Below are 57,671 nucleotides of genomic sequence, written 5' to 3' on the forward strand. Positions count from 1 at the left end.
TCTAGTGTTAAACTTTGGTTTTCATTAGCACCAATTTGGAATTGAAGAGATGCTCCAGCATCCACTGCTTCAGTTGCTAAAACTGCAGCAGCTCCGCCAGTAAGATTTGTTTCAGTGGCTACAGATTGTGCAGTAGAACCTTTACCTGTTGCAACCGCTACATCAACATTAATACCAGATACACCATCGACTAAAGTTTTAATTTGATCAGCTGTCACAGATAATGGAGCAGCTGAACCATCTGTTCCTAAAGTAATTGTAAGTTTGTCCCCACTTAATGCCGCTGCACTCGCTGTACTTGTACCAGTACCTTGTACAATTTCTACTGAAATTGAGTTTCCAGCCGTCCCTGCAGTTTTCGCAGTAAATGTCAAATCACCAATGGTTACTTTTGATGATTGCGCTGCAGTAATTTCATCTCCAATTGCTACAGCAGGAGTTGCAGAGTCTTTAGAACCATTTAATAACTTTTGAGTATTAAACTCAGTTGTATTACCAATACGGTTAATTTCAGATGTCATTTGGTTAATTTCTTTTTGGATTTCTTCACGGTCAGAAGTAGTATTTGTGTCATTACCAGCTTGTACAGCTAACTCACGCATACGTTGAAGAATATCATGAGTTTCATTTAGAGCACCTTCAGCAGTTTGAACTAAAGAAATTGCGTCCTGACTGTTCTTAGAAGCTTGGTCTAATCCACGAATTTGCCCACGCATTTTCTCAGAGATTGCAAGACCAGCTGCGTCATCTCCAGCTTTGTTAATACGAAGACCAGAAGATAATTTCTCCATAGACTTACCTTGTGCACTTGAAGCACTATTCAACTGACGATAAGTATTAAGTGCAGCAATATTATGATTAATTCTCATTATTAATTTCCTCCTTGAGTATATATCCCACATCCATGTGGTTGCTTTACTAACCAGCAGAAAAGTCGGCCGCCTTTTTGCTGTTCAGCTTTACAATGGTTATATCGACTTATTTTGACAGGTGTTTAATGGTTTGGAACAATTTTTTATTGCTTTTTAAAAAAGTTGCTTATACTTTCAATTGCACCAGCATCTGTTTGAGTTGCGCTGCTGTTTTCCTGCTGAATAGATAAGTATATTTCTTTCCTATGAATATCAACATTTCTCGGCGCGCTGATGCCTAGCTTTACCTGGTCACCTTCAATAGAGAGGATTGAGATTTCAATATCGTCACCAATCATGATCGATTCTTTAAGTCTCCTTGTAAGTACAAGCATTATCTCTCCCCCTGATCTTGAGGTGTCATGATCTCATGCTTGGTCTGGTAAGGTGTTTGATTAAGTATAATTTGTTTGCCTATTTTTTTTGTTTGGTTAATGACCAAAGGGGCCTGCAGGTTAGCGGTTGTTTCCTCAAATGGATCCCTTACTGTCAAGATCGCAAAGGTTGCCACATCTTTATCTGTTTGAATTTCTAATTTTTCCAATGCCTCTTTTGGCAAATCAAACTCATACTGCGGAAAAAGAACAAACGGATCTGTCACGATAAAAGCTACCTCAGGTGTTTTTACTGACTGAAGTACAAATAAGTCTGTCCCTTCAAGAGGTAATATATAAAACTCTTTTTCCTCTAAAAAACCCGGAATCCCAGATGGAAAATTAATAATATCATCCTGATTTATTTCCTGCACACCGTGAAACTTTGTTTGGATATTCATCTTTTCACCTCATTGCTATATGGTTAGATTGATAAAATCAATATTTAGGCTGTTTTTCTCAAGAATTTCTGTGCTTACTTTTCCAGGCGTATAAGTATGAACCGGCTTTCTGATTTCAACTTCAATCTTCGGCTTTTGCGGCTGAGCCTCAATGTTTACCTTGGCAGGTTCGTATTGAATCTTTACACTATTATAAGATGGCACCCAGCCAATATTGAACTGCTTGGGAGGACCTTCACTGTTTTCCTTTGCCTGATAGGCGATTGGAGTGCCGCCGTTTTCAATTTTCATAAGTTCTGTTCCCTGTGCAGCTCTTCTCTCCATCCCTTTTAACCAATCCTGGTACCCATTTTGGGCAAACTCCTCTATTCTTCTGCCGACACTTTTCAGGTCGACGTCTTCGCGGGCTTTGGTCTGGTCGATTGTCAGCTTTCCAGGGATTGTATCGATTTCCAGGATGGCTTTGGGCTGCTGGATGGATTGGATGGCAGGGGGCTGTTCAATTTCCTGCACCGGTTTTTCTATTTTTAATCCCATCTTGATTAAGTTGGATTCCAGCCTGATCTGCGGAACATTCATATTAAACACCTCTCTTATGAAAAAAAGCTATCACTGATGGATAGCTTTTCACTGATTATCTTAAAAAGTCGGTTAAGCTCGGCTGGATGATTCTTGCCCCAACACTTAGTGCGGCACGATGGATGCTTTCCTGGGTTGTCAGCTCGATAATGGCTTTTTCCATATCAATATCTTCATTATCGGAAAGAATTCTGGTTGAGAAGACTTCCTGCTGGGAAAGACGGTCCTCCATCAGTTCGACCCGATTCTGCTTGGCCCCAATTAGGGCACGTGCAGACAAGAAATTATCTATGTTTTTATCAACATTCTCTAGCATATCCCCAACGGCTGGATCATTCGTTTCAAGCGCTGTGATTAGCTTTTGGATATCGCCTTCGTCACTGAGCATGTCCCCAAATAAAGCTTTTCCTTCCGTGTTGACAGGGATCTTGATGCCTGAAAAAACCTCAAGCTCGATGGTTCCGCTTTGAAAACCTGATTCAGATGGCCGTACATTTGTCTGATTGCCATTGAAAATATACTTACCGCCAACTTGTGTATCCCCGATATTCTGTAAGTGCTCTTTAAGCTGTTTGACCTCTTCAGCAACCGCTTTGCGCTGATCTTCTTCCAGTGTGCCATTGCTTGCCTGGAGAGTCAGCTCCCTAATTCGCTGCAGAGCCAAAACACCCTTATCCAGGGCATCATCCGTACTATCAACCCAATTTCTCACTTCCCCGATGTTGCGGGTAAACTGCTGAATCCGGTTCAAATCCGTACGATAGTTCATTCCCATCATCGCAGCAACCGGATCATCCGACGGCTTGGTAAATTTCTTCTGCGTAGAAATTTGATCCTGCAGCTTGTCCAGCCTGCTGTAGCTGTTGCTTAAATTGCGAAGCATGTTATTTGATAGCATTGATTGTGTTACGCGCACTTTATTTCACCCTTTATCTGCCTACAACGCCCATGCCGTTGATGATTTTATCGAGCATTTCATCAACCACAGTTATGTTTCTTGCTGAAGCATTGTATGCATGTTGGAATTTAATCATATTGGTCATTTCTTCGTCTAATGACACGGCACTCACCGATTGCCTGTTCCGGTCTACTGAATCTGCCAGCACAAGGGAGTTTTTTAGGTCCTTTTTGGCACTCTGAGAGTCTACGCCTAATCGTCCAATGATTCCGGAATAATAGGAATCAAGGCTTCCGTTCAGCTTTGATTTTTCATCATCAGACAAGGAGGTGTAATCACTAAAGCTTTTCTTTCTTAAATCAGCCAAAAGCTGAGCATTGTGGTTATCTCCGGAAGCTCCGCCTTTTTCTGCAGCTGCGGCAATTTTAGAAGAGTCATCCAGCAGCTCTTGATTTACTTTAATGCTTTGTGCAGGATTATCCTCATCAAACTGGAAAAAGTCCAGGCCTGAGATTGTATCCGCTCCCAAGGCATACCCGTTTTTATGAATTTCATTGAATTCCTTGGCAAAAGCAGATGTCATTCTATTCAGCTTCTCCAGCATTTCAGGATAAGCACCCTTAGCAGAACCGCCTGCTTCATAACCATAGCTGTTAATTAAACCGGTAAGTTCACCGGATAAAGTCTCAAATTGCGTAAAGGAAGTGGATCCGATCTTTAGTCCTGTTACAAGTCCGCTCTCTTCGCTTTTTTCAAGCTCCACCTTGTTTGTGCCAACAATGCCGCTCTCTTTTGTAGCAGATATGAGGTTAATAGGCGGATTATAGGATTTTCCATCCTTTTGGACAATCTCGATATTATAAAGGCCCGATGCCATCGGTTTGGCATCTCCATATGTATTAGGAACCACACTGGTCACTTTCACGTTAACCAATTGTGAAAGGCTGTCTACCAATAAATCCCGCTCGTCATAAAGGTCATTTGGGAGGTATCCGTGCGGCTCAACAGAGGCGATCTGCTTATTCAGATGGTCAATCTGCGCGACGATTGCGTTAATTTCATCAACCTTCACATCAACCTGATTGCCGATATCCTCTTGAACCCGCGACAGGGAATTATGATAATAATTCAGTGTATCCGCAACCATCTGACCAGTAGCAGCTACTACATCCCTGGCTCCGGTATTTTCGGTGTGGCTTGATAAATCCTGCAGGGCGTTCCAGAACTTTTCCAGGGTACTGTGCAATCCATTCTCTGACGGCTCATTCATGATTTCTTCCATCTTAGTCAGAGACTCGCTCATGGCTCCATAGTAACCCATTTTTGTGTTTTCGGTTCTATATTGCAGGTCTAAAAATGATTCTCTTATTCTCTGGACTGTCCCCGCTTCGACACCTGTTCCCATTTGTCCGGGTATCTGCGGACGATTCATACCAACGCCTGGATAAGGCTCGGTTTGCGCGAAATTAATCCGCTGCCTGGTGTATCCTGGCGTATTCGCATTTGAAATATTATGTCCGGTTGTATATAAAGCACTTTGCTGGGTGAACATGCCGCGGCGGGCTGTTTCAAGTCCCATGAAAGTTGAACGCATGTTTGCTCCTCCGTTCTGCTACACTTTCGAGTTGAAAATTCCTGGATTCATCTTTTCCGATTTCTTATTGGCTGGCGGGCCGTAGTTCATCGATTCAGGCTGCGGCCGTAAAAGATTCATAGATACATTTACAAACTGAAGGGAATGATGGACAAGCTGCTGGTTTAGGAAGTTCTGCTCTTTCAGTTCATATACCAGCTCAGCAAGCTCCTTCGTGATGGCCTCAAGCCTAAGGCGATCAGGCTGCGTAAGGATATTTAAACAATCTGATACTGTAGGGCTTTCCAGCATGGGTGCGATCGAATTTGCTGCCTTTTCCCGCTCGTTTTCCAATCTGCTGATAGCCGCAATATGAGCCTGCTCATCCTTCAGCATCTGATTCAGGCCGTCCATGTCGCCGGTCTTAATAATGTCTGTCTTTTTAACTGCGAGTTCATATAGGCTTTCATGAAGCTTTAGCAGCTTTTCCATCGTTGCAGTAAGTGCTTCGGCTGACATGCCAATCCCTCCTCATTATTTTTTTGTATAAAAATCAGCGATGCTTTTCGCCACTTCTTTTGGATTAATTTTATAAGTCCCGTTCTCTACCTGAATTTTAAGCTCTTCTACTTTTGCTTTACGGTTTTCGCTTAGCTGGGATACCTGCTGCATTTCCTTTGCAGTAGAGCTGATTTCAATTTTATCTGATGCCGTTCTGGCTGGTTTTCCTGCATGTTCAAGCTTATTCATTTGGCGTTTGTATGGGTTCACGCCTGAAGGACCAAAGTTATTGATTTTCATGTGTACCCCTCACTTTCTTTCCGGTCGATTTAACCTAAGTCTATTATCGGCTAATGTGGCGGTATGTTTAAATGTTAATTTAAGTTTGGCAAAAAATACATCTATAAGCCTATAGAAAAAGCTATGCGAATAAGTCACATAGCTTAGAAACGACTATTAATTTTTTCATTGACGGCAAAATAAGTACCGTGTTTTTCTCTTTGGACTGCTTCTTTTCTTCGTTCTTCCTCAGCGGTAAACTGCTGAAGATCTTTCCTCAGATCACCCGCACAGCTGCCGCATAGCTTGCCTTCCCGGATGCTTGTCCCGCATTTCTCGCAAGGATACCCCAAATTTGGAAATTGCGCTAGCTTCAAACGGCCGGTCTTAATGAACTTTATGATGAGTTCTTCCTCGACTTCGGTCGCCTCGACAACCTCCATCATCTTCGCTGTCCTGTTTTCCCTCTTCCGGATGAACTGGTAAACCGTCTCATAGGCCTTTTCTTCTTCCTTCCAGCAATCCTGGCAGACATCGCGGAACTGGTTTTTGACAAAAATGGCATCACATTTCGGGCAGTTGGATAACTCAGCCATATGATTCTTCCTCTCTCAGTTTGTGATGAAATTATTATAGCTCGAAGAATAGGATAATTATAGAATATAATTATTCGAAATACAGCAGACTGCTGACTGTTTCTATGAATCGGGATTCGGGAACAGAGCCGCTCTGCTCGAGCTGACTTTGCAGAATATCTAGCATCGCCGCCAATTCAGCTCTCGGTCCCTCTTCGATAATAAATTGAAATCCATAATTAGTCAGAGCATCTGATATTTCATCTTTACGGACAATCGTCCCAGTAAAGGAGAGAACCTCTCCTAAAAGCTTCGTTTCAATTAATAGAATGATATCTTTCCTCACAGGAAGTTTCATCTTTGAAACAAATTTTACTCCGCCTGCACTCATATCTTCAATCAGGATTTTCGTGCTGCCCATTTTGACAGGCTTGCTGTTAAGCTCTAAGATGGTCATCTCTGCCTCCAGCGGATAGGGAAACTCGACCCGGACATACTTGCGCAAACCTTTGAACACATTGTCTTCCTTGATATTCTGCGGCTTCAGGGTGCCAATTAAGAGTTTCTGCTCGAAAGCGGAAGGCGGAAGCGGCTTACTGAAAAGATATCCCTGTATTTGATCACACTCATTCTTCCTTAAAGAATAGAATTGTTCAAAAGTCTCTACGCCTTCTGCTACCACCTTCATATTCAGCCCATGGGCAAGCTGAATCAGATTGGCCGTAATGATTGCATCTTCCGCGTTTTTATCCATTGCCTGGATAAACGTTTTATCAATCTTTAAAACATCAAATTTATAATTTTTCAGCTGTGTGATGGAGGAATACCCGGTCCCAAAGTCATCCAGTGCAATCTTCACTCCCATTGAACCCAATTCTTTAAGCACTGAAATGACGTTCTCTGAGTAATTGATTAGGGAAGATTCCGTCAATTCAATTTCAATTAGTGACGCATCGAGGTGACTCTCATCCAATGCTTTTTTTATAGTGGAAACAAGACAACTTTTCAAGAAGCTCAGCGGAGAGATATTTACGGATATCGGAACAATCGATAACCCTTTTTCCTTCCAGGAATAAATCTGGCTGCATACTTTCCTTAGCACATATTCACCTATATTTATGATTAAACCGGTTTCCTCTGCCACTGTTATAAACTCCAGCGGCGAAACTCTGCCCCATTCCGGATGATTCCACCTTAGTAAAGCTTCGGCACTTACTATTTTGCCGGTCTTCGTATCAACTCTTGGCTGGTATTCAAGAAAAAATTCATCATTTTGAATGGCTTTTCTCATATCCTGTTCAAGGGTAAAAAGCTTATAAGATTCAATATCCATGGAAGGATGGTAAACCTGGAATCTATTATTCCCTTTCTGCTTGGCATGGTACAGGGAAGATTCCGTATTTCTGACTAATTCATCAGCTGTTCTTCCATTATCCGGATATAAACTAATGCCTATAGATGGGGTAATATTAAGCTCAAAGCTGTCGATGTGGAATGGTTCAGAGAAAATTTGATTAATGGAATCTGCTAATTGCGCAGGATCCTCCTTTTCCTGGATATATTCCATTATAACTGCAAATTGATCACCGGAAATTCTTGCTGAAAAACAGACTGAATTTAGCTTCTCCTTAATTCTATGTGAAACAAGCCTAAGAAGTTCATCTCCTGAGGAATGTCCAAAGGTATCATTAATCTGCTTTAACCGTTCCAGATCAAAGAACAAGACAGCGAAGTTCTGTTGTTCATCGTCTTCAATAAGGCTCTGCAGCTTCTGATCAAAGTACCGGCGGTTCGGCAGATCGGTCAAATGATCATAAAATGCCATACGCCTCATTCTCTTTTCAAGCCATTTTTGTTCTGTTATATCTGTTACAAAGCCATCAACCCGGATAAGTTCGCCCCTTTCATCTAAATAGGGGATACTATGATCATTCACCCATCTAAGCTCACCGGATTTATGGAAGATACGATATTGGCAGCGAACGCTCTTCCCATGAATAAGATTTACCCGATTGGCTTCCAGACTTTGCAGGTCGTCTGGATGGATCACTTCGTCCCATAAATCGAAATTGTCAATCAGCTCACTGGCTGTGTACCCGAAAATGCCTTCCACTCCCCTTGAGAAATGAAATACCTTTCTTTCTATTAAATCGGCGGAATAAATGCCAACATCAAGATTTTCATAGATTTGTCCTATTTTCCGCTCGTTTTCATAGAACTTTTCTTCCATGAGCCGTTTTTCAGTTATATCCTGAATCGTTGCAATGATTTTCGGTGATCCGCTTTCTTCTGCAAAGTAGTCCGCACGATGATGAATATACCGTTCCTCTCCATCCTGCCTAATGATCCGGCATATCAGATCCACACTGTCCTTTTCCTCTAACAGTCGAGTAAACTGATTTTCAAAAGCCGGCAGGTCGTCTGGATGCAGATAACTCAAATACATTTTGTAGTCCGGAAAAAAACCTTTTTGAGGCTTTAGCCCAAATATCCGGAACATCTGATCTGACCAAAACCCTCTATCGTTTTCAATATCGTACTCCAGGCTCCCAATATTTGCGATCTTCTGAGCCTGGTTCAGATTATTTTTTATTTTAGTCAATTCCATTTGCTGACTTCTGTATTCAGCAATATCTTTAGTGGTGTTTTCACCACCCTGTGAGTTTATTTCGTCCACTTCAAAACATCCTTTCCAATAAAAAAGGCAAACGAAAATAGTTCTTCTTCCATGTAGCCTGGCCGCCATGGCAGAGACCTGCTTTAGGCCCGCAGCTTTGCGTCTTTTACTTTCGTAAAATTTGCCCTGGATTAGAATATTTTAACATAGGATTATTTTCCTAATAACTATCCAGATCAAAAACATCAACTTGTAATTAATTCCATCCATTATCCTCTTGCTAATGTAACCGAGCAGACTGAAGCAGCACCCCCTGCTTTAAGAACTTTCGCTGCATGATATAGAGTTGAGCCGGTAGTATAGATATCGTCAATTAGGATAATTTTTTTATTCTTGATATTGAGATTTTGCAGCTGGAAGACCTGGTGCGAATGAATTCGGTCCATTCGCGATTTCTTAGATTGCTTTTCTGAGTGAATTCGCTGCAGCGGTTCCGTCACGGTAAAGCCTGCCTCATGGATGAGTGCGGCAGACTGATTGAAGCCTCGTTCATAAATCCTTTGGGGACTTAGAGGGATTGGGACGAGATAGTCGAATTCCACGGTACTCAGCTTTTCCCTAATGATAGGAGAAAAAGCTCTCGACAAAATATAGTCGCCCCGGAACTTATAGCGGGCTATAGTTTCTTTCAGAAAGTCATCGTATATAAAAAGGGAATTGTTTTTCAGAAGCTGCCCTGACCATTCTGGATCCCCGTTCCACCTTAGACAATCTGCGCATAGGTTCCCTTTTCGAAATTGAGGATCTAAGTTACTGAAGGGCCGGCTGCATTTACTGCAAGTATCGCCATTGATAAATGGGAGTTTATCGGTGCAGCATTGGCATAAATGATTTTCTTTTGGCCGCGACCAGAGAGTTGTCCAGCTGACAGCTGAAAGGATTTCTTCATGGCATATTAAGCAGTTAATGGTCGATCAGTCCTTTCTTTTTGGCTTCAATGTTCATTTTGAGTATTTGTTTTTGCGCATTGACCATGCTTTCGGTTTTGCCGTAGTGAAAAAAGGTGATTTCTCCTTTCGGGTATTCAGAGCTTCTTCCAACACGGCCGGCAATTTGAACAAGAGCGCTTTCGGTAAAAATACGGTCTTCTGCTCCAAATACTGCTACATCAATATTAGGGAAGGTAACCCCTCTTTCCAGGATGGTCGTTGTGAGTAACATGGGGATCTCTTTATTGCGCATCATTTGGACTTTGTCTTTTCGATCGGGGTCTTCCGCGTGGACAGCTTGGATTTTAGGATAGGTTTTACGAAGGATGGTGAGGACTTTTTCCATTTTATCGATTTTTGGAAGGAAGAGCAGGAACTGCTTCTGGTTGTCGTGCCTCTTCTTGATCCATTGGGTAACTGCAGACGGGAGTTTGTCTTTTTTTAGGGATTTCTCCCAATTTCCGCACCATTTGAAAGCCGGTACAGGCAATGGATGACGATGATATCTAGCCGGGATAGTGACAAAGTTTCTTTTTCCGCTGCGGCATTCATTTTGCCATTTTTGACTGGGGGTGGCAGTTAAATAGATCATAGAGGAGGTTTCTTTGCGGGATTGGCGGACGGCATACTGCAGGGTTTCGTCTGCCGTATAAGGAAAGGCATCCACTTCATCAAGGATTACGGTGTCAAAAGCTTTATAAAAGCGGAGGAGCTGATGGGTGGTGGCGATGGTCAAAGGAGCTTGAAGGTGGCGGCCTTCACTGCCGCCGTAAAGGACAGCCACCTGAATACCGGGGAAGACTGCTTTTAGCCGCGGACCAAGCTCAAGTACAACATCTGTTCTCGGAGTAGCAATGCAGATTCTTTTTCCAGAGGCAAGGGCAGCATTGATTCCTTCAAATAGAACTTCTGTTTTTCCTGCTCCGCAGACAGCCCAGACGAGGAATTCCTTGCTTTCGATTTCAGCCTGCTTTACCTGGTCAGAGGCAATTTGTTGCCCGGGTGAAAGGTTGCCTGCCCATATCAGGGGATGTTCAGCTAGCTCCCGAACGGGCTCAGGTCCGCACCATCCAATCAGAGGAGTGCACTCACTGACCCGTCCCATCATGATACATTTCCGGCAGTAGGTACATTCTTTCTCACCGCATCGGGCACAGGGAAAACTTGCAAACAGTGAACGATCTTTATTGCCGCACCTGGCACAAACTATCTTGCTTTTGGTGTTAATTATCCCTTTTCGGTAAGAAATATAGCCATTTTCATAGTGCTGATGGATTTCTTCAATTGAATGCGGTAAGTTTTCGAATAGAAGCTGTTTTCCGCAGAGGATTTGCTGGAGTTCTTTGTTATATGAATAGTTTTCGTTGAGTGGCGGCTCTGGAATGTTGTCAATGGAGGAAATCGGGAGGCTTTCTGGAGGAGAATCTTTTATATATGGGGTCATATTAGGAGTAAATCTCAATTAGTTCACCTCTTGATTAATTAGTTTGTATCTCTATTTGCAAGTTTTGAAGTTCTATTTGCAAGTTCTCCGATCTATTTGCAGATTTAGGCTGCTATTTGCAAAATTAAACATTCTATTTGCAGGAATCCTGGATCTATTTGCAAAACCCTTACATCCACATCACCCTTCCCAAAAAAATCTGCGCCACCCTTAAGAATGGCGCACTCAAACAAAACCTACTTCTTCACCCAGCCAAACCCCATAGCACCTTCACCTAGATGGGTTCCAATGACCGGACCAAAATAGCTGATCATAAACTCAACATTAGGATATTCCGCTTCAAGCTCTGCCTTCCACTCGCGGGCTTCTGCTTCGCGATTGGCATGAATAATAACAGCCTGGTATGGCTCCCCGCTTTTTACGTCTTCCCAGAAAAGATCAACCATCCGCTTCATCGCTTTTTTGCGCGTGCGAATCTTTTCAAACGGAACAATTTTCTTATCCTCAAAATGAAGCAGCGGCTTCACCTGGAGTAGGCTGCCGATCAATGCCTGTGCACTGGACAAGCGGCCTCCTCGCTGAAGATGAGATAAGTCATCCACCATGAAATAGGCACGAATGCTTTTCTTCATCTCCTCAAGACGTTCAACGATCTCCTGTGGACCCTTACCGGCAGCAGCAAGCTCTGCAGCTTCAATCACATAAAACCCCTGCACCATACAGCTGATTTCCGAATCAAATGGAAAAACCTGAATCCCATCAACCATGCTCCCGGCAGTAACTGCCCCCTGGAACGTACCGCTGATGCCGCTTGACAGATGAATCGAAATCACCGCATCATACTCTTTCGCTAATTTCTCAAACAGCTCGGCAAACTCACCCACAGGAGGCTGCGAAGTAGTCGGAAGATCTTTATGCTTCACTTCTTCATAAAAGTCTGCAGCCGTAATTTCTACTTCTTCCCGGTACGTCTCACTGCCAAAAATAACACTAAGCGGAATCATATGTATATTTAACTTTTCTCTTAAATCCTTAGGAATGTATGCTGTACTATCCGTTACAACAGCCGTTTTCATAAATAGAGTTACCATCCTTATCTTTTTTCTCTACTGTATGTTCATGTTCCATTTTATATGATAGCGGGGGAAATTGCATTAAGTTATAGAGCAGGGGATTAAATAATGCTGTGCTCCATTATACCTACTTTTAAGACCTGGTATATTTTTACCTTCAAATCTTTGCCAGGCATATGATAAAATGCTTTTTGTGTCTTTATTTTGTAAAGGAGCTGTAACACATTGATTAAAAACACTTCTTCCACAAATAGCCCCACTTCCAATAGATACAGCACAGATACTCTCCATCAAATGCTTAATAATGAATTAAGTAAATATAAGCACATTAAAGTTCCAAATATTGACCATTCAATCAGCGGACCTGAACTTGCTTCCTGGCTCATAGACAGTTTGCCTCCAAAGGAAATCGAGAAGCTTGTTTATTTAGTGAATCAAGCAAAAAAGAGATCTTCCAATACAAAACCTATCTTTCAAACAGCTGCAGCCGCACTTATAAAATAATCAGGCAGAGGTGGTAACTTCCTGCGTGATTATTTTTGGTTAATATTTCAAAAATAGTGTATTAATACCTTTAATTTATCTGCTATTTCCGCTATCATAAAATAGAGGGTAACCCTATGAGGCAAGTAATCACAATTATTCTTCCTTCGTTTTCCTGCAAAGCAAAAAAGAAAAAGCCCTATTAAAAGGACTTTTTCTCTCAATAATATTATCGCACCTCTACCCAGCCATTTTTGATCGCTACGACAACTGCCTGAGTACGGTCGTTCACATTCATTTTTTGCAGGATATTACTTACGTGGTTCTTTACGGTTTTTTCACTTATGTATAATGCTTCCCCAATTCCGCGGTTGCTTTTGCCATCAGCAAGGAGCTGAAGCACTTCACATTCACGGCGTGTCAGCAAGTGAAGCGGACGGCGGATTTCCACCTGTGAATAAGATGTGGTCCCTGTACCTTCTGCTGCAAGTCTGCGGTATTCATTTACCAGGTTGTGTGTCACCTTCGGATGTAAGTAAGATCCTCCATCAGCGACAACCTTTACAGCTTCGACTAATGCATCTGCATCCATTTCTTTTAAAAGGTATCCGCTTGCTCCTGTTTTAAGTGCGTGCGTTACATAATTCTCATCGTCATGGATGGAAAGAATGATTACCTTGGATTCTGGATATTTATTAATCAGCTGGCGGGTCGCTTCCACACCGTTTGTGTTCGGCATATTGATGTCCATGATAATTACATCTGGATCATACTCTTCTACGAGGCCCATGGCTTCACTGCCATCATCACCTTCTGCCACTACATTAAAGCTCTTTTCGAAATCTAAAATGCGTTTTACCCCTTCTCTGAATAATTGATGGTCATCAATTATGACGATCTTTGTATTCAAATGCTTCGCCTCCCAAATCTCCAGTTAGTTTTCTATCTCTATTCTTAAGGTGTTTCTTATTTCAATGGCACCTGGATAATAACAATGGTTCCTTTGCCTGGTTTAGAATCTATGGACATCTGGCCATCCAATAGTTCAAGCCTTTCACCCATTCCCATAATTCCAAAAGATCCAGGACGCTTCTCGCGAATATTGAAGCCCTTCCCATCGTCTTTGACGACTACGGCTACCCTGGTACAGTTTATTTCTATTTTCACTTGGATTTCTTTAGCATCCGCATGTTTTAGAGCATTTGTCACAGACTCCTGAATCAGACGGAACAGTGCGACTTCATATTGTGGCGGGAGCCTCTTCTCTTCGCCAACATTCGCGAAATATATCTTGGTGCTCCTGTGATACTCTTCGATCGTTGTTAAGTATTTTTTGAGGGTAGGTATTAAACCCAAATCATCAAGAGCCATTGGGCGCAAGTCATAAATAATCCTGCGGACTTCATATAAAGCATTGCGGACCATTTTTTTCAGGTCTTTTATTTCAGTAATGGCTTCATCAGCACCGCGCTCTTTGTATACCCGTTCAATTAAATCGGACCTCATCATGACATTCGCCATCATCTGGGCCGGTCCGTCATGGATTTCGCGGGACACTCTTTTCCGCTCTTCTTCCTGTGCCTCGATGATCTTCAGACCAAAATCCTGTTTGAGCTTCGCATCTTCAATGATTTCTCCCATTTGCTTTAAGTCACTGGTCAGATAGTTCATCACGACCGTAATTTGAGAAATGAGGACTTCCGCTCTATCAATGGTGTCATTAACACCAATAAGCCTTCTTTCAATATCATCACGGCGATCCCTCAGCTGTTTTTCAAGCTGACGGTTCATGGATAAATCCATCTGAAGCTGATGGGCCTTCTCATATGCTTCACGTACTTCAGACTCTGAATAATCCTTAAAATGCATGCTTACTTCAGAAAGGCGCTTTCTTGCAAACCGGGTTTGCACTTCCAGCTTATCCCCTTCTTCGATTACCTTAAGAACCATTTGTTTAACTTCCATAAGTTCTTCGGTTAAAGTCTTATGATCTTTACGGCATTGTTCACCTATACGGAAAATTTCATCTTTACTGGTGCCTACTGTTTGAACCATTTTTTCAAGAATAAGATCCAGAGTCTTGGAATCGAATTTCTTAATACTCATTTACACTCCTCCAAGGGCGTAACCCTTCCGCTATGTACCTTTATTTTAGCGCTAAATGAGTTAAGATACTATCTTTCCAGTCTGAAAATTATACCAAGTTACCTAAAATTCGGTAAAAAGGCTTAGACTTGTGATTTCACCCCATGTCTTATATCCTATATAAAAGCAGGGTAAACATGACTACCAAGCAAAATAATATGTATATTTATACCACTTAAAGATTAAAATCGGCACATTTTTTATTATAGCAGCATAAACATCAGAATTGTTTTCATTATAACATGGGAAAAAATGTTCTATATTAAAGTTTTATTACATTCTGTTAAAAAATTGATGTTGGGAAACTTGTCGAATTATAATGAATTTAGCTGAATTTTTTTTGTGCAAAGAGTTTAGAAAGGAGCGGTTCTGTGCTGCCCTCTTATTATACAGTTAAGGAATACGGAGAAAATGAAATCGAAATAGAAAGATCCAGGTTTATTGCTCATGTTGCCAGAGCAGAAACAGCAGATGAAGCCCTGGATTTTATTCAGAAGATTAAGAAGAAACATTCAAACGCCACCCATAATTGTTCTGCCTACTTAATTGGTGAAAACGACCAGATCCAAAAAGCAAATGATGATGGTGAGCCAAGCGGTACGGCTGGTGTGCCTATCCTGGAAGTGCTGAAGAAAAAAAAGCTGAAAGATACTGTGGTTGTCATAACCAGGTATTTCGGCGGAATAAAATTAGGAGCAGGCGGATTAATCAGGGCATATGGAAGGGCAACCTCTGAAGGATTACAAGCGACTGGTATTGTTGAAAGAAAACTCGTGACAGTGATGAAGACAAAGATTGATTATACCTTGCTAGGAAAGGTAGAAAATGAACTGAGATCTTCAATATACACATTAAAGGAAATCCAATATCTTGATACAGTAACAGTTGAAACGTTTGTTGAAGAGAATCAAACCGGGGCCTTTACTGACTGGATGACCGAATTAACAAATGGTGCTGGTGAAATTACTTTAGGTGACAGCCTATACCTAGAAGAAGAGGTAAAACTATAGTATACCCAAAAATTTTGTTTTACTAACCCCCCTAAAAATTATAAAATAACAATGGCACTCTTTACTTTTAAATAAAGGAGCATACAGATGTCTCATGATAGACGTTCAATAGTAATTGAAAAAAGAAAATCCAAAAGGAAGAGAAGAATCTTTATATTTATTTTCCTTCCTATTATCTTACTGACACTTAGCGCCACGGCTTATGGAACATTTTTATATAATAAAGCACAATCAGTTATGGAAGATTCATATAACCCTATAGATCGCACTACAAAGAGAGCATCTGCAGCTCAGCCGGATATAGATAATATTTCAGTTCTGTTCATCGGTGTGGATGACAGCAGCAAGAGGTCTTTCAGCACATCCTCCAGATCGGATGCGCTTATGCTTGCTACTTTTAATAAGGATTCCAAATCAGTTAAATTGCTTAGCATTCCAAGGGACTCTTATGTTTACATTCCAAAGTTGGGATACCAGGATAAAATTACTCATGCCCATGCGAATGGCGGCCCTGCAACCACCATTGAAACCGTGGAAGAGATGCTTGATATTCCAGTCGACTTTTATGTGAAAGTAAACTTCAATGCGTTCATCGATATAGTGGAAGCTTTGGATGGCATTAAAGTGGATGTCCCTTATGCTTTTTCAGAGCAGGACTCAAATGATACTCCTAATGCCATCAGTCTAGAGCCTGGCTACCAATTATTAAATGGTGAAGAAGCACTGGCATTGGCCAGAACAAGAAAAAAGGATAGTGATATCCAGCGCGGCGAAAGACAGCAGGAAATCCTGAAAGCCATTGTAAACAGAGCTGCTTCAGTTGGTTCTATTTCAAAGTATGCCAATGTCATTGAAGCGGTTGGAAAGAATATGGAGACTGATTTAACATTTGATCAGATGAAAGCATTCCTGAATTATGCAACAGAAGGATCATCGATAAATATTGAATCATTAAATATCGCTGGACAGGATATGTACCTGCCGAACAGCAACGGAAACCGCGTTTATTATTATGAATTGGATCAGACCAGCCTGGCAGAAATCCAGACCGAATTAAAAGGCCATTTAGATCTGAGCGATACAGAATTCGGACAAAATACAACGGATGATGCTGAAAATCAAGTACAGAGTGATAGTCAGACAGACTATGAGACTGAAGCCGAAAGTGAATATTAAAATGCAGAAACCTCCCAGCTCCAGCAAGAGTTGAGAGGTTTTTTTTTGTGGTTTACTTATAGACAAAAAAATACAGCCTATAAATGCTGTATCAGTTTTAATTGATGATATTTTGATTTTTTGAAAAGACTGGAATTATAAGGTGATGTAGAGGCCGAGCATAGGATCGTGTTATAAGTCAAAAACCAAAACTGATGCCACATAATCTTCATTTTCTTGACCATGTTATCACTCCTTAAGTTCCTTTACATAAAAAATAACATGGATTTGTTAAGCAAATATTATGTCAATGTTAAGAAATTTTTCGGAAATTGTTACATAAGCCCATTTGCATAAGCATAAAAATAAGCAACCTAATAAGGCTGCTTATATATCTTTATCTATTTTGAACTCTGCTCTTCAATCTTTTTAATAGCGGCTGATAATCCTTCCCCACTAATCCAATCACTTCCGCAAATAATTCAATTAAAAGCAAGATGACCGTGATGAATAATATGGCCCCCCACACTTTTGCCTGAGAAAAGATGATAGCCGCAAGGCCGAAGAAGACTGAAATCGCATAAATCATCAAAACCGTTTGCCTGTGTGTAAATCCTAAATTCAATAAACAGTGATGCAGGTGGGATTTATCTGGTGCTGATAAAGGCTTTTTATTCACTATCCGCCTGATGATCGCAAAAAATGTATCTGATAGCGGCACACCCAAAATAAGAATCGGGATGATAAACGAAATCACTGTGACATTTTTGAAACCCAATAGGGACAGCACACCAATGATATACCCTAAAAAGAGAGCACCGGTATCGCCCATGAATATCTTCGCCGGGTGAAAGTTGTAGATGAGAAAGCCCAATGTACTAACCAATACAAGGGTTGAAACAGCGATAACATAGGTATTCCCCATGATGATCGCCATACTTGATATGGTGATCAGAGCAATCGATGATACCCCCGCTGCCAAACCATCTAAACCATCAATCAGGTTGATTGCGTTCGTCACACCGACAATCCACAGAACTGTGATTGGGATGGCAAAATAACCAAATTTAATTTCCCCGCCAAAAGGGGTATTGATGGAATCAACATCCACTCCGCCCCATAAAACAACGATTAAGGCAGCTGCAATCTGGACAATTAGCTTTATTCTCGCAGAAAGCTCATATTTATCATCCAATACACCGAGAATGACAATCAGCAAACTCCCCGCCAGAATTGGAATATGGTACTCCTTGTCAGGCTGAAAAATGAACATTCCAAGCAAAAAACTAATATATATCGCCAGCCCGCCTAATCGGGGCATTACTTTTTGATGAACTTTTCTATGGTTAGGCTGATCAGTAGCTCCTATTTTCAACGCCAATTTTTTTACAAAAGGGGTCATAATAACAGAGCATAAAAAACATAATACTAAGGTCAAGTAAAACATAAAGACCCTCCTTATGAGTATAATGCCCCTATTTCACTTTCGGAATCAGGCATATTTTTCCTAACAAATGTATGTATATACCGAGCCTAATTATATCATACATCTGCATCAAAAAGTTTTTTTATTTTGACCTTGCTTCCAAGTATATTACAATTTTTTTAAAATTCCCTTCATCCTGATTCCTTATTTCGACATGAACTAAGCATTCCTTTAATAAGACGTTCAAGGCGCCATAATAGTTACATGATTTATCGTTTTTTCAGTGACCCCTCACCAATTTTATTCCCCCTCACCTCCTTTTCGAAAAAGTGAATAGCTTTTTGAGCCGTATTACACGCTTCCCGCTGAAGGTGCCCGATTGTTTCCTTTAGATGCGCGGTTTCTGCACCTTTGTTTTGCAAAGCGGATCTTATCGCTTTTGAAAGCGATGTACCATCCCAGCCTTCCTCTATCACATGACCTGCTACAGGCTGTCCGGCAATATCGGCGAAAGCTTCAATTTTCGGATCATAAGATACAGCAATAAAAGGCGTATAGGTGATCGAAGAAAAAATCAGGGCATGCAGCCTCATTCCAACCAGCAGATCGGACTTTCCGATGATGGCTATTTTTTCTTCAATGGAGGCATCATAAGGAGCAATATAGCTTTTCTCCTTCATTTTTTCAGCCGTTTCTTTAGATGCCTTTTCATCGTGTTTGCCGTGCATAGGGACAAAAACAATCTGCTTTCCTTCCTGCGCTAAGGAATCTAAAGCCTCGGCCATCTTTTGTTTATAATCAACGGAAGAAGGCCAATCTCTGACAGATACTGTAACAGCAGAACCCGTAAAGGCCTGCTTTTCCCACCAGGTGCTGTTCTGCTCTGCAAGCTTAAGCCCTAACACTGGATCTGGCACAATTTCGATTGGATTTTGGACTCCTATCCTTTCGAGCAGCTTTTTGGATGCCTGGTCACGTACCGTGATCTCCGGTTTTCTTAAAACCCTCTTCACAACAGCCCTGCTGAAAGGATGATGCAGCGGACCGATTCCTTGTGCATAGATAAATACCGGTTTTCTGATGAGATTAGCAAAATGAATCACGCCTGAGTAATAGGGAATCGACCTAAGTTTCGTCTCATCCTGCAGCAGACTGCCCCCTCCGCTTATCAAGCCGTCAGAAGCAATTAATGCTTTACATACTTCTATCACGCTCCAGCGGTCCACTGCCTTTACATTGTAAGTTTTCTCTGTAAGTGGAGGGTTATTCGATAGTACAGTTATATCAATTCCTGGTTCCTTATCCCGTAAAGCCTGGATGATCGAATAAAGAATCGCCTCATCCCCTACATTATCGAAACCGTAATAACCTGAAAGAACTACCTTCATTTATTAACACCTCAGTTTCCATTTCTTCTCGTAAATGGATCGTCCTTGTTTAAATAAAAATATAAATAACAGGCCGATCACTAATCCTAATGCAAGGCTGTAAAAAGTCCTCAGAAGTGAAATATAGAGAGGTATATGCAAATGGGTAAAGGTGTTAACAATAGATAAATACCCGATCACACCCGGTATAAGCAAATACAAGCCAATTTTTTGATGAAGCGGATAGATGTACAGCGCAAGCACAAAGAAAGGGAAGCCAATCAGAAATTCCTTCGTTCTCGGCCTTACATACATGACCTCTTCCAGCCATTGGCGAAAAGCCAGTTCAATGGAAGATACGCTCCCCGTATTTCCAGTCCGGCTTATATAGTACAAGCCGATAACGGTTATTAAACCAATAACAGCTAAATGCCAATACTGAACCTTCATGTTCAGAATGCCCTTGAGATCCCGCCAAAGCGCATAAATCATGACAAATAGGATCGGAACGATGTAGGTCAGCTTAACCCCGCGGAATGCTTCAATCTTCACCAAATATTCATTTCCATTCAAAAGTGAAGTAATAATGATAATACCCGCAAAGCTTATTAGAGCCGCCCGGCCATATGGCAGGAATATCCCTTTCCTATTTTTAATTGGGATGACAGCAAAAATCGGTGTAATAACGGCAACGAGTAAAGCAAGTCCCTGCAGCAGGACTTGGGCCTTCAGCAAAAAGGCTGCTGCCGCAATCAAAAATGTGCCTGCAAGCGCTGCATAGAATAAAGCCCGCCTGGAAAAAATCGCTTGTACAGCAATAGAGATGAAAAGGACAGCAGCCATCAAAGCCGGCAATTGACTCCAGAAAGGTACAGATATTGGATCAAATGCGTGGGCTTTACCAGCTTTATAATGGACTGGCATTTGGCTATTTATTGCCTGAATAAACTCTTCCGTATTCAAAAGTGCTTCTTCAGGCTCTGCCACGTTCTCCACTCTAATGAATAGCGAACGGATATTCCTTTCCTTTACGGCCCGAACAGCCCTATCCACGCCTTCCTCGATGCTTGGGACTTGATTCAAGTCAATGCTGTGCAGCCGGATCATATCAAAATCTATCGCTCTGGCCATTGTACCGATTCCAAGCTGATCGGCAAATTCAATAGCATAAACGGCTATATTCTCATCCTTCAGCTTTTGTGCAAAGCTTTTGATCTTCTCTGCATCCGGATAGCCGATGACTTCATCACCGGAAATCAAAAGACGATTTGATTTCTCATCTGCAAGATCAAGCAGCTGATTGAATACAAATGGATCTTTTTCATCCAAGGAATTAGGCATTCTAAAAACGACTGAAAGATTTGCCTTCTTAATTTCATCTATAATTTCTTCCGTATAGCCAATTGGTGTTTCATTGAATTGGGCACTGTTCAGTGCAGGAAAATGAATAAATTCCTTGTTCGCAATTCTGACTGTTTCTTCTGCCTGAAAAACATCCGTGAGCCGGCCTGTCAGCTCGTTTTCATTTTGGATATGTATATAAGCTCCTTCATTAGAAACCTGGTCGGCTACACCTTCCAAGCCGCTATTCAGGATAGACATTTCCTGGATCCTTCCGCCGGTCAGGACGTTAATATCCCCTATGTCCTCCAGGCTATTTAGGGTTTCAGGCTGAATACTGACAGCATGCAGCCCGGCATCTTTCAAATCCCGCAATACATCTCCCAATTGCAGACTGGGATCCTTAGATACCAGTGATTGAATATCCTGAAACGGAATAATCGTTTCATAATTCCGATTATTCCATTCAGCCTGATGCCTTTGCATAAGGCCAGGCAGCGTTAAAAGAAGAGATAGAATCAATAAACCCAGAACAGTTTTTTTCAATCTCGACATCCTTTCAAAGAAAGCAACGAATACTAATTTGTTCCTTTTGACTTCCATTTGTTCAATAAAGGCAAGGAGGCGATTTCTGTTTTATCAATACCCCTTGTAATAAATAAAAGGATAAAGTAGATGAAGGCACCCGCTATAACGACAGCTCCGGAAAATACCAAAGCTTTCATTCTGCTCCACTGTTCAATATCCGCATAAAGAATCGAAAGACTAATGAGGCCGCCCATAATGATGGAAGAAATCACGACAGCCGAGTCCTTCCACTTCCACACAGTGAACGGAACTGCCTTCTTAATAAAAATAGTATTGGCTATAAAAATGACCACATATACGGCCAGTGTTGAGTAGGCTGCCCCGATCAGGCCAAACACGCCGACCAGGATGATGTTAGCTGCTGCTTTAAGAACCACACCGAAGACAATGATATAGGCTGCCTGCTTGGCCAGGTTGATCCCCTGCAAAATCCCTGTACCCAGTACAGATAGAGAAGTAAATACAGAACTAAAGCCAATGACCGCCAGCACAGCGCTTCCTTCCAGGTCTTTAAATAAAGCCAAATTTAAAGGAAGGCTTAATGCCAGCAGCCCGAATGCTGCGGGCCATGACACAAGATGCGTCAGACGGTGAGTTCTCTCCAGGATCCCCCTTGCCTTTTCGTGGTTCTTTTCCGCCAGCGTCTCTGTTAATAGAGGGATTAGCGGAAGCACGATCGAGCTTGAGAACACAGTAGCGATTTGAACAAGTGATAGTCCCCGCCCGTAAATTCCATACATATAGGTAATATTTTGGTCAATATCTGCTTTCTTTAGACTATATGGAATGGTCACAGAATCCACGAAGTTCAAAAGCGCCATCGTGATGGCCCCAATACAAATCGGAAGGGAAATATAGAGAATCGTTTTTCCTGTTTTTAAAAAATCGCTGTATGAATAGTGAAACCCTTCTGATTTGGGCTTTAAAGTAGAACGGGCAAACAAAATCCGCAAATAAACAGCGGAAGCGGCAGCCCCTAAAATGGAGCCAGCCATAATGCCGGCTGACACCGCCTCATCGGAATAATCTCTTTCAACAAGCACATAAGCAATTATCAGGATAAATGCCACACGGACTAATTGCTCCAGCACCTGCGAAACAGCTGTTGGCCTAATATCCTGAAAGCCTTGAAAGTAGCCCCTGTACACAGCCATATAAGGTGCAACCAGAAGAGTGGCCGAAACAACAATTAAGGCTAACCGGGTGCTTGCGCCTCCCAGTACCGCCGCTATCGGTGCAGAAAAGCTATAGATAAGCGTAAAACTGGTCAGCCCAAACAAAAAGGCCAAAATCACTGCAGTGACATATATTTTATAGATCTTCTCGTGATCTCCATGCACATTGGCTTCAGAAATCAATTTGGAAATAGCAATCGGAATTCCTGCTACTGAAAGAATCAGCGCCACCATGTAGACAGGATAAACTAAGCTAAAAATACCCAGCACTTCATCTCCGGCAATATTCTGAAGCGGTATGCGAAAAATGCTTCCAAGTATCTTTGATGCCAAAGTGGCAATGGATAAGATTAAGGTGCTTTTAATAAACGCTTGCTTCATGCTAGCTTCTTGCTTTCTGCGCTAAAATCTTGAAAGCGAATCTCGGCAGTGCCATCATCCGTCCAAAACGGCTTGGCTGCTTTAACAGCCTGTAAAACCATTCCAGATTCATCCTTTGCCAGATTTCCGGCGCTCTTTTCACGGTCCCGGCAATGACATCAAAGCTGCCCCCGACACCAACAAACACACCTTTGTCAAATTGATGAATATTTTCAGCAATCCAATTTTCCTGCCTTGGCATGCCTAATGCCACAAAAATGAGATCCGGCCGCTTTTCAGCAATTTCCTGCTGAATATGTCTGCTTTTCCAGTCAAAAAACCCATTATGCGAACCGACTATTTTTAGCTGAGGAAATTGTTTTCCAATATTCCTTTCAGCCTTTTCCAGCGTTTCCTGCCTGGCCCCCAGCAGATACACACGGTGCTGGTGCCGGTCAGCTAATTGAAGCAAGTCCATCATCACATCATAGCCTGCTACCCTCTCAGGCAGCGGTTTATTTAACAGCTTTGCCGCCTTTACCACACCAATCCCATCTGCCGTTACATAGGTCGCCTGTTCCACCACCTTCATATACGACGGTTCTTCATTGGCCTTCATTACAATTTCAGGATTTGCCGTTATCACAAAAGCTTTTTGTTCTGCATTTATATGATGCTGCAATTGATCAACAAATTGAGAGCGGGTTGCATGAACAAAAGGAACACCCAAAATGTCCACATGTTCTAAATTCATAAGAAAACTCCTTGTCATCTTAAATTTTCTCCATTAATATACCACAAAAGATGAATGGCCAATAATCTGTACAAATAGCTTGTTGACAAGGATTGAATTTACAAATACTCCATGGCAGGCGAGACCCAAAGGAAATTCATTCAATAAAACTGAGCATAGTACCCTTTGAATAGACTATGAAACCTTCAAACCTTTTATCTCTTGAGGGGTACTTTTTAATAGAATATTTGATAAATAATGTGAAGTAAACAAGTGAGTAAGAAGTTTACGATTTTTAACAGGAGTGAAATATCAATATAAAAATATTTACAATGGAGAGATTTTTATTTGCATATTGGAAAGTCATAAGACTAATTGCGGACATGATCTGCGCGTATAAGGCAAAAAAAAAGAGCATGGGGCAGTAACTCTCCCCATGCTCTAATAAAAAGACTTAGTTATATTCAACAATCTCGAAATGCAATATTGGATTGTCCAACTTTTCATATAAACTCTTTAGATTCGGAACCTGTTTAACTGCCCAGCCCATATCGGTTGCATATTGCGGAAACCAACCGTTATTGTCTGTGTATTTATGGTTCCATCTCATTTTATATAAAGTATTTTGCCCTCTTTCAAAATAACTGTTGGATATAAATTGAGCTCCTCCAATTATTGCCTTTTCCGGAGAGGTCCACCCGGCATTATAAGCATGAAATGCCCCTAATCTTTCAGGATCACTGTCTTTAGCCCCAATTCCAAACATGTTATAGGTCACTTTAATATCCGTTAAGCTTGACCTGTTGCTGCTTGTAACTAAGGTTAGTTCTCCTTTGCTGTTCTTTCCTACTTCTATACCAGTTGCTAACGTAGAAGTTCCATGCCCTGTTTCCAATAAAGCATGAGATATTAAATAAATTTCATTAACAGAATGAGTTTTGCCAGCGTCAATAAAAGCTTGCCCTTTACCGTCTAATATTCCTTTACCTATGAGCACTTTATTTAATTCGGCTGCTGAAACACCCACACTCTTATCAAGAAGCAGATGCTGAAAACGATCGTTCTGAGCAGGGTCAAGATATTTAATGAAATCTGCTGTTTTGGCATTTCTCCAAACTGCGTTATATTGGATCTCATACCATTCATTGCTGCTGCTCACTATGGAACCCGATAGTTTTCTTACAAGCACATATTCAGAACCAGCTGATGCAATTCCATAGCTATGACTGCTTGTAGTAGCTGATTCTCTTATGTTGGAAGCACTCTTAACAACAGCTACATTGGTTATCTCCACCAATGAACTATGAACATATAATGTCTTCCCGCTATAACTGATTTTGTACCAGATGTCACTGCCGCTGACAACGGTCCCCTTAACTTTTCCCAGGATAGTAAAGGTTGTTCCTTTTTTATATGTTCCGTACACATTGCTGTCATTGTCAAGGTTTGGAGAAGATCTAAATCTCACACCTTCTGTTGTAGTAGCACCTTTTTCCACAATATCAGCCAAGCTGCTATGAATAAATCCGTTAGCACCACGATATAAATCTGTCTGCGGTGGCGGATTTAATTGTAATTGCTTATTCACCGCTTCATTAAGAGTAAGACCGTACTGTGTATAGGAGACAATGTTTGACGGCTCATTCCTAACATCGCTAACACTGATGTAGCCGGTATGGGCCTTTCCGTTAACATAGACCGTGGCTTTATGCCAGGAAGAAGTAAAAGTCTGTACCTTAAGCTCGCTTCCAATATTATAGGATTTGAGAACAGAGGCATTCCGTGATGCAAAGGTATACACATTTACTTTGTCTGAACTTCCCCACACCTTAAGGGTGGAAGGAGACTTCACACTGTTTTCCACGTCACTTGCTTTTATATAGCCCGTTGTCTTCTTCCCATTAATATAAACAGTGGCTGAATACCAGCCCGTAACAAAGGATTCATATTTTAATATACTTCCCTGTGCATAGCTCTTTAAAGTGTTCGAGCCAGTTGAAGGGCTTTGATACACTTTTGTAGGTGCTGTTAACCCTACACCTATAAATTGCTCCGGATTGGTTACCGGCTTTTCAACGTCCTTCGCTTGTATATATCCAGTTGTTTTCTTACCGTTAATATATACGGTAGCTGAATACCATCCAGTTATAAAAGATTGGTATTTTAAAATAGTTCCAACAGGATAAGACTTTAAGGTGCTGGAGCCGGCTGACGGGCGCACATAGACGTTTGTAGGAGAGGCAGTCCCAACTCCTATATAAGTCACAGGATTCTGAACAGCATTTTCCACGTCTGATTGTTTAATAAAACCTCTTGTAGCTTTCCCTTTAATATATACTGTTGCTTCGTACCAGCCTGGTATTAAGGAAGAATACTTTAAAACTGAGCCGGCAGGGTAACTTTTTAGGACACCGGAAGTTGAATCAGCTCTAGTATAAACATTAGTCGGCTGTTTTAAAGCGACACCATGTAAATCTATACTTGCTGCTTTTACTTCTACATCAGTTCTATTTATATAACCGATTGTTGCGGTACCATTTATATATACCGTTGCCTCATACCAGCCAGAAGTTAATGTTCTGAATTTCAAAACACTGCCAAGAGGGTAAGATTTTAGAACAGCAGAGCTGCGTGATGCTTTTGAGTAAACATTAACAGGTGATTTTACGCCTACTCCAGTAAGGTCACGTTTAGTTTGAATATTTTCAACATCAGATACTTTAATGAAACCAACTGTCGCTTTACCATTGATATAAACGGTTGCCCGATGCCATTCTGCTGTATAAGTCTCATATTTTAGCAGGGTTCCCTGATCATAGCTTTTAAGAATGCTAGAGCCGGCAGATGCCTGCTTATAAACATGAGTTGGATTAGCTAACCCAATCCCCTGAAGATTTGTCGATGCAGTGCTCATTAATGTCATGGTTTTCGAAGAGGATTGTATTTCAGTTTTATTGATAGGTTTCTCCTCTTCTTCCGTCTGGGCTGGTTCTTCAGAATCCATTATTGGATCCTGCTCTGCCTTTTCACCTTCTGCGGTATTAATATCCCCAGCATCTGACTGTTCTGGACTCAGCAGATCTTCAGTATTATCGGCCTGATCAGCCGCTGGTGGCTCAACTTCCTCTTCTGATGGGAGAGTTTCCTCTTCATCTGTGATGCCGGCTTCTTCATTATCAATCGGAAGGCCCATGTCTGAATCATCCTGTATAACTTCAGAAGCTTCCTCAGAGTTTATCCTGCTGCTTCGGAATTCATCCACTTCTAGAGCATCTACTACCTGGGCACTCTTTACATATCCATTCGAGATGCTGCCGCTTTCCGGATCGACATGCTTTACATAAGTAAATTCCAGTTCTTCTTCCAAAACCGTAACTTCAGTGTCATCCTCTAAAAGGATAACGATCTCTGATTCAATGGACTTATCATGATAAAGTTCAACTTCCTCGCCTATTTTTTCTGCAAATACTACAGCTGCTTTAGGTTCTTCATTATCTGATGCAAATGCATCAACTGGCTGAATGAATGCAGACTGCAATAATAATAGAAGAGTAAGAAAATAGAAACTAAATATTTTTACTGCTTTTTTCACTAATTGTATCCCCCATGTTAATCGCTTTCGCCTCACATGTAAGAACACATAAATAAGGTTTTCACTCATCAATGAATGAATCTATAATTATTCAAATGTCTTATTAAGTCCTTAACATGCCGGAAAAGAGCGCCTTTTTCTTAATTGGCTAAGGTCATTGTTTACCGATTTACCAGTGACAAAATGTATGTATGACTTATCTTTAACCTCCTTTTTTTAGAGATATACTTAATTACCAAAATTTCTATCTGAATACTAATCTACCAAATTACGACAAAATCCTCTACCCTTTTTTTAAAATACCAATAAAAATATGTAAGTTATTTTACAAATTATACATTTGCTTAACATAATTAAACGGCTGATTTCGGGTATTATCCTTGATTAAATATACACAGCAGGGTTAAAACTATATATGTGCATTTATGTTATAATTTCGACAGAATCTGTTATATATGGCACCTATAATAAAAAGTTTAGGAGAGAAAAACTATGCATGCTCCATTTCGCCAAAAAGCAAGAGAGATAATCCAGCACAAGAACTTTGAAATAACAAATCATCCTCACAGCCTGAAAAATAAAATCTTCGGAAAACGAAAAAAAGTTACAGTTGTTACTGCAGCTTATAATGCTGAAAAGTTTATTAGCCGAACAATCGATTCTGTTATTAATCAGACGCTGGGTTTTGACCAGATTCAATTAATCGTAGTAGATGACCACTCCTCAGATAATACAAAAAAACTCGTCTCGGAATACTCAGCAAAGCACAAAAATATCTGTTTAGTTTCTCTGCATGAAAACACTGGATCTCCGGGCACACCAAGAAATATAGGGATTGAATTGGCCGATAGTGCGTATATCACCTTTTTAGATGCAGATGATTGGCTGGCTCCCGGGGGGCTGCAAGAGCTGTGTAATATTCTTGATGATACCGGTGATGACTATGTTGTAGGTAAAACCATTAAAGTCCAGTCTGCTTCACAAAGCATAATTGGGGAGTTTGCCTCCATAAAGGAAAGAAGGAGCATATCTCCATTTGATGTTCCTCACTTCTTTTACCATATGGGACCTACAGCGAGAATGGTTAGGCTTTCTCTAATTAAAGAAAATGATATTGGGTTTCCCGAAATGGTTTTTGCAGAAGATAAATTATTTTTCTTTGATGTATTGTTTAATGCTAAGGCTGTATCGACAACCACTAAACCAATCTATTACGCTAACCGGACAGATGAGAACACCGGCTCTCTAACTAGGGAAACCAATGTCCTGGACAAGAGAAGAGCCGATTTAAAAGTAATTGAGTATATCAAATCAAAGAACTTACCTGCTGACCATGAAAAAGTCGCTTTAAATAGGATTTATGAATATGATATCGTCAGAACATTTGACAGTATGCTTTTCGTAAATTCAAAAGAAAAACATGAATTTCTTGCTATTTTAGATGATGCTATAGAAACGACAAAAAACCTTCGATATGATTTCAGGGATTCATTCCATACACCTTTATATAAGGAAGCTGTCAATTTTTATATGGAAAACCGCACCGAAGATTTTATTAAACTTTTTACCTGGCTAAAAAAAGATAAAAACAAAAAATATGCTGTGATCAACAATTTACCTTACTATGAGGTCCCATATTTACATGATGAAAAAAAGCATATTGAAATTCCGATGCTGGCAAGAGCATTAGATTCTTATATTATTGATAATATTTATTATCAGGATATAGAAGTTTATGGAAGAGATATCAGTCAAATTAATTCGATTTTAATACGTGACCGCAATCGGATAGATAATGAAATACTTGTTGATTTCGTATGGAAAGATAATAACCTGGGATATTTCAAAGTAGACCTGGCTTCTCTGGATAAATTAACTGACTCTCTATTTACTATTTTTATAAGATACAACGAATACCAAATCATAAATATAAAGAGAATATTGAGCAATCAGATATCCTATAAAGACAGAACTATCAAATTCTATACCACCATAGCAAACAATTTAGGGTTATCAATCAAAGCAAAAGAATAATACTACTTGCCTTTTGTCATAACTTACACATCCTTGGTTATATTACACTTAAGACGTTTTAAAGGAGATTTAAATTGATTTTTTATGCAACAAAACTCAGAGCCATAGCTATAATAGGCGTGCTCTTAATACATATTTCCGCGCGCCTTGTCACACAGGATGTAGGTACATATAATTGGTGGATCGGAAATATTTTTAATAGCAGCAGCCGATGGTCTGTTCCCATATTCATCATGCTGAGCGGCATGCTCCTCCTGGGGAGAAAAGAGTCCCAATCACTGGTGATAAAAAAAAGAGTAACCAAGATTGCCTTGCCCTTTTTATTTTGGTCCTTTATCTATTTTGTTTGGATGTTTCGCTATGATATCGATGCATATTCCACAAAGGAGTTTCTAATACTTTTTTTTGAAGGAAGCATTAAATATCATTTATGGTATTTATACACCATCCTGGGTTTATATCTTGGCATGCCGCTATTCAAAGCATTGGTTCATTCAAAAAAAGCGAATATTCGATACATAATCGCTATTTCATTTTTAATCAGTGCCATTTTCACAACAATAGCTTTCTTATTTAATTTAAAGCCGGCTGGAGGTTTCGAGTTATTTTTGGGTTATGGCAGCTATTTTTTATTAGGTTATTATGCAGCAAATTCTGCAATATCCAAAAAGATATCCTTATTAATATATTCGGCAGGCATTATTTCCTTGCTGGCTACTATATTGGGAACATGGTTAGTCAGCAGCAGACAAGACTCTTTAAATCAAGTGTTTTATGAATATCTATCTATCACAACTCCATTTGTAGCTATCGCTATTTTTCTTTTCCTAAAACAATATGGAAACCGGTCTTGCGGTACAATTACCAGCCTTACCGCCAAATACAGCTTTGGTATATATCTTGTTCACCCTATTTTTCTGGATATATACAGAAGCAAAGAATTTATTGCAATGACTGGCATATCGCATGATTCTACACCTGTTTTCTATTATCTGGCATTTATGCTGCTGGCAGTATACGCTTCCAGCCTTTTAACCACAATGCTCATACATAAAATTCCTTATATAAGGCGCATAGCATGATAAAAACCTCCGGAAAATTCCGGAGGTTTTTATCTTATCTTACCACAATCGATCTTCTATCAAATGAGTCAAAAACTAAATTAAATTTACCTTCGCTTACTGAACTTACCCTTTGGCTGCCTACAGTATCCACAAATAAATATTGATTAGTCGTCTCATTATAACCTGTCAAAGCGATTACATGATACTCAACCGGTGCATAAAGACGATTCGCACCTGAATAATACCATTTCCATCTGAGCGGCCGGAATTTGTGCACGACCCATACCAGAACAGGATTTCCCTGACGCAGTTCAGATTTTATCCGTGATTCACTGATACCATTAATAACTTCGCTGTTAGGTCTGTATTTTTTTGCCTGAGCAATTAATCCTTCTGGGTAGATCAGATTAGGATCTCCCTGCTGGCTCCTGAAAGGTGAGCCAACATATCCCTTATATGGGTTGCTCGCATAGGTCATCGTTTTGCCCATATATGTTTTATCCAAATTATACCCTTTAAAGTTCAAAGCCTGTGTTAGCGATACTACTGAACAGCCCCAAGGCATGCCTGGATTTTGCATAATTTTAGGAACATTGAGGCTCATGCTCTCAAGCCTGCTCCAATGAGTTCCATATCGTGTTCCTGAACGGAAACTGTATAATCCAAGATTTTTCTCTGTGCCTTGCTCTCTTAGGTTAGCTGTTCTAATGATCCCGCTGCTTGTTATATTAAAGTAATATTTAATATTTTTAGCCCGATTAGATGCAGTAGTTTTTGGATAGTATTCATAAGCTTTTAAAACATTGAATGAATTCTCCTGACGAGTTAATGAACTAGTCATATACCCCGATTCATCATAATTATATATATATTTAACCTTTGGACCCTGTTTGCCATAAATAGCTTTATCATAATATGAGTAGCGAGCCACAATCCTTTTAGAATTCTTTGCTCTTTTAGATGACTGATAAACATATCCGTTTTTATTCAAATTAAATATATATTCAATATTGTTTCCTCTTGAATAAAAAGGCGTACTGCTGTAGTACTGATACCACGTCAGGATTCTCTGTGTGCCCTTTTCTCTTTGTGTCGCCTTGATTACATGCCCCGAGCGATTCAAGTTATAAAGATATTTGATATTCTTCCCGTGTGTTCCATAAACCGTCTTTGGATAATATTCATATCTGGAGGTGATTTGCTTTGTTCCCTGTTGCCTTTTGCTTGCTTGTGTTACATAGCCTTCATTATTAAAATTAAAGACATATAAGATATTGCTGCCATGATTGCCATATCTGGTTTTAGGGTAGTAATTATATCTTGCTGTGATTTTTTTGGTTCCTTTTTGACGTTTGCTGGCTTTTTCTATGAAACCTGAACTATTCAGGTCAAAGATATAAAGAATATTATCTCCATGATTGCCATACTCAGTATTCGGGTAGTATTCATACCAGGAGATAATTCTTTTTGTGCCTTTTTCACGCTTAGTGGCCTTCGTAATAACCCCCTTGGCATCAATGGCGAAAACATATTGGATATTAAATCCGTGATCACCAAATTTGCTATTAGGATAATACTGAAATCTTTGCTGAACTTTCTGATTTTCTTCTGCTAATTCAGCAGCCTCAGTCACATTACCGTTATGATCCAGTTCAAAGATATATTTAACTCTATTGTTTTTATTCTCGTAACTCGTCTGCGGATAATATTCATAATGACGGATAATTTGTCCCGATTCGTTTCTTTCTGCAGCTTCGACTATGTAATCCGCCTTCACATTATATTCCTGCTTCACTCGGTTCACATGATTTCCATAAATCGTATTCGGAAAGTATTCTATAAAACCAGTAGTGTTCTGAGTGCCTTGCTCATTTTCTTTTGCGTATTCAATAAAATTATCGGCAGAAATATAAAATATCGTCTTGATATTGGCCTCCGCATCCTTAACAAGAGTTTTTGGATAATATTCCTGGATACTAATCAACTTGCCATTATCAAATACTTCAGCATAGATTATTTCGCTGCTGTTATTCAAATAATACTTAATATTTCCCTCTTCTACAATATTATCTGACAGACTTGTCGAAACAGCCTGCTGGGACGAAGGTGGAGATTTTTCATCTTCAGATTCAATTTTATCATCAAGAGTGGAGTCTGTATTTGACTCTCCCTCTTGATTAGCAGGGACATTCTCTATTTCCTCTTCTTTTTGTTCCTCCGCTAAGCCTTCTTCTACAATAGCATCCTCTTCAACTTCTTCCTCACCACTATTCACAGCTGGGACATTTGGTTCAGTCTCAGAAGCGGCAGGCTCATTAACAGAACTCGCAGTATCTTCTGTTTCCGCTTTAGGATCGGATTCATTCTTCTGCTGATTCACGTTATTAACTGATTCAGCCTGTACCGCAGGAGCTATACCTGTAAATAAGAGTACAATGCTAAGCATTGCAGCAATTATTTTCCTTGCCATCTTTCCCCTTCCTTCCACATAAATTTCCAATATTTTCACCCATAGTCTAGTTTACAATAAACCTTATTCTCTTAAAAGTTCTTTTAATATTAAATACTTTTCTATCATAATATAAAAATAATACAGCCGTGCTCTCGGTTTTACCCATTTAAGCAGCGGAAACTTATATTCCAGCAGGTGCAAAACAAAAAAACTGCTGCCGTAATGGGCAGCAGTTTACTTATACCGTTGCAGGCACACTTTGTTTGGATAATGCGTTCTGTCTAAATTTCTTTTGCTCTTCTTTTGTCATGGCCTTATAATCTTTTAGGAATTTTTCATAGGCAGGTATGACTTCTTTAACATCACCGTACATCTTTAACTCCCCAAACTCCAGCCATACTGCCTTTTCGCAAAATTGTTTCATTTGTCCAATAGAGTGGCTGACAAAAAACATGGTCTTCCCTCTGGCTTTGAATTCTTTCATCTTGGCGAGCGACTTTTCAGCGAAAGCCTTATCCCCAACAGAAAGGGCTTCGTCTATGATTAATACATCCGGGTCAATATTTACAGAGATAGAAAAACCGAGACGAGACTTCATACCGCTCGAATAAGACTTTACAGGCTGGTCTATAAATTTACCCAGCTCAGAGAACTCAATAATTTCAGGCTCCAAATTCTTTATTTCATTTTTATTAAATCCAAGCATCAGCAATTTCAATTCTATATTTTCACGGCCTGAAAGCTCATTATTCAGACCGGAGGCAACAGCAATTAAAGCAGTTTGACCTTTTACCTCCACCGAGCCGGAAGTTTCAGGAATAATGCCTGCGATAATATTCGAAAGAGTCGATTTACCGGAACCATTAATTCCGACAAAACCGATAACGTCCCCTTCTTCTGCTTCAAAAGAAACATTTCTTAAAGCATAAAAATCTTCGCCATAACTTTTAGGCAAAAGAATATCCAGCAGCTTTTCAGAGTTTTTATTGTATAGTTTGTATTTTTTTGTCACATTATTAACGATTACGGATTTGGCCATTTATAACACTTCCATTTTATAAAAAGTCGACAAAATGCCTTCTGAATTTAACATGAATGGATGATCCCAAGATATAAAGAAATATTACTACGGCCCAGAAATAGATCGTCAGCTGATATTCTGTAATAATATACCACTCTTGTCCAAGCAATGCAGCACGATATCCTTCAACCAAGTAATACAATGGGTTCAATTTCATGATTGTCTTTATAGGACCAGGCAAGCTCATGGATACCCAAAGGATAGGCGTCAAATACAATAGCATTCTCATCAGTGATTGCACAACCATCTGAACATCCCTAACAATAGTTGCCAACGTGGATGTAACCAGGGAAATGGATACCAGCAAGGCTACCGTTGCAAATAGAAAGTATGGCAGCTGAAGATAATAAATGCTAACCGGGAACCCTAGAAACTGTAATATCACAATTGTAAATCCAAGAAGAAATATATGCGGATACAGTTTTGAAAATATTACGTATGTTGGAATAACACTTAACGGAAAGCTCATCTTTGAGATCATGCGTATTCTTGAATAGATTGATTTTGACCCTTGTACAATAGAGGGCTGAATGAAAAACCATAGTATAATTCCTGAAAGGAGCCAAGGAAAAAACGGAACACCATTTCCTGCCTCCCTGCCTTCTCTGATAATAAATCCAAATACGAACCAATAAATTGCAATTTGGATTCCCGGATTTAGTATTTCCCAGAATAGCCCAAGGTAATTATTATTATTTTGACTTTTTAATTCATAGAGCGAAAGCCTTCTAACTAAATAAAAACTTTCAATTTGTTCTTTAAGAACTTTTATTGCAGATTTCATAAAAAGTACCTTCCTAGTCAGCTTTCTTACTTAACGTATTAGATTATACACTAAATTACAGAATGAAAAAATTCCATTTAATTCTAGTATCTAACTGAAGACTTTCTCAACAACTCTTTTGCTGGAATCTCCTGATTCCAGATAACAGAATTTACGGTAAAACTCTTCAAAGTCATCCGGAAGCTTATAATCGCTCTGCTCTAATTTTAATATCTCAGTGATGCATTGTTCCGTCGTCTTAACAAGGGGTCCAGGAGCAGAATTCTCAAAATCAAAATAAAAGCCCCTAAGTTTATCCCGATATTCTTCAATATCATATACATAAAAAATCATCGGCCGCCTCAAATTTGCATAATCGAAGAAAACGGATGAATAATCTGTTATCAGCAGATCTGAAATAAGATATAGCTCACGAATATCTTCATGGTCAGATAAATTATACGCGAATCCCTCGTATAAGGACAAATCTATATTTTCTGCAATTAAATAATGCATTCTTAGCAGCACGATATATTCATTGCCCAGCTTTTCCCTCATCAAGTCCAAATTCAGCTTCAAATTAAATTTATATTTACCGACTTGATAAAACTCATTGTCTCTCCATGTTGGAGCATATAAAATGACTTTTTTTCCAGAAGGAATTGATAATTTTTTCTTTAAACTCTCAATCGTCACGTTATTATTGCAATTGTATAAGAAATCATTCCTCGGATAACCTGACTCAATCATGGTCTTCTGAAAATCAAATGCACTCCGGAAGATATCTGATGAATAGCGATTGGGTGAAACAAGATAATCCCACCTTGCTGATTCCTGAAGGAAGTTTTCCTTGTACTTTTCAGTTGTAGTTCCCGGCATATGAACTTCATCGATATCAGCAGCTAATTTCTTCAGAGGTGTCCCATGCCAGGTCTGAACATATACAGTATGCTTCGGTTTCGGTATCCAGCCTGGCATCCTGCTATTAAACACCCAATATTTTGCCCGGGCCATTACAAACAGCCATTTCAGAGAAAACCTGTGAAGGACCCTTACTCCCTTGTCCTCAAAGGATGAAGAATATCTGGGATCCACACTCCAATACATTTCGTATTCCGGACGGTTTTCTTTTAAAAACTCATATACAGCTCTCGGATTACAGCTATATTGTTTTCCTAAAAAGCTTTCAAATACTATAATTCTCTGGTTTGGCGGAAATTTCCCTATCAGCCTAAACAATAGTTCATACGCCTTTTTAGTGAAATTTAGCCTTTTTAATTTTATCAGCATGTTCTTTAACATTGTTTAGTGATTACCTTCTCCCTAATTCCCGTATTTACCTTAATTAAAGAAACGGTCAACAACCCTTTTAGAAGCATTCCCGTCTTCAAGCGGACAATACTTATCCCTAAAAGCAGTATATTTAGGTTTATATTCCTCTTTAACATGATGGATATTTTTCACAGCATTTGTTATATCATCCGTATTAAATAGGAATGGGCCTGGAGCTTCTTCTTCAAAGTCCATATAAAAACCGCGAATGTCATTTTTATATTGTTCAAGATCATATGTGAAAAACAATAACGGTTTTCCGGTATTCGCAAAATCAAACATAACGGAAGAATAGTCAGTCATTAAAAGATCGCTAATAAGGTAAAGTTCCTGGATGTCCGGATAGCTTGATACATTATAAACAAAATCCTTAAGATCATCTGGAATACTTAATTTATTGCTTATTACGACATGCATCCGCATGAGAAGGATATATTCATTACCCAACTCTTCTTTAAGCTGATGCAAATCCATATTTAAGCTGAACTGAAATTTATTCTTTCCCTTTGTTTCGTTATCCCTAAATGTAGGAGCATATAATATGATTTTTTTATCTGCAGGTAATTTCAGCTGTTTTCTAATCCGATTTGCGAATTCCTGCTGGCCTGAATGATAAAACAAATCATTTCTTGGGTAGCCAACTTCAAGCATTTCCCCATTATAACGGAAAGCACTCCTAAAAGCATTAGTTGCATACTTACTAGGAGAAATCAGATAGTCCCAGTTTTTTGTCGCACTATGGACACGCTCCAAGTAAGTTTCATCTCTTCCCTGAATATTTTCAATATCAAATAGCATTTTCTTTAAGGGTGTACCATGCCAGGTCTGAATATAAGTTGTTCCTTTTCTCTTGTTAATATAAGTAGGAAAGTTTTGATTGTTAATCCAAAAACCTGCTCTGGCCAAATAATAATAATATTGCGGGCTCAGCCTTTTAACTTTAATAGTGCCCGGATCATTAAAACGGATGTTTTTATTTATTACCCAAACCTTCTTATAATCCAAGCCTCTTTCCACAATTTCTTCATAAATGTTTCGCGGGCTGTCCGCATACTGCTTTCCTACTCCGCTTTCAAATAAAATCAGCCTGTTATCAACAGGTAAGATGATTTTTGCAAGATAATAAAAAGCTTTCATGGCTGGAAAATAATATTTGCTTCTTCTAAACCGATTAAAAAAGCTGATTAAGATATCAATTTCCGAAAGTTTTTGGATAACATTCTTTTTGATTTTAAAATCCCTGACTGCCGTGTAAATTCTTTCAGCTGATTTTTGATCCCTGTACATCAAAAATTTATCTGCTTTTGTTTTGTTTTCTTCTGATGCCTTAAAATTATTCTCGGTGTAATCTCTAATTTTTGAAAGCAGCTGATGCGGATCATCAAAGATATCACCAGGCAAATCATTATCCAAATCGAGATGTGATGGCCTTTTTCCAATAAAACGATCCCTGTCAAACTGATAATATAAAACCGGTTTATATAGGAAACTAAAATCAAAAGCAACACTTGAATAATCAGTTACCATCAGTGCACTTTCTTTCAGCAGGTGCTGAACGTCTACTTCCCCCTGGTTAATTACTTTAACAGGGGCATCCTGGAAAAACGAAGTAAATCTTTGCATATTTGGATGGAGGCATAAAACAATCTCCAGGCTATACTCTTCCTTTAACGCATGGAGTTCAGGATTGTATACAAGCTCTCTGTATCTCTGAAAGTATTCACTTTCCAGGAAATCTGCCTCTGTTACTATCCAATCTCTCCAGGTGGGAATAATCAATATCTGTCTTTTTAACTCCACATCCTGATCAAATAGCCGGTCAAATCTGGACAAACCTGTTATCATCACTTCATCTTTATCGTAACCAAAGTCGTTTACAATCATTTCTTTTTCAAATTTAGAGCTGACAAGGAACAGATCTGTTTTAAAACCAGGTGCTTTCTTTCCATAATTGGCAATCATATTTTTGGTACCCATGACCCCATGCTGAAGGAAAACCTTAATCCCGCTGACAGCTTTCTTAAATCTTCTTGTTCGAACCGGATATAGATAGTCAGGATGATGGGAACCGATAATCCGGCTTGCCATTAGACTTTTCAGGATATGCTCCTTTGATTTAAAAATGAGAACATTCCCCAGCGGTTCTACATTTCTGCGCTCAGGTGAATCCTCTTCGATCACATAATACACGTTTTTTTCCGGATGTGCTGTTCTCATATACTTGAAGAAATGATATCCAGTGTCCTGTGCTTTATACGGACGTTCACCAATCAGCCAAATATCCTTAGTCTTTCCGAGTAAATTGTAAAGCCATGAAAACCTTAATTTTTGCTGTAAATACTTAAATGTGCTCTTTTCAAATTCAAAAATCTCCAAAGATAAATTTGAAGCCTTAAAGGTATAATAAGGAGTAATGATATATGCCTTATTTTCAAGAAAAGCATAACATTCTTTTAGAAAATGCCTCGCTCTAAATGCCGGTCTGCCTACCCTTAAATAGGTTTCCTCAGGCTGATCGTGAAAGTCCAGCTTTAAAAACAGGTCATAGACATCTTCTTTAATGTTCTGAAGAACTATATATTCTTCAAAATTTATTAAGAACGAATAGAAATAACGATGCAAGCCATATTTTGCTTCCGTTTCCTCTTTATTTAATTGAAAGGATAAAGGAAGCTCGATCTCTGTCCCATGGTTTCTTCCTTTAAGGATGACCGTACCGTCCAAAATTTCTGAGCCTTTAGAAAATAACTTCCCTTCAACCTTTAAGCTTTTCTTCATTCCTTTAATCTTATCAATTTGCAATTTAGTCTTTAAATCAGGAACCTTATCTAAAAGAAGAGAAAGATTCCCCTTTTCCGTTAGATAGCAAATTCCGGTATGCCCGTCTGCATAGACTGATTGAATCCCTTTTATATCAGTTGTTTTAAAACGGCCCAGCCTGATTAAATATTCTGCTTTCTCAATATTGCCTTCATTAATAAAGTCAGCTTTCTCCCTTAGCTTATCAGCTGCAGCTTCACTCAATTCACTGACAGGAACATTAATCTTAAGAAACCAATCGAAGTTTTCATCCTCACATTCTTTAATTAAAGAAATTAAATGCTTTAAATTAGCATTAAATTTAAAATTATTTCCCTCATAAGAATTCAAAGAAACTTTAAATTCCTTTTCCGTTTGCCGTGACTTCAGCCATAACTCTTTTACTTTGTAGTAATCCAGTGATAAAGAGCCTTCAATAGCAAGGGTTTCTTCATGCTGATGAATCGTTATTTTTTCTTTTAACGCACGTGTATTCTTATTACGTTTAAATACGTTTTTAAAGTACATATTTTAATCACCATTCAATTCTGTATTGAGGTATTTTTTGCAATATCCTAATGATAAAACTTTTTATGTTTTTCTACAACTAATGCAATAAAAGCTTATTATGAAGCGAATTCAACCTTATCGTTTCCTATATAGAGCCATAATAAGCATATAAAGCAAATGAGCACCCCAAAAAAAGCCTTTGGGATGCTCAAAAAGTTAATTAGTTAAATCAAGGGGTACTTAAGTAAAATATACCAGTTCAACCAGCAATACAGCTTGAAATCACCTGCTATATACTTTAAAATGGAATAAGCGTGCTCGTATTTTATACATTTTTCGACAAAGTGACCTTAAGAATTTGTATTTTCAGTATACTATACTTTTGTAAATAAATGATTAAATGGCTGTAAAGACTTTGTAAGACTTTCGTTTAAAACTTATGATAGATTGTTTATATAATAGATTTGAAGGTTAACAGGAATTAAATATCCGAGTATTAATTCTGTTTAGGAGGAGTTATATATGAAGAAAGTAATCACGTACGGAACTTTTGATTTACTCCACTGGGGCCATATTAACTTACTAAAACGCGCAAGTGAACTTGGCGATCATTTAACAGTTGCCATTTCTTCTGATGAATTTAATAAATTAAAAGATAAACAAGCTTATCATAGCTATGATAATAGAAAAATGATATTAGAATCAATCAGATATGTCGATAAGGTAATTCCAGAAAACAACTGGGAACAAAAAATTCAAGACGTAATAGAAAATGATATCGATATCTTTGTAATGGGCGATGATTGGAAAGGCAAATTCGATTTTTTAAAAGACTACTGTGAAGTAATCTATTTACCACGAACAGTTGGCATTTCAACTACAAAAATCAAAAAAGATCTTTTCAAAGTGCAAAATGGTTAGGGAACTGGCAATTTCCATTTACCTTTTTACTTTCTCACTAATATTTAAATTAAGCAGTATCGTATCCTTAAAAAGAAAAGTATTGTTTGTCGTTTCCTTTAGCGAAAACAATATAAATATATATGAAGAATATCAGCGACAAGAGCATTCTTGTCGCGCTATTTTTTTAACAACAAAGAAAATGTATCCTTTGTTTAAAAAATATAAAGGTGCCGACTGTACTGTACTGCTATTTGAGCCATCTTCACCCATTCAATATATTAAAGGCATTTATCACCTTGCCACATCCAAAGTCATATTTGTGGATAATTATTACGGTTTCCTTTCTTCGATTAAGTTCAGGGAAGGCGTTACCTGTATTCAGCTTTGGCATGCAAATGGTGCAATTAAAAAATTCGGACTCATGGATCCGTCAATTGAAAACAGGTCAGAGAAAGCCAAAGAGAGATTTGTAAAGGTATACAATCAATTTCACAAAGTCGTGGCAGGCTCTGATGAGATGAAAACCATCTTCCAAAAGGCGTTTGGTGTTCGGGAAGAAAATTTCATGCTAACCGGAATTCCACGTACGGATATCTTTTTTAATACTGAAGAAATAGAAGGAATTAAAGATAAGTTACTCAAAAAGTACCCTTCTTTTAGACAAAAAAAGATTATCCTATATGCCCCCACTTTTAGGGATGATAATCTGGACGATTATGAGATTAGAATTAATTTTGATCTTATGAAAGACAAATTAGGTGAAGAATATCTGCTGCTCTTAAAACTTCATCCCGCGATTAAAAATAAAGTTGCCATAACTGAAAACCAGGCCGACTTTGTCGTTGATGTATCCGGGTATTCCAATACAAATGACTTATTGTTTATTACCGATTATTTAATTACTGATTATTCTTCCATTCCTTTTGAATTTTCATTATTAGAAAAACCCATGATATTCTTTCCATATGATCTGAGTAAATATGTAAAAAAGCGGGGAACTTGGGGAGATTACGAGGAAATAATGCCTGGTCCGGTTGTTTATTCCACAAATGATATTATCCATGCCATTAAGAGCAACAATTTTAATTATGCAGAAATAAGGGAATTCAAGGAAAAGTGGAATAAGTATTCAGACGGGAACGCAAGCAAAAGAATCGCAGATATTATTTCATCGATTATATAAAAAATCCGGCCATTTTGTAGACTGCACCCCTTATAGTAGATGTTGAAAAACCCACAGTTGGGCAACATTGACTTAAGGGGTGATTTTTATGGCCAAAAAAGGGCAAAGGTTACAAAGTTATTCTTTGGAGATTAAAGCGGAAGCGATCCAGTTAAAAGAAGAAGGTTTTTCAGCACAACAGGTAGCTGACAAACTAAATATCCCAAGCAGAAATACTGTAAAGACTTGGTGGAGGAAATATCAAAAAGAAGGACAAGCATTTTATTTAGATAATAGGGGTCGAAGGAAAGAGTATACAGATCAAGAGCGTTACATTCGGAAATTGGAAATGGAGAATTCTGTTTTAAAAAAGTTTCAGGAAATCTTGATGAGGGAGGGAAGAAATTAAAGTTTCAGGTAGTTGATCTCTTAAGAGAACAATTTAATGTAGCGGAACTTTGTAAATTTCTTGGGGTATCAGTAAGTGGATACTACAAATACAAAAAGTATATACGTTTTGATAGGGATGTTGAATTGAAGCAGCTGATTCTGCAATTATATGAGAAATCCAATAAGCAATGGGGTTATCGGCGTGTTCATATGGAACTTCAGGAAGAATACCGAATGCAAATCAATCATAAAAGAGTCTTTCGACTCTACAAGGAACTTGGAATTCAATCAATTATTCGGAAGAAACACAGATCTTCAAACTATAATCAGTATAAGCGCACTGAACCAGAAACGATTACAACAAATATCATCAATAGAGACTTTTCGGTTGACCAACCTAATAAAAAGTGGGTTACAGATATCACTTCCTTTTCAATCGGGGACGAAAAGTTACACTTATCTGCCATAATGGATTTGTACAATAATGAGATTATTGCATACGAAATGGCAAGGAATAATAGTGAAACGATGTTCGTAATAAAAACTGTATACCAAGCTGTTCAAAAAGAAAAGGATGTGCAAGGTGTCATCCTCCATAGCGACCGGGGAACACAATACACATCCAAACTTTATCAAGACACGCTCGAATCCTATGATATTCAACCAAGCATGTCCCGTCCAGGCAATCCATTCGATAATGCCTGTATTGAAAGCTTCTTTTCCCATTTAAAAACAGAAGCTTATCATCCCTATTCTGTACAAAATATTGAAGAATTAGAAGCAAAAATCCATCAATATATTCATCATTACAATCATATAAGGAGACAAAAGCGGTTAAATAAACAGTCGCCAGTAAATTATCGTCGCCAGAATCTTATAGCATAAGGAAATGGGTCCCTCAAAAGGAACTCACAAATTATTTAAAGTGCACTACTTGATATGGAGCAACGCATGATACCGTCATAGGGGAGCTAGTTGTGTTACAAACCTGCTTCCTAGAGCGAGAATCATGCGTGACGAGGCTCCATGTCAAGTAAATAAAAAGAATGAAATAACTAAAATAAAACCGAAAGGGAGCCATTTCCAAAAGGAAACAGCTCCGGTTTTTTAATATCTCCACTATATGGGGGCTTGACCATTTGATAGCCGGATTTTTTTATTACAAGTTAAAATACTTCTCAAGTCCTTTGTATATCCCAGTTGCTGCTTTTTTCTGATATGCGCTTGTTAAAACAGTTTCCAGTTCTGCCGGATTTGACAAAAATCCCAGTTCGACCAGGATAGCTGCATTTTTATTTTCTCTGATAACATGAAAGTCCCCAGTCTTAACACCACGATCATAGAGCCCAGTCTGCATAATAATTTCCTGCTGAACATATTTTGCCATGAGCAGTTCATTTACATTCGATGCCCAATAATATGTTTCAATTCCATGCGGGCTCGGATTAGGATTCGAATTATAATGGATGCTCACAAACGCATCAGCATTGTATTGATGACTGACTTCGACTCTTTCAGAAAGGGTTAGATAAACATCAGCAGTACGTGACATAACTACCTTAGCACCTGCTGCTTTAAGAAGGGATTCCAGCTGAATAGCGGTCTTTAAATTCAGGAGCTTTTCTACACCTTTAGCTCCATTATCCACACCGCCGTGTCCGGCATCCACTACAATGATTTTACCTTTTAGTCCTTTTTCCAGAGAAGTCTTTTTAATATAACCTGTCACCGGTTTGTTATTAATATAGACAGTGACCTGGTGCCATTCAGATGTAAAGGTCTTATATTTTAATGTGGAACCCTTAGGATAGGACTTTAATACATCAGAGGTAGCAGATGCTCTCGTATATACCCTTACTCCGGAAGGATCTTGTGCAGTTCCTGTTAAAGAAACCTGGGAAGAGACAGTATTTTCAATATCCTGCTTGTGAATATATCCCGTTACCGCTTTGCCGTTAACATAGACTGTGGCCTGGTACCAATTGGCTGTATATGTCCTGTATTTAAGCACTCTTCCCTGTTCATAGCTTTTTAATACACCAGATGATCTGGAAGTCGAAGAATAGACATTCAGGCTAAGCACTTTAACAATCCCTGATAACTCTTTTTGCGGATCATCCGGATCTAAGACTTCACTCTTTTTAATATACCCTGTGTGAGGCTCACCACTTACATAGACTGTCGCTTCATACCAATTATCCGTGAAGGTCCTAAATCGCAGAACAGATCCTTCTGTATATCGCTTCAGCACCTGAGAGGCACCAGATGTTTTAGCATAAACATTAAGACTCACAGGTTTTACAATCCCGGTAAGGTTCACTTGAGGTGTACCTTCCAAAACCACACTGCTTCTATGTATATATCCGACAACAGGTTTTCCATTAACATAGACTGTGGCTTCATACCATTCATCTGTGAACGTCTTAAATTTTATTGAAGAGCCCTCTGAATAACTTTTTAAAACACTGGATGTACTAATTGCCTTAGAATACACATTTAAACGGCTTGTTTTGACAATACCCTTTTTCTCGGTTTGCGGTAAAACGGAGAGAATGACATCATCCTTTTTGATATACCCTGTAGCTGCCTTGCCTCCCACATATACCGTGGCTTGATACCAGCCGGTTATATAAGTTTGAAACTTTAAAATGGAACCTTCTGTGTAGCTCTTAAGGATGCTTGATGAAGATGAAGCCTTGGAATGCACATTTAGCTTGCTGTTTTTGACTGCACCTCTTAAATCCGTCTGAGGATCTGCAGGTTCTTCCACATCATTCTTATTAATAAAACCTGTTTTGGCTTTTCCGTTTACATAAACTGTACATTGGTACCAGTCTGAATCCGACGGATGATATTTCAGCAATGTCCCCTGCGGATAGCTTTTTAAAATGGCAGATTCAGCATCATTGGAAGAGTAAACGTGTGTGGGACTTTTTAAAGCAACTCCGCTAACAGCAGCACTGCTTAAATTCTGCAAAATAGCTGCACTTTTGCTTTGTAAAGTGACCTGTGTTGATGCCTCAGTACCTGTTTCATCATTTCTCTGTAAATCTTCATTAACTTCTTCTGCAGCTTCTTTTACGCCGGTGCCTGCCTGTGTACTTTCATTCTTTTCTTCTGGATGGTTTTCTTCTTCAGCTATAGCCCCATCCTCATTTTCTTCCACCTGACTTTCAGCAGAGGACGTATCCTGGATTGATACATATGACTCATGTATAAATCCTAGTAGGTCCTCACCATTATCAGGGTTTTCATAAGTCACAAACCAATATTCATGTTCAAATTTCACTAATCCGACACTTGTTCCATTTGGTATGGATGAAAGCAGTTCACTGCTTTCATCAGGTTCGAGCATTAATGGAATGTCTTCTCCTGATGATGAAACCACTGTCCCTTTAGTTTGGCTTGCTTCTGTTTCCCCAAACACACCTGTGGGATAAACAGAAAAGAACATAACAAACAAGAGCATATAACTAAGAAGTTTTCTTGCTAGCCTTAACACGAAACTTTATTCCCCCTTTTTAAAATAACAGACCATTCCATCTTAAGAAAATTCGACAAAATCGTCCATTTTTAGCCTAGGAATATATTAACATATAATTGTACCTGGTCCCATAAGGAAAATAATTCTATATTTAATATACTGGTACAAAAAGCCGTGAAAATAGAGGGAATAATAGTTTACCAGAAAGCTCTCCCTTCAGAGAAAACTTATTTTATCTACAAAATAAAAAGGAGGATGCCTAAAAGTAATACTTTTGGGGCACCCTCCTTTTGTTATGAATATTTATGCCGATGTCCTTAATTCATGAACATCAACCACTTTTATTGATTTAGTCTTCTTTACTTTCCCAATAATGAATTCACCTACCGGAACCATGGACAATAATTTTATTATAGCCAGGGATAAAAGCAAGGAAATTGCAAATACTGCTAATACACGTGTACTGGTTTGTTCAAAATAATTAGCTATAAATGGTGCAGCAAACCTTTGGATTTGCCAATGAAGCAAGTAAATTCCAAACGAATAATTACTGATTAAAGTAATGATTTTGAATTTAGGAATGACCTGACCCCAAGCAAGGACCACAGCAGATACTGACAGTACGAGCGGGACTAAATCCAGGCGCCTTGAATTGACGATCATTATGCCTGATTCATAGGATAAATAGACAATATAAAGAGAAATGGCAAGATAAACAAGTGTTAACCACCGATGTCTATAAAGTTTCTCAGCGATGATCTTATAATGTTTACCAATGATGAACGCTGCAGTAAAATACCCAAACCAGGCAAGGAACGGGAGCTTCAGCATATGGGTGTATCCGTTCATAAACTCCGGGGGATTGTTTATTACAGTAGAATACCAGATCATAACCCCTATACTTACAGGGAATAGCCAAACCAGAGAAATATTAAATTTAGTCACAATGTAATGAAGAAGATAGAACTGGAAAATGACGATAATAAACCAGCCAACAAAATTTCCGGTAAAAATATTATCGAATATCTTTAAATCCACCATCACATTTGGATTAAAATAGTTTGAAACCAATGCATCTACGACAGCAAAAAAGAGAAACGGCGCAAGGATCCATTTGATTCTTCCGCTCCAAAATCCTTCAGGCAATCCATTTGGATACCGATTAGCCAGTATAATAACTGAAAGGACAATGAAAGTGGGTGTTGCATATGTTAAAAACACTCTATATAGATTGTAATGTTCAATTTGCGGGTAGCCAACTACTCTTGCAGTTTGGGTCGTACTATGCAATAAAACAATGCTTAGACAAGCAACAACCCTTAGTAAGTTCCATTCTTTAATCATAGTTTATCCCTCTTAGTTGTTATTCTGCTATAACCTCTAAAAATATAAGATATTTGTATAATAGTGTCAAAGTTTATTAAATACATTTATGGATTTTTCTTCAAAATTCGACATTGTTTTTTCATTAATGAATCTTTCATAGCCTTCCTATATGTCGCGTAAGCAATTGCTACTTCTGTGATATTAGACAATTTTGCATAAAAAAAAGGCGTTCCAGAGAAGGAACAACCCATGAGATAACTATATTTCTATTACTTCAGGAAATATTGATTAAGGCCATCATAAATTCCCTTTGCAGCTTTTCGCTGATAATCAGCTGTTGCTACATGTTTTTCCTCATTGGGATTGGAGAGGAAACCTAACTCCAGCAATACAGAAGGCTGCCTGTTTGTCCTTAACACATGGTAATTTCCATACTTCGCCCCAAGATTTCTCATCCCAGTCTGAACCAGTAACCCATTATGAATGGATTGGGCAAGGCGTCCATCTTTGGAGTTATTATAGAAAAAGGTAATTATTCCGGAACTGTTGCGTGAATAGGCATTGTAATGGATGCTGATAAAAGCATCTGCTTTCTGTACATGACTAATATCTACCCGCTGATTAAGACTTAAATATTGATCATTAGAACGAGTCATAACTACTTTAGCTCCTGACTTTTGGAGCAGCGTTTTTAACTCCTGGGCTGTCTTTAGATTGAGAGTTTTTTCTTTGTGGATTTTTCCGCTCGTCCCATTATCATAACCTCCATGCCCAGCATCAATGACGATAACCTTCCCTTTCAGACCTGAATTGGGAGATGCCACTAGCCAGCCTGCAACCCAGCCTTCTTTGCCTTTACTTGTTTTTACTTTGATCCAGCCCTTGCTCTCTCCTGTTTTGACAAGAAAAGTGCCGGCCTTTTCCAAAGAGACAATCCCATATTTAGTGCCCGGGCCTTTTCGGATATTGCTGTTCTCCTTTAAGATAATTCTTGTTTCTTTCACAGTGGCGGCTTCCTCATCATCTATCGGCTTATTTTTATCAATATAAGCAGAAGAAACCCAGCCCTTTAACCCTTTAGCTGCAGTTATAGAAGACCAATTACCTTTCTGGCTATGTACTTCAACTGCGGATCCTTTTGAGATCTTACCTACAACTTTGGACGATGCTGCTGTGCTTGCACGTACATTTAATATGTCTGCAGTAACATAGAAGGTACCTAAGGTTTTAGGAGGAGCAGCTGGCTTTTTCTTTGACACATAGGAAGCAGAGACCCATCCCCTACTCTTTTTGCCCGGGATATACACTTTGAGCCAGCTTCCATCCTTCCCTTCTACCGTTACTGCCGTATTTAAAGGTACTTTTGTTATGATGGAACCATTGGCATTAGGGAGCTTTCTGACGTTTAAGCTGGTGGCTGTTACATAACCAGTCCAAGTAACAGACGAGAGATACGCTGAAGAAACCCATCCAGCCGTTTTGCCAATTGTAATTTTGGACCAGCCTTTTTGCTGTGCACTTACCGTAACGACCTGGCCTTTTTTCAGCTTTCCTATAACAGAGGAAGAAACTGTGGCCTTAGCACGGACATTCAGAATGGTGGCAGTTACCTTTCCCTCAAAAGAATATGCAGCATGAACTGACTGAGTAAACTGAGGAACAAAATGAAACAATAAGACCAAAACACAGAAGACTTTTACCAATGATGACTTCACTCATTACCCACCTTTTTGTCGAATATTTTCCAAAAACTCATCTATTAAACTATAATACATGAAAAAGGGAATAATCAGGGTCTTTTTTACTAATTATTAGCTTCGGAATTTAATTTTTATTACATTAGGCCTGCAATACCCATTGCTCTCTGGCAAATAATAGGGCAATCATTCTAAATTTCTATATCCATTTCGGATGAATTTTGATATTCTATAAGATAGGATTACAAAACTTGTAAAAACGTGGAGGATTTAATAGATGAGAGCCGAAAAAAGAAAGAAAAAGCCGAAATGGCTGAAAGTGATCGGAATACTATTTTTAGTTTTACTGATTGGCGGAGGCGGTTATGCCTTTATGGTATATAAATCTCTGACAGATGCTGTGGAAACCATGCACCAGCCGATTGACCGGGAAAAATCAGATAAGCGTCCTGAAAAAATTACACTGGCTAAAAAAGAGCCGTTCTCTGTATTGATGCTGGGTGTGGATCAGCGCTCAGGAGATAAAGGCCGCTCTGATACCATGATTGTCCTTACCGTTAACCCGAATAATAAGTCCATTAAGATGCTGAGCATTCCCCGTGACACGAGAACGGAGATTGTCGGAAAAGGATTTGAGGATAAAATCAACCATGCATATGCTTTTGGAGATGAAGAAATGTCCATGGCTACCGTTGAGAACTTCCTGGATATTCCGCTGGATTACTATATTAAAGTGAATATGGAAGGGTTTAAGGATATTGTGGATGCTGTAGGTGGTATTAAGGTTAATTCATCACTAGCATTTAATCAAAGCGGATATCAATTTAATGAGGGAAGTAATAGCCTTAATGGAGATGCTGCTCTGGCATATGTCCAAATGAGAAAACAAGACCCTAATGGGGATTTTGGCCGCCAGGATCGTCAGCGCCAAATAATCCAAGGTGTTATTAAAAAGGGGATAAGCGTTAACTCTCTGACAAACTTTGATGATATCTTTGGAGCACTCGGCAAGAATGTACGCACTAATATGACATTTGCCGAAATGAAGGATATTCAAAAGAACTATAGAGATGCTGCGGGAAAAATTGAACAGATGACTATATCTGGAAATGGACAGACAATAAATAAAATCTGGTACCTGATCGTTTCTAGTGATGAGCAGCAGAGAGTTCAAAATGAATTGAAAGCACATCTGGAATTAAAGTAAAAAAGTCTATTTCTTTGACTCTTAAATCAACAATAACTATAATAAACTGCGTATTCCCATATGTCATTTGGAGATTGCATGAACGTACCCCCATCCATTTTGGAGGGGGTTTTATTGTTTTTTCTTTGCCAGGCTCAAACCAATGATAGGTTTCAAACAAACGTTTGATTAATATTAATAAAAATTAATTATTAATTACTCTTTTGACTCCTTCACCGATGCATCCGGAAGACCCACTGTGACAATCGAATCCACTCCAATCATGACTTTCACTTCCACATGGACAAGAGACCTTCCATTCCTCTTATACCTCTACTAGTAAAAACATGTCCATCAGTTTTCAAACGTTAATTTAAAACAGAAAGAAAGCAAACCGCATAACCATTATTCCCCAATTCTTTTTTAATAACAATATTAACAAAAATTTTTGGGAAAAGGGGAGGGAGTAGAATTAGGAGTAATTTCAATAGTTTTAACTAGTTTAACAATAAATTATTTTAGTCAATACTCATATCCTCTTGTTGAAAAATGTTTACTACTGCAATTAAACATCAACCTGAGCTAGAAGAATGAATAAAGAATGTTAATTCTGTAAACGATATTGAGCAAATTTTCAATGAAGCAGTTGGAGTTATTGATGCAAAAGCCAGCCATGGGGAAATTGCCGCTATTAACCTCGTTTTGAAAGCGGCTCGGGGGATCTGTTTCAATCATGAAAGTGGAACAGTAAATATTAATGGAACAAACATAGCAGTTCCATTAATAATTACTGGAGGTTCAGAGGGTACAGCTGGAAAAACTTCAATTACAGGAGGAACTGTAATGAAACCAAAGGGAACAAGTATTACTGTTGGGAATGGGGCTTCGATAACCATAAATGGTGGTGCTAAACTAAAAATAAAAACCACGCGTGAGAACGCGTTTGTTTTCTCTGCGGCTAAAGGGCCTCTGAAAGGTTCGCCAAATGTACTACTTTTACTGGCCAGACCTCAATGGCCTTCTATTTATTTCCGTTTCTTTTTCTGCACCGCTTCACCTGTAAATGGGTCAATATATTCCATCATTCTTAATTGCTCTGCGACTATATCATCCTGTATTTGATTGCGTATATATTCTTCAATTACCTTCTTGTTTCTCCCTACCGTATCCACATAATAACCAGTACACCAGAATTTTCGGTTCCCATATCAATATTTCAAGTTGGCATGACGATCGAAAATCATTAAGCTACTTTTTCCTTTTAAATATCCTACAAATGCAGATACACTTATTTTGGGTGGAATACTAACGAGCATATGTACATGGTCTTTACACGCTGTTGCCTCTATTATCTCTACACCTTTTCTTTCACAGAGAGTGCGAAGTATTTCTCCGATATCTTTTTTGATCTTTCCATAAATGACTTGCCTTCTATACTTCGGCGCAAATACAATGTGATACTTACAATTCCATGTTGTGTGTGCTAAACTATTAGTGTCTTTTGACATAAAAACTCCTCCGTATGCTGATATGTTGGTTGGCGAACCAAAAATATTCTAGCATCACGGAAGAGTTTTTTTAATACCACGCTGAAAGCTTTTCTGAACCCTAGGCCTAGCCTAGGGTTTTCTTTTCCATAAACAAACTTAAAAAAACTGGTTTTTTTAAAATTCAGCCCTTGACCATACAAACGGTAAATCAATAAATAATGAAATTGAACTACATATAAATTAAACGTTGTTGATTTTCCAGCAGGGTTTTTTGTGCCACGAAAAAAGGGGCATCCCCACGGATACAAGAACCCTTTTTATAAGGTCTAAGAAGATGAGACCATACTATATTACAGAATATAATCCCGCCAAGCCAATTTCGGCCTAGCGGGTTCTCTATTAATCTCTACTAAACAGATCTCTTGTATATACTTTGTCTTCTACATCACGTAAATCATCAGATAATCGGTTCGCCACAATTACATCTGAAACCCGCTTAAATTCTTCAAAATCATTTATTACTTTTGAATTATAGAATGTTTCCTCAAGTAAAGCAGGTTCATAAACCACAACTTCAATACCCTTAGCCTTAATCCGCTTCATAACACCTTGAATAGCTGACTGTCTAAAGTTATCAGAGTCCATTTTCATAGTTAGCCTATAGATACCAACAATCTTAGGATTCTCCTTAATAATCATTTCAGCAATATGATCTTTTCTTGTTCTATTTGCATCAACAATTGCTGTCATTATATTATTTGGAACATCTTCATAATTAGCTAATAGCTGCTTTGTATCTTTAGGTAGGCAGTAACCACCATAACCAAATGATGGGTTATTATAATGGTTACCGATACGTGGATCAAGTCCAACACCATCAATAATTTGCTTACTGTCTAGTCCTCTCATCTCTGCATAGGAATCGAGTTCATTAAAAAATGCGACTCTCATCGCAAGGTAAGTGTTAGCAAATAGTTTAATAGCTTCTGCTTCTGTTGAATTTGTAAATAGCACAGGAATATCTTCCTTATGAGCTCCTTGAACTAATAAATCAGCAAACACTTGAGCTCTATCAGATTGTTCACCAACAATTATTCGTGAAGGGTATAAATTATCATACAAAGCCTTTCCTTCACGTAAAAATTCAGGTGAGAAAATAATATTATCAGTTTCAAATTTTTCTTTTATTTTTTCTGTATAACCAACTGGGACTGTAGACTTAATTACCATTACAGCATCTGGATTAATTGAAAGTACATTAGCTATTACAGCTTCAACAGTTCTAGTATTAAAATAATTTTTTTCTGGGTCATAATTCGTTGGTGTTGAAATAATGATATACTCTGCATCTTTATAAGCTTTATAATTATCGGTTGTTGCAGTTAGATTAAGTTTTTTTGTTGCTAAATATTCCTCTATCTCATTATCAATAATTGGAGATTTTTTATTGTTAATCATATCAACCTTTTTTTGAATAATATCAAGAGCTATTACTTCATTATGTTGAGCTAATAATATAGCATTCGAAAGGCCTACATAGCCAGTTCCAGCGATTGTTATTTTCATTTTTATCTTCATTCCTTCTTTAATTAGGCTTAAACTCTTGGCTCTAAACTAAATTTATTTAATTGGTAATTGTTTAAGCTATTCGAAACTATGATTACTGCCTTAAAAATTTTTTAAATAAAGTAGGTATCTAAACTATAAATTTTATTCTTAACTTACGATGGGTCTACTGTTCTTATATTTAATCTCATTTTTAATAAATCTTTGAGCTAGAAAAAAGGTTAGCAAATATATTATTGACATAACTAAGCAATATATAGCAACAGTCCAGTATGAATTAAGAGACAACAGTATAGAGATAATAAAAACAATTAATACAAGCACAATCCTTAAACCATCTAACAAAAGTACTTCTTTCTGTTTTTCATAGACTTCAAATACTCTACTTATAGGCATAAATATTAATCTAGCAAAGACTAAGAAAGCAAGTATTCTAGCATATTCTCCTGCACCATACCAATTTGATCCAAATACCATTGAAAATAGGTTAGGCCCAAACAAAACCAGAAGTATCAGTGGGAAACTCCCTAAGAAGAATAACTTTCTAAACAATTTCTTTGATAACCTCATTAATTTTTCGGGATTACTTTTTCCTATTCTTGCTGCCTCTCCATAAAAAACCTCTCCAACAGAATTGCCTACTAAAAGTGTAGGTAAATTTACTATTGTATGTGCTAATCCATAAAAGCCTATTAATTGATTGCCATAAATAAAAGTTAAAAAGAAGATGGGTAAATGAACGCCAGCAGCGTTTAACAATTGGCTAGGAGCAAAATATATTGGGAATTTTCTATATCTTTTTGCAGCCCAGATTATTCTTCTTTTGTTAACACCTTTAAATATTACTCTTTCATTTTCCATTACAGATTTAGACAATGTCCTTAAACCGGCACTCCCACCAACAATATTTCCTAAAATAAGTCCGATTGCACCGAAGTTTAAAGCTCCGAACCCTATTTTAGTAATATTAGAAAAGATGCTTTGAGTAATTTTGGTTTTAGATATAGTTTTAAAAGATCTATTTCTTAGAGACCATTGAAAAAAAACCTTATATAGTCCTGTAGCAAGAATTCCAAATGGTATTAAGTAGGCATATTGGAAATTGAAATTAAGGTAGGTCATATAAATTACTAGTAATACTATCGAAACAATTCCTACAAAGCCTAATAAAATAATAATACTTAAAACTAAGACGTTAATTGCTTTTTTATCACTATTGGCTATTGCAATACCATGCTCATATTTTAATGAACCTATTATAGTCAGAATGCCCAAAATTGAAGTGTATAACGTTAGAACACCATACTCTTCTGGAAGATAAATCCTCGTTATTATTGGAGATAGAATTGTATTTAATAGTTGTGCAAATGCTGTTCCCCCTGTAACCCAAAGGACACTTTTTGCAAAACTACCCTTGAAAATTTTCTTGAAAAACTTCACCTTTTCACCTTAATTCTTAATAACTCTATTATTTACGATTGATAAGTACTAACTTAAAAGATTAAATCATAATTATATTTAAGCTATTAGCTAATTATTAAGTTAGTGCTACCATAATATCCTAAAGGCTTACCCTAAAGTTGCATCTGGACTCATTTAATATTAGTTAAAACTTTAGTCCATCTTTCTTCCCACAAACCTATATTAAAAGCTTGGGAAACTGTTTCAAATCCATTTTCCGACATTTTCTCTCTTAGGTTTTCATCAATTATTAATTTTTCGATAGCATTATATAATTGTTCCTCATTAGGACTAACAATAAGACCATTATAATTATCTAATATAATATTAGTTAAGCCACCAACATTAGTAGTAACCACAGCACATTTAGAAGCCATAGCCTCAAGTAATGATAAAGATGTCCCTTCCGAACCTAAAGTTGGAACAACAGCAATTTGATACTGCTCATGGATCTCTAAACTATCTTCACTTTTATAAGTAATAAAATTCACTCTAGAATCGCCATTAAATTCTTTTTTTAAAAATTCCTCATCAGGACCAGATCCAGCAAATGTCACTAAAGTATTATCATATTTTTCCAACAATTTTTTTATTGTTTTAGCAAATAATCTAGTACCTCTATATTCAGTAAATCTTCTTGCAAAAATAACTTTAATTTGACCCTTATCCTTTGAGATTATTTCATTTTTCTTAATCCTTGTACTATTGGGTATTACAAAAAAGTCTTTATCCACATTACAAACCTGAGTTCTATACCAGTTAACAAAATTATAATCAACACAAATCAAAGTCTTTAATGGTTTCATTCTTTTTAATCTTCTATAACTATTAAAATATTTTTTCAGGACCTCTAATGTATAATATTTTAAACTTGGAAGTGGTCTATCCCATGTTATTCCATGCTGAATGGTAATGACTCTCTCAGTGAAAGAGGGAACGAACATGTCATCTGTTGCAAATAATAATATGTCTCTTTTTTCAAATTGTCCTTTCACAAAGTTTACTAGAGCTTTACTTTTTTTCCTAGTTTTATTTATATCTTTAACGTCAACTCCATACACATCAATATCCATAAATTTATTGTGAAAATTGCTATCAGCAAATTGAACTATAACAGGAGTTTTATTATTTTTTTTTATTACATTAATCAGTTGTCTTATATATGTTTGTATTCCCCCAACAGTATAATTTTCTCCTTTCATATCAAAAAAGGATCGATATAAAATAAAAACTTTGTCCATTAAATCTGCTCCATTTCTCACAGTGAACGCTATTTTTTCATTCCTTGCATTCATATAATATTTAAATAGAATAAGTATTTATTAAGATTTCTAATGTTGAAAATCACTAATATTGAATATATTTGTATATTTTCGAATTAAAACCACCTATGATTAACATTAATAACCATAATATATTAGCTGAAAAGACTGAGTTTTGAGAAATAATAAGAAAAGTAATCGTTACTATATATATTCCTAACATTTCAAACTTATAAATATTCCAAAATCTAATTATTTTAATCAATGGAATAAACAATAATAAAATAATAAGAAAACTACCTATAATTCCCGAATATAGTACAGCAGAAATTATTGGATTATGAGGATAAACTTCTCCCACAACTCCTACTTTATTAGAAAGTGATTCTAGATAATTAAATCCATTTCCAAAAAGCATAGTTAATATGTTACCTTCACCAATAAGTTCATAGCTAAATTGCCATAGGCTTGTTCTTGATGAAAAACCATCATCAAAATTACCGATTGTTTGATATCTGTCTATTAACCTTGAATACTCATACTCATTAATAATAGTAATATCAAATATTTTAACAAAAAACATGGAAAATATTAATGAAATAATCACTGAAATACTTCCTTTAAATGTAAGCTTTCTAAGTCTAACTATTTTTATAATACTATATAGTAATAAAACAAATAAAAATACTATTAAAATTAAGAGTCCTCTACGTGACCCAGAAAGTAAAACTGAAGTCGAAATAATTATGCTACCTGAAATACAATATATTTTATAGAAGAATGAATTTGTAGTATTAAATAATGAAATTGTCCCTATTAGTCCTATTATTAAGCCTAGTGAAAACATATTGTAATCTGGCATTAAAGAGGTTCCCCAGGGATATATACTATCAGGTCCCATTAAAAAGTCTAATCTTACACCGGCCAATAACTTTGTATATTTATATAAAGAAAACAATGCCACAATAGGCATAATAATTGATATTAGAAGTAAGAAATTACTTAAAAACTTCTTATAAACATCCCTGTCTAAATTCCCAATTAAAAATAATAGTATTATAATATTAGTAATACCTATAATATCACTTACATTATTATCATAAATAAATCCCCCATTAAAAAGCATTGATATTAAATAAATAATAATACAAACGAACATTAAGATTATATACCAATTAATCTTCAATTGAATTTGCTTATTTATAAAGGCAATAAATAAATATATAAAGATAGATAAAGAAAAAAGAGGAAACCCATATGGGAAGGACAACCCTATTACAGTGATTATTAGTAAGTATGATAAAAAGTAATGTAAACTAAAATATTTATTTACTATAGACACAATTTAATCGTCTCCTGTCTAAAAGATTTTAAAAAAAGTAGAGTCAATAAATATCTATATTTTTACTTTTCATAAGAATATAGAGGTTGCTTCAGGACTTTTTTAATTAATCCTAAAATTAAATAGTTATTAAACATAACTGGTGCTACCCCCATCATTCTAAAATATATTTTTAGAGCTCCTTTAAAGTTCTTATTTTTAATATAATTAAGTAGGACACCTCTATATCTGCTTGAATATATATTCTTCTTAGCCTGTTTATACGTATTTTCTAAGATATTAATATAGTCTTGATAATGTTGGAAAAATTGATTGAAATTATTCTCATTATCATACGGATTAGCAACGTTTGATCTATCAATTAAGTCAATATGTACTAATGCCTCTTTTACGACCCCAATTTTATACCCTAAATTAAAATATCGTATAATAAACGCCACATCCTGATTCCGCTTAAGTCGTTCGTCCCATCCTCCAAAATCCTCTATGATAGATTTCTCCATCATAATCATATTTGTATCTATAATATTGCTTCCCATAAATTGCTCATACATTAAGTTTCCAACTCTAAATGGTATTACTGTTTTATTTCCAATTTTCCATCCACAATATGTCGCTTTATATTCTGGATGATTATTCAAATATTGAAGTTGTCGTTCTACCTTCTGTGGAAAATAAAAATCATCATCATCCAAAAAACAAATATATTTACCGGTTGAATGCTTTATACCTGTATTTCTTGCTGCAGAACCATTTCTGTTTATATCATGTTTAATAT

Annotated in this window: 44 protein-coding genes, 3 pseudogenes and 1 riboswitch (2 of these 48 only partly in view); of the genes and pseudogenes, 11 read left to right on the forward strand and 36 right to left on the reverse strand. The window is 37.9% G+C overall.

Translation table 11 applies throughout. The features are described 5' to 3' along the window. The 14 genes and pseudogenes from flgL (AC0VZ9_RS24685) to AC0VZ9_RS24750 form a co-directional block, all read right to left on the reverse strand. Positions 1–869, reverse strand: partial view of a flagellar hook-associated protein FlgL gene (gene flgL / locus AC0VZ9_RS24685; protein ID WP_475396819.1) — the 5' portion only. Its footprint begins 406 nt before the window's first position; 869 of the gene's 1,275 nt are visible here — the first part of the coding sequence; it begins with the start codon at positions 867–869; its stop codon lies off the left edge, out of view. A gap of 146 nt (positions 870–1,015) precedes the next feature. Continuing rightward, positions 1,016–1,246 (reverse strand): carbon storage regulator CsrA, encoded by a 231-nt coding sequence (gene csrA / locus AC0VZ9_RS24690; protein WP_217026403.1) that lies wholly within the window; start codon positions 1,244–1,246, stop codon positions 1,016–1,018. Next, positions 1,246–1,686, reverse strand: coding sequence for a flagellar assembly protein FliW (fliW, locus tag AC0VZ9_RS24695; RefSeq protein WP_217026401.1), 441 nt, complete (start codon positions 1,684–1,686; stop codon positions 1,246–1,248). The genes csrA and fliW overlap by 1 nt, the downstream gene beginning before the upstream one ends. A gap of 15 nt (positions 1,687–1,701) precedes the next feature. Next, positions 1,702–2,265, reverse strand: a complete 564-nt coding sequence (locus AC0VZ9_RS24700) for a DUF6470 family protein (RefSeq protein WP_217026399.1) — start codon at positions 2,263–2,265, stop codon at positions 1,702–1,704. Positions 2,266–2,320: 55 nt separating this feature from the next. Then, positions 2,321–3,181 carry a flagellar hook-associated protein FlgL gene (gene flgL / locus AC0VZ9_RS24705; protein WP_217026397.1) on the reverse strand — a complete coding sequence of 287 codons (861 nt, stop codon included), beginning with the start codon at positions 3,179–3,181 and terminating at the stop codon, positions 2,321–2,323. A gap of 13 nt (positions 3,182–3,194) precedes the next feature. Continuing rightward, the gene (gene flgK, locus AC0VZ9_RS24710) at positions 3,195–4,757 is read right to left on the reverse strand and encodes a flagellar hook-associated protein FlgK (RefSeq protein WP_475396820.1); all 1,563 of its coding nucleotides are present in this window, start codon (positions 4,755–4,757) and stop codon (positions 3,195–3,197) included. Between the two features lie 18 nt (positions 4,758–4,775). Further along, positions 4,776–5,255 carry a flagellar protein FlgN gene (locus AC0VZ9_RS24715; protein ID WP_475396821.1) on the reverse strand — a complete coding sequence of 160 codons (480 nt, stop codon included), beginning with the start codon at positions 5,253–5,255 and terminating at the stop codon, positions 4,776–4,778. A 15-nt stretch (positions 5,256–5,270) separates the two neighbouring features. Next, positions 5,271–5,537 (reverse strand): flagellar biosynthesis anti-sigma factor FlgM, encoded by a 267-nt coding sequence (gene flgM / locus AC0VZ9_RS24720; RefSeq protein WP_019380809.1) that lies wholly within the window; start codon positions 5,535–5,537, stop codon positions 5,271–5,273. 143 nt (positions 5,538–5,680) lie between these two features. Then, positions 5,681–6,112, reverse strand: a complete 432-nt coding sequence (locus AC0VZ9_RS24725) for a TIGR03826 family flagellar region protein (RefSeq protein WP_217026390.1) — start codon at positions 6,110–6,112, stop codon at positions 5,681–5,683. A 70-nt stretch (positions 6,113–6,182) separates the two neighbouring features. After that, on the reverse strand, positions 6,183–8,768 hold the full coding sequence (locus AC0VZ9_RS24730; protein WP_475396822.1) for an EAL domain-containing protein: 2,586 nt from the start codon (positions 8,766–8,768) through the stop codon (positions 6,183–6,185). Positions 8,769–8,817: 49 nt separating this feature from the next. Further along, positions 8,818–8,904: riboswitch (cyclic di-GMP riboswitch) on the reverse strand. A 73-nt stretch (positions 8,905–8,977) separates the two neighbouring features. Beyond that, the gene (locus tag AC0VZ9_RS24735; protein ID WP_475396823.1) at positions 8,978–9,355 is read right to left on the reverse strand and encodes a ComF family protein; all 378 of its coding nucleotides are present in this window, start codon (positions 9,353–9,355) and stop codon (positions 8,978–8,980) included. A 129-nt stretch (positions 9,356–9,484) separates the two neighbouring features. Further along, a pseudogene (locus AC0VZ9_RS24740) lies at positions 9,485–9,676 on the reverse strand (ComF family protein); the annotation flags it as partial. Next, on the reverse strand, positions 9,672–11,141 hold the full coding sequence (locus AC0VZ9_RS24745) for an ATP-dependent helicase ComFA (RefSeq protein WP_475397524.1): 1,470 nt from the start codon (positions 11,139–11,141) through the stop codon (positions 9,672–9,674). The gene AC0VZ9_RS24745 and the pseudogene AC0VZ9_RS24740, both read right to left, overlap by 5 nt. Before the next feature lie 236 nt (positions 11,142–11,377). After that, the gene (locus AC0VZ9_RS24750; RefSeq protein WP_019380804.1) at positions 11,378–12,217 is read right to left on the reverse strand and encodes a DegV family protein; all 840 of its coding nucleotides are present in this window, start codon (positions 12,215–12,217) and stop codon (positions 11,378–11,380) included. A 222-nt stretch (positions 12,218–12,439) separates the two neighbouring features. Between AC0VZ9_RS24750 and AC0VZ9_RS24755 the strand changes: the two genes are divergently transcribed. Then, positions 12,440–12,718, forward strand: a complete 279-nt coding sequence (locus tag AC0VZ9_RS24755) for a hypothetical protein (RefSeq protein ID WP_159344552.1) — start codon at positions 12,440–12,442, stop codon at positions 12,716–12,718. Between the two features lie 208 nt (positions 12,719–12,926). On the opposite strand, the gene AC0VZ9_RS24760 is transcribed toward AC0VZ9_RS24755, so the two are convergent. Further along, positions 12,927–13,607 carry a response regulator gene (locus AC0VZ9_RS24760; protein ID WP_019380801.1) on the reverse strand — a complete coding sequence of 227 codons (681 nt, stop codon included), beginning with the start codon at positions 13,605–13,607 and terminating at the stop codon, positions 12,927–12,929. 56 nt (positions 13,608–13,663) lie between these two features. Next, positions 13,664–14,803: a sensor histidine kinase gene (locus tag AC0VZ9_RS24765; RefSeq protein ID WP_019380800.1), complete on the reverse strand. Its 1,140-nt coding sequence runs from the start codon at positions 14,801–14,803 to the stop codon at positions 13,664–13,666. A gap of 410 nt (positions 14,804–15,213) precedes the next feature. On the opposite strand from AC0VZ9_RS24765, the gene AC0VZ9_RS24770 reads away from it, so the two are divergent. Next, complete coding sequence (locus AC0VZ9_RS24770) at positions 15,214–15,852, forward strand: YigZ family protein (RefSeq protein WP_475396824.1); 639 nt, start codon at positions 15,214–15,216, stop codon at positions 15,850–15,852. Between the two features lie 87 nt (positions 15,853–15,939). Continuing rightward, positions 15,940–17,028: an LCP family protein gene (locus AC0VZ9_RS24775; protein ID WP_475396825.1), complete on the forward strand. Its 1,089-nt coding sequence runs from the start codon at positions 15,940–15,942 to the stop codon at positions 17,026–17,028. 376 nt (positions 17,029–17,404) lie between these two features. Here the strand turns inward: AC0VZ9_RS24775 and AC0VZ9_RS24780 are convergent, their stop codons facing one another. The 6 genes from AC0VZ9_RS24780 to AC0VZ9_RS24805 all read right to left on the reverse strand — a co-directional run bounded on the left by AC0VZ9_RS24780 (position 17,405) and on the right by AC0VZ9_RS24805 (position 27,589). Continuing rightward, a complete protein-coding gene (locus tag AC0VZ9_RS24780; protein WP_475396826.1) occupies positions 17,405–18,454 on the reverse strand; it encodes an MraY family glycosyltransferase in 1,050 nt (349 codons plus the stop codon). A gap of 248 nt (positions 18,455–18,702) precedes the next feature. Further along, positions 18,703–19,821: a polysaccharide pyruvyl transferase CsaB gene (gene csaB, locus AC0VZ9_RS24785; RefSeq protein WP_475396827.1), complete on the reverse strand. Its 1,119-nt coding sequence runs from the start codon at positions 19,819–19,821 to the stop codon at positions 18,703–18,705. Positions 19,822–19,824: 3 nt separating this feature from the next. Beyond that, positions 19,825–21,687 carry a DUF5693 family protein gene (locus AC0VZ9_RS24790; protein WP_475396828.1) on the reverse strand — a complete coding sequence of 621 codons (1,863 nt, stop codon included), beginning with the start codon at positions 21,685–21,687 and terminating at the stop codon, positions 19,825–19,827. A gap of 32 nt (positions 21,688–21,719) precedes the next feature. Further along, positions 21,720–23,285 carry a putative polysaccharide biosynthesis protein gene (locus AC0VZ9_RS24795; protein WP_475396829.1) on the reverse strand — a complete coding sequence of 522 codons (1,566 nt, stop codon included), beginning with the start codon at positions 23,283–23,285 and terminating at the stop codon, positions 21,720–21,722. Position 23,286: 1 nt separating this feature from the next. Beyond that, positions 23,287–24,018, reverse strand: coding sequence for a WecB/TagA/CpsF family glycosyltransferase (locus tag AC0VZ9_RS24800; RefSeq protein ID WP_475396830.1), 732 nt, complete (start codon positions 24,016–24,018; stop codon positions 23,287–23,289). 433 nt (positions 24,019–24,451) lie between these two features. Then, entirely contained in the window at positions 24,452–27,589 is a 3,138-nt protein-coding gene (locus AC0VZ9_RS24805; RefSeq protein ID WP_475396831.1) for an SH3 domain-containing protein, read from the reverse strand. 492 nt (positions 27,590–28,081) lie between these two features. Between AC0VZ9_RS24805 and AC0VZ9_RS24810 the strand changes: the two genes are divergently transcribed. Both AC0VZ9_RS24810 and AC0VZ9_RS24815 read left to right on the forward strand, forming a co-directional pair. Continuing rightward, on the forward strand, positions 28,082–29,623 hold the full coding sequence (locus tag AC0VZ9_RS24810; protein WP_475396832.1) for a glycosyltransferase family 2 protein: 1,542 nt from the start codon (positions 28,082–28,084) through the stop codon (positions 29,621–29,623). A gap of 74 nt (positions 29,624–29,697) precedes the next feature. Further along, a complete protein-coding gene (locus tag AC0VZ9_RS24815; protein ID WP_475396833.1) occupies positions 29,698–30,705 on the forward strand; it encodes an acyltransferase in 1,008 nt (335 codons plus the stop codon). A gap of 34 nt (positions 30,706–30,739) precedes the next feature. On the opposite strand, the gene AC0VZ9_RS24820 is transcribed toward AC0VZ9_RS24815, so the two are convergent. The 5 genes and pseudogenes from AC0VZ9_RS24820 to AC0VZ9_RS24840 form a co-directional block, all read right to left on the reverse strand. Next, positions 30,740–33,157 carry a C39 family peptidase gene (locus tag AC0VZ9_RS24820; protein WP_475396834.1) on the reverse strand — a complete coding sequence of 806 codons (2,418 nt, stop codon included), beginning with the start codon at positions 33,155–33,157 and terminating at the stop codon, positions 30,740–30,742. A 220-nt stretch (positions 33,158–33,377) separates the two neighbouring features. Beyond that, on the reverse strand, positions 33,378–34,178 hold the full coding sequence (gene tagH, locus AC0VZ9_RS24825; protein WP_475396835.1) for a teichoic acids export ABC transporter ATP-binding subunit TagH: 801 nt from the start codon (positions 34,176–34,178) through the stop codon (positions 33,378–33,380). 16 nt (positions 34,179–34,194) lie between these two features. Further along, a complete protein-coding gene (locus AC0VZ9_RS24830; protein WP_475396836.1) occupies positions 34,195–35,004 on the reverse strand; it encodes an ABC transporter permease in 810 nt (269 codons plus the stop codon). A gap of 90 nt (positions 35,005–35,094) precedes the next feature. Continuing rightward, positions 35,095–36,279 (reverse strand): annotated as a pseudogene (locus AC0VZ9_RS24835) (CDP-glycerol glycerophosphotransferase family protein); the annotation flags it as partial. Between the two features lie 45 nt (positions 36,280–36,324). Then, entirely contained in the window at positions 36,325–39,642 is a 3,318-nt protein-coding gene (locus AC0VZ9_RS24840; RefSeq protein WP_475396837.1) for a CDP-glycerol glycerophosphotransferase family protein, read from the reverse strand. 504 nt (positions 39,643–40,146) lie between these two features. On the opposite strand from AC0VZ9_RS24840, the gene tagD reads away from it, so the two are divergent. From tagD to AC0VZ9_RS24860, 4 genes are all read left to right on the forward strand, one after another. Continuing rightward, positions 40,147–40,545, forward strand: coding sequence for a glycerol-3-phosphate cytidylyltransferase (gene tagD, locus AC0VZ9_RS24845; protein WP_475396838.1), 399 nt, complete (start codon positions 40,147–40,149; stop codon positions 40,543–40,545). Further along, positions 40,538–41,710, forward strand: coding sequence for a CDP-glycerol glycerophosphotransferase family protein (locus tag AC0VZ9_RS24850; protein WP_475396839.1), 1,173 nt, complete (start codon positions 40,538–40,540; stop codon positions 41,708–41,710). The genes tagD and AC0VZ9_RS24850 overlap by 8 nt, the downstream gene beginning before the upstream one ends. Positions 41,711–41,798: 88 nt before the next feature. Continuing rightward, on the forward strand, positions 41,799–42,098 hold the full coding sequence (locus AC0VZ9_RS24855; RefSeq protein ID WP_159871984.1) for a helix-turn-helix domain-containing protein: 300 nt from the start codon (positions 41,799–41,801) through the stop codon (positions 42,096–42,098). Then, on the forward strand, positions 42,032–42,964 hold the full coding sequence (locus AC0VZ9_RS24860; protein WP_159871989.1) for an IS3 family transposase: 933 nt from the start codon (positions 42,032–42,034) through the stop codon (positions 42,962–42,964). The genes AC0VZ9_RS24855 and AC0VZ9_RS24860 overlap by 67 nt, the downstream gene beginning before the upstream one ends. A gap of 274 nt (positions 42,965–43,238) precedes the next feature. Here AC0VZ9_RS24860 and AC0VZ9_RS24865 read toward each other — a convergent pair whose 3' ends face one another. From AC0VZ9_RS24865 to AC0VZ9_RS24875, 3 genes are all read right to left on the reverse strand, one after another. Further along, positions 43,239–45,581: an N-acetylmuramoyl-L-alanine amidase gene (locus AC0VZ9_RS24865; protein WP_475396840.1), complete on the reverse strand. Its 2,343-nt coding sequence runs from the start codon at positions 45,579–45,581 to the stop codon at positions 43,239–43,241. Between the two features lie 285 nt (positions 45,582–45,866). Beyond that, positions 45,867–46,907, reverse strand: a complete 1,041-nt coding sequence (locus AC0VZ9_RS24870; RefSeq protein ID WP_475396841.1) for an acyltransferase family protein — start codon at positions 46,905–46,907, stop codon at positions 45,867–45,869. Positions 46,908–47,158: 251 nt separating this feature from the next. Then, complete coding sequence (locus tag AC0VZ9_RS24875) at positions 47,159–48,604, reverse strand: N-acetylmuramoyl-L-alanine amidase (RefSeq protein ID WP_475396842.1); 1,446 nt, start codon at positions 48,602–48,604, stop codon at positions 47,159–47,161. Between the two features lie 259 nt (positions 48,605–48,863). On the opposite strand from AC0VZ9_RS24875, the gene tagU reads away from it, so the two are divergent. Together tagU and AC0VZ9_RS24885 are read left to right on the forward strand one after the other, a co-directional pair. Beyond that, positions 48,864–49,793, forward strand: coding sequence for a polyisoprenyl-teichoic acid--peptidoglycan teichoic acid transferase TagU (gene tagU, locus AC0VZ9_RS24880; RefSeq protein ID WP_475396843.1), 930 nt, complete (start codon positions 48,864–48,866; stop codon positions 49,791–49,793). 822 nt (positions 49,794–50,615) lie between these two features. After that, entirely contained in the window at positions 50,616–50,894 is a 279-nt protein-coding gene (locus tag AC0VZ9_RS24885) for a hypothetical protein (protein ID WP_475397529.1), read from the forward strand. Here AC0VZ9_RS24885 and tnpA read toward each other — a convergent pair. The 6 genes and pseudogenes from tnpA to AC0VZ9_RS24915 form a co-directional block, all read right to left on the reverse strand. Next, positions 50,798–51,280, reverse strand: a pseudogene (gene tnpA / locus AC0VZ9_RS24890) (IS200/IS605 family transposase). The gene AC0VZ9_RS24885 and the pseudogene tnpA sit on opposite strands and share 97 nt — an antisense overlap. 381 nt (positions 51,281–51,661) lie before the next feature. After that, positions 51,662–52,828 (reverse strand): nucleotide sugar dehydrogenase, encoded by a 1,167-nt coding sequence (locus AC0VZ9_RS24895; protein ID WP_475396844.1) that lies wholly within the window; start codon positions 52,826–52,828, stop codon positions 51,662–51,664. Between the two features lie 150 nt (positions 52,829–52,978). Next, positions 52,979–54,268, reverse strand: coding sequence for a lipopolysaccharide biosynthesis protein (locus tag AC0VZ9_RS24900; RefSeq protein WP_475396845.1), 1,290 nt, complete (start codon positions 54,266–54,268; stop codon positions 52,979–52,981). Between the two features lie 152 nt (positions 54,269–54,420). After that, positions 54,421–55,530 carry a glycosyltransferase family 4 protein gene (locus tag AC0VZ9_RS24905; RefSeq protein ID WP_475396846.1) on the reverse strand — a complete coding sequence of 370 codons (1,110 nt, stop codon included), beginning with the start codon at positions 55,528–55,530 and terminating at the stop codon, positions 54,421–54,423. 106 nt (positions 55,531–55,636) lie between these two features. Next, positions 55,637–56,893: a hypothetical protein gene (locus AC0VZ9_RS24910; RefSeq protein ID WP_475396847.1), complete on the reverse strand. Its 1,257-nt coding sequence runs from the start codon at positions 56,891–56,893 to the stop codon at positions 55,637–55,639. Between the two features lie 62 nt (positions 56,894–56,955). Further along, positions 56,956–57,671, reverse strand: the 3' portion of a protein-coding gene (locus AC0VZ9_RS24915) for a glycosyltransferase family 2 protein (RefSeq protein ID WP_475396848.1). 202 nt of this gene lie beyond the right edge of the window; the window shows 716 of its 918 coding nt (coding positions 203–918); its start codon lies off the right edge, out of view; it ends in the stop codon at positions 56,956–56,958.

The sequence above is a fragment of the Cytobacillus sp. QJM3NY_8 genome (genome assembly GCF_056173585.1).

Coding starts and splice junctions, on each gene's coding strand:
- AC0VZ9_RS24745 (WP_475397524.1), bottom strand. CDS start 11,141: ATGACCCCATATATAAAAGATTCTCCTCCAGAAAGCCTCCCGATTTCC.
- AC0VZ9_RS24830 (WP_475396836.1), bottom strand. CDS start 35,004: ATGAAATCTGCAATAAAAGTTCTTAAAGAACAAATTGAAAGTTTTTAT.
- AC0VZ9_RS24810 (WP_475396832.1), top strand. CDS start 28,082: ATGCATGCTCCATTTCGCCAAAAAGCAAGAGAGATAATCCAGCACAAG.
- AC0VZ9_RS24855 (WP_159871984.1), top strand. CDS start 41,799: ATGGCCAAAAAAGGGCAAAGGTTACAAAGTTATTCTTTGGAGATTAAA.
- tagH (WP_475396835.1), bottom strand. CDS start 34,178: ATGGCCAAATCCGTAATCGTTAATAATGTGACAAAAAAATACAAACTA.
- AC0VZ9_RS24700 (WP_217026399.1), bottom strand. CDS start 2,265: ATGAATGTTCCGCAGATCAGGCTGGAATCCAACTTAATCAAGATGGGA.
- AC0VZ9_RS24895 (WP_475396844.1), bottom strand. CDS start 52,828: ATGAAAATAACAATCGCTGGAACTGGCTATGTAGGCCTTTCGAATGCT.
- AC0VZ9_RS24885 (WP_475397529.1), top strand. CDS start 50,616: ATGAAACCAAAGGGAACAAGTATTACTGTTGGGAATGGGGCTTCGATA.
- AC0VZ9_RS24775 (WP_475396825.1), top strand. CDS start 15,940: ATGTCTCATGATAGACGTTCAATAGTAATTGAAAAAAGAAAATCCAAA.
- tagD (WP_475396838.1), top strand. CDS start 40,147: ATGAAGAAAGTAATCACGTACGGAACTTTTGATTTACTCCACTGGGGC.
- tagU (WP_475396843.1), top strand. CDS start 48,864: ATGAGAGCCGAAAAAAGAAAGAAAAAGCCGAAATGGCTGAAAGTGATC.
- AC0VZ9_RS24800 (WP_475396830.1), bottom strand. CDS start 24,018: ATGAATTTAGAACATGTGGACATTTTGGGTGTTCCTTTTGTTCATGCA.
- AC0VZ9_RS24750 (WP_019380804.1), bottom strand. CDS start 12,217: ATGAAAACGGCTGTTGTAACGGATAGTACAGCATACATTCCTAAGGAT.
- flgM (WP_019380809.1), bottom strand. CDS start 5,537: ATGAAAATCAATAACTTTGGTCCTTCAGGCGTGAACCCATACAAACGC.
- fliW (WP_217026401.1), bottom strand. CDS start 1,686: ATGAATATCCAAACAAAGTTTCACGGTGTGCAGGAAATAAATCAGGAT.
- AC0VZ9_RS24820 (WP_475396834.1), bottom strand. CDS start 33,157: ATGGCAAGGAAAATAATTGCTGCAATGCTTAGCATTGTACTCTTATTT.
- csaB (WP_475396827.1), bottom strand. CDS start 19,821: ATGAAGGTAGTTCTTTCAGGTTATTACGGTTTCGATAATGTAGGGGAT.
- AC0VZ9_RS24905 (WP_475396846.1), bottom strand. CDS start 55,530: ATGGACAAAGTTTTTATTTTATATCGATCCTTTTTTGATATGAAAGGA.
- csrA (WP_217026403.1), bottom strand. CDS start 1,246: ATGCTTGTACTTACAAGGAGACTTAAAGAATCGATCATGATTGGTGAC.
- AC0VZ9_RS24765 (WP_019380800.1), bottom strand. CDS start 14,803: ATGAGTATTAAGAAATTCGATTCCAAGACTCTGGATCTTATTCTTGAA.
- AC0VZ9_RS24725 (WP_217026390.1), bottom strand. CDS start 6,112: ATGGCTGAGTTATCCAACTGCCCGAAATGTGATGCCATTTTTGTCAAA.
- AC0VZ9_RS24870 (WP_475396841.1), bottom strand. CDS start 46,907: ATGATTAAAGAATGGAACTTACTAAGGGTTGTTGCTTGTCTAAGCATT.
- flgK (WP_475396820.1), bottom strand. CDS start 4,757: ATGCGTTCAACTTTCATGGGACTTGAAACAGCCCGCCGCGGCATGTTC.
- AC0VZ9_RS24795 (WP_475396829.1), bottom strand. CDS start 23,285: ATGAAGCAAGCGTTTATTAAAAGCACCTTAATCTTATCCATTGCCACT.
- AC0VZ9_RS24850 (WP_475396839.1), top strand. CDS start 40,538: ATGGTTAGGGAACTGGCAATTTCCATTTACCTTTTTACTTTCTCACTA.
- AC0VZ9_RS24715 (WP_475396821.1), bottom strand. CDS start 5,255: ATGTCAGCCGAAGCACTTACTGCAACGATGGAAAAGCTGCTAAAGCTT.
- AC0VZ9_RS24840 (WP_475396837.1), bottom strand. CDS start 39,642: ATGTACTTTAAAAACGTATTTAAACGTAATAAGAATACACGTGCGTTA.
- AC0VZ9_RS24780 (WP_475396826.1), bottom strand. CDS start 18,454: ATGTTTTACTTGACCTTAGTATTATGTTTTTTATGCTCTGTTATTATG.